This window comes from Lactobacillus sp. VURO6/B1 (VP7) (assembly GCF_058139575.1).
Window position 1 is genome coordinate 1 of the sequence record NZ_JBVOWJ010000011.1, and the last position, 57,671, is coordinate 57,671.

The 57,671-nt window shown below is 34.3% G+C and carries 59 protein-coding genes and 1 tRNA gene (1 of these 60 running past the window's edge); 45 read left to right on the forward strand and 15 right to left on the reverse strand.

From position 1 onward, the window contains the following. Positions 1-237: 237 nt before the first annotated feature. From ACZ2M0_RS07040 to ACZ2M0_RS07055, 4 genes are read left to right on the forward strand one after another with little or no spacing between them, the layout of a single operon-like run. On the forward strand, positions 238-1,248 hold the full coding sequence (locus ACZ2M0_RS07040) for a mannose/fructose/sorbose PTS transporter subunit IIA (RefSeq protein WP_490058966.1): 1,011 nt from the start codon (positions 238-240) through the stop codon (positions 1,246-1,248). A 17-nt stretch (positions 1,249-1,265) separates the two neighbouring features. Continuing rightward, positions 1,266-2,075, forward strand: a complete 810-nt coding sequence (locus tag ACZ2M0_RS07045; protein WP_034980532.1) for a PTS mannose/fructose/sorbose transporter subunit IIC — start codon at positions 1,266-1,268, stop codon at positions 2,073-2,075. A gap of 27 nt (positions 2,076-2,102) precedes the next feature. Further along, positions 2,103-3,017, forward strand: coding sequence for a PTS system mannose/fructose/sorbose family transporter subunit IID (locus ACZ2M0_RS07050; protein ID WP_199283109.1), 915 nt, complete (start codon positions 2,103-2,105; stop codon positions 3,015-3,017). A gap of 6 nt (positions 3,018-3,023) precedes the next feature. Next, positions 3,024-3,386 carry a DUF956 family protein gene (locus ACZ2M0_RS07055; RefSeq protein ID WP_187159917.1) on the forward strand — a complete coding sequence of 121 codons (363 nt, stop codon included), beginning with the start codon at positions 3,024-3,026 and terminating at the stop codon, positions 3,384-3,386. A gap of 42 nt (positions 3,387-3,428) precedes the next feature. Here the strand turns inward: ACZ2M0_RS07055 and ACZ2M0_RS07060 are convergent, their stop codons facing one another. After that, positions 3,429-4,118 carry a B3/B4 domain-containing protein gene (locus ACZ2M0_RS07060; RefSeq protein ID WP_490058967.1) on the reverse strand — a complete coding sequence of 230 codons (690 nt, stop codon included), beginning with the start codon at positions 4,116-4,118 and terminating at the stop codon, positions 3,429-3,431. Positions 4,119-4,252: 134 nt separating this feature from the next. Continuing rightward, complete coding sequence (locus ACZ2M0_RS07065) at positions 4,253-5,623, reverse strand: amino acid permease (protein ID WP_490058968.1); 1,371 nt, start codon at positions 5,621-5,623, stop codon at positions 4,253-4,255. A 186-nt stretch (positions 5,624-5,809) separates the two neighbouring features. On the opposite strand from ACZ2M0_RS07065, the gene ACZ2M0_RS07070 reads away from it, so the two are divergent. Next, positions 5,810-6,358 carry a GNAT family N-acetyltransferase gene (locus tag ACZ2M0_RS07070; RefSeq protein WP_490058969.1) on the forward strand — a complete coding sequence of 183 codons (549 nt, stop codon included), beginning with the start codon at positions 5,810-5,812 and terminating at the stop codon, positions 6,356-6,358. 140 nt (positions 6,359-6,498) lie between these two features. Here ACZ2M0_RS07070 and galE read toward each other — a convergent pair whose 3' ends face one another. Then, entirely contained in the window at positions 6,499-7,491 is a 993-nt protein-coding gene (gene galE / locus ACZ2M0_RS07075; RefSeq protein ID WP_490058970.1) for a UDP-glucose 4-epimerase GalE, read from the reverse strand. Between the two features lie 140 nt (positions 7,492-7,631). Here galE and ACZ2M0_RS07080 point away from each other — a divergent pair, with 140 nt between their 5' ends. Both ACZ2M0_RS07080 and ACZ2M0_RS07085 read left to right on the forward strand, forming a co-directional pair. After that, positions 7,632-8,390: an NADPH-dependent oxidoreductase gene (locus ACZ2M0_RS07080; protein ID WP_490058971.1), complete on the forward strand. Its 759-nt coding sequence runs from the start codon at positions 7,632-7,634 to the stop codon at positions 8,388-8,390. A gap of 67 nt (positions 8,391-8,457) precedes the next feature. Beyond that, positions 8,458-8,530 (forward strand) — tRNA-Thr (locus ACZ2M0_RS07085). Between the two features lie 546 nt (positions 8,531-9,076). On the opposite strand, the gene ACZ2M0_RS07090 is transcribed toward ACZ2M0_RS07085, so the two are convergent. Further along, positions 9,077-9,259 (reverse strand): YlcI/YnfO family protein, encoded by a 183-nt coding sequence (locus ACZ2M0_RS07090; protein ID WP_045927578.1) that lies wholly within the window; start codon positions 9,257-9,259, stop codon positions 9,077-9,079. A gap of 237 nt (positions 9,260-9,496) precedes the next feature. On the opposite strand from ACZ2M0_RS07090, the gene ACZ2M0_RS07095 reads away from it, so the two are divergent. The 9 genes from ACZ2M0_RS07095 (at position 9,497) to ACZ2M0_RS07135 (ending at position 16,152) form a co-directional block, all read left to right on the forward strand. Beyond that, positions 9,497-9,754 (forward strand): hypothetical protein, encoded by a 258-nt coding sequence (locus tag ACZ2M0_RS07095; protein WP_490058972.1) that lies wholly within the window; start codon positions 9,497-9,499, stop codon positions 9,752-9,754. Positions 9,755-9,787: 33 nt separating this feature from the next. After that, positions 9,788-10,333 (forward strand): hypothetical protein, encoded by a 546-nt coding sequence (locus ACZ2M0_RS07100; RefSeq protein ID WP_490058973.1) that lies wholly within the window; start codon positions 9,788-9,790, stop codon positions 10,331-10,333. Between the two features lie 36 nt (positions 10,334-10,369). After that, positions 10,370-10,939 carry a hypothetical protein gene (locus tag ACZ2M0_RS07105; protein ID WP_490058974.1) on the forward strand — a complete coding sequence of 190 codons (570 nt, stop codon included), beginning with the start codon at positions 10,370-10,372 and terminating at the stop codon, positions 10,937-10,939. A 73-nt stretch (positions 10,940-11,012) separates the two neighbouring features. Then, positions 11,013-11,744, forward strand: coding sequence for a hypothetical protein (locus ACZ2M0_RS07110; protein ID WP_490058975.1), 732 nt, complete (start codon positions 11,013-11,015; stop codon positions 11,742-11,744). 30 nt (positions 11,745-11,774) lie between these two features. Continuing rightward, a complete protein-coding gene (locus ACZ2M0_RS07115) occupies positions 11,775-12,929 on the forward strand; it encodes a hypothetical protein (RefSeq protein WP_490058976.1) in 1,155 nt (384 codons plus the stop codon). Between the two features lie 514 nt (positions 12,930-13,443). Beyond that, positions 13,444-13,728, forward strand: a complete 285-nt coding sequence (locus ACZ2M0_RS07120; protein ID WP_294891372.1) for a type II toxin-antitoxin system RelE/ParE family toxin — start codon at positions 13,444-13,446, stop codon at positions 13,726-13,728. A 16-nt stretch (positions 13,729-13,744) separates the two neighbouring features. Then, on the forward strand, positions 13,745-14,038 hold the full coding sequence (locus tag ACZ2M0_RS07125; protein ID WP_294891373.1) for a HigA family addiction module antitoxin: 294 nt from the start codon (positions 13,745-13,747) through the stop codon (positions 14,036-14,038). Positions 14,039-14,659: 621 nt separating this feature from the next. After that, entirely contained in the window at positions 14,660-15,370 is a 711-nt protein-coding gene (locus ACZ2M0_RS07130; RefSeq protein WP_490058977.1) for a uracil-DNA glycosylase family protein, read from the forward strand. Positions 15,371-15,408: 38 nt separating this feature from the next. Beyond that, positions 15,409-16,152, forward strand: a complete 744-nt coding sequence (locus ACZ2M0_RS07135) for a hypothetical protein (protein WP_490058978.1) — start codon at positions 15,409-15,411, stop codon at positions 16,150-16,152. Positions 16,153-16,230: 78 nt separating this feature from the next. On the opposite strand, the gene ACZ2M0_RS07140 is transcribed toward ACZ2M0_RS07135, so the two are convergent. Continuing rightward, entirely contained in the window at positions 16,231-18,222 is a 1,992-nt protein-coding gene (locus tag ACZ2M0_RS07140; protein WP_490058979.1) for an ATP-binding protein, read from the reverse strand. Beyond that, positions 18,209-19,516: an SIR2 family protein gene (locus ACZ2M0_RS07145; RefSeq protein ID WP_490058980.1), complete on the reverse strand. Its 1,308-nt coding sequence runs from the start codon at positions 19,514-19,516 to the stop codon at positions 18,209-18,211. Before ACZ2M0_RS07145 ends, ACZ2M0_RS07140 begins: the two co-directional genes overlap by 14 nt. Positions 19,517-20,276: 760 nt before the next feature. Here ACZ2M0_RS07145 and ACZ2M0_RS07150 point away from each other — a divergent pair. Continuing rightward, on the forward strand, positions 20,277-20,912 hold the full coding sequence (locus ACZ2M0_RS07150; RefSeq protein WP_490058981.1) for an SAV1803-related protein: 636 nt from the start codon (positions 20,277-20,279) through the stop codon (positions 20,910-20,912). 299 nt (positions 20,913-21,211) lie between these two features. After that, positions 21,212-21,580 (forward strand): BspA family leucine-rich repeat surface protein, encoded by a 369-nt coding sequence (locus tag ACZ2M0_RS07155; protein ID WP_490058982.1) that lies wholly within the window; start codon positions 21,212-21,214, stop codon positions 21,578-21,580. A 125-nt stretch (positions 21,581-21,705) separates the two neighbouring features. Here ACZ2M0_RS07155 and ACZ2M0_RS07160 read toward each other — a convergent pair whose 3' ends face one another. Then, a complete protein-coding gene (locus ACZ2M0_RS07160) occupies positions 21,706-22,470 on the reverse strand; it encodes a MerR family transcriptional regulator (RefSeq protein WP_490058983.1) in 765 nt (254 codons plus the stop codon). A gap of 130 nt (positions 22,471-22,600) precedes the next feature. After that, positions 22,601-23,563 carry a D-2-hydroxyacid dehydrogenase gene (locus ACZ2M0_RS07165; protein WP_490058984.1) on the reverse strand — a complete coding sequence of 321 codons (963 nt, stop codon included), beginning with the start codon at positions 23,561-23,563 and terminating at the stop codon, positions 22,601-22,603. 308 nt (positions 23,564-23,871) lie between these two features. Between ACZ2M0_RS07165 and ACZ2M0_RS07170 the strand changes: the two genes are divergently transcribed. The 7 genes from ACZ2M0_RS07170 (at position 23,872) to ACZ2M0_RS07200 (ending at position 30,911) form a co-directional block, all read left to right on the forward strand. Continuing rightward, positions 23,872-24,723, forward strand: coding sequence for a zinc ribbon domain-containing protein (locus tag ACZ2M0_RS07170; protein WP_490058985.1), 852 nt, complete (start codon positions 23,872-23,874; stop codon positions 24,721-24,723). 14 nt (positions 24,724-24,737) lie between these two features. After that, positions 24,738-26,138, forward strand: a complete 1,401-nt coding sequence (locus ACZ2M0_RS07175) for a zinc ribbon domain-containing protein (protein WP_490058986.1) — start codon at positions 24,738-24,740, stop codon at positions 26,136-26,138. Positions 26,139-26,632: 494 nt separating this feature from the next. Further along, entirely contained in the window at positions 26,633-27,751 is a 1,119-nt protein-coding gene (locus ACZ2M0_RS07180; RefSeq protein WP_490058987.1) for an SIS domain-containing protein, read from the forward strand. 21 nt (positions 27,752-27,772) lie between these two features. Continuing rightward, positions 27,773-28,249, forward strand: coding sequence for a PTS sugar transporter subunit IIB (locus ACZ2M0_RS07185; RefSeq protein WP_223902703.1), 477 nt, complete (start codon positions 27,773-27,775; stop codon positions 28,247-28,249). Positions 28,250-28,252: 3 nt separating this feature from the next. Beyond that, positions 28,253-29,050: a PTS mannose/fructose/sorbose/N-acetylgalactosamine transporter subunit IIC gene (locus tag ACZ2M0_RS07190; RefSeq protein WP_223902702.1), complete on the forward strand. Its 798-nt coding sequence runs from the start codon at positions 28,253-28,255 to the stop codon at positions 29,048-29,050. Continuing rightward, the gene (locus ACZ2M0_RS07195; protein ID WP_223902701.1) at positions 29,040-29,873 is read left to right on the forward strand and encodes a PTS system mannose/fructose/sorbose family transporter subunit IID; all 834 of its coding nucleotides are present in this window, start codon (positions 29,040-29,042) and stop codon (positions 29,871-29,873) included. The genes ACZ2M0_RS07190 and ACZ2M0_RS07195 overlap by 11 nt, the downstream gene beginning before the upstream one ends. Positions 29,874-29,891: 18 nt before the next feature. Continuing rightward, positions 29,892-30,911 (forward strand): SIS domain-containing protein, encoded by a 1,020-nt coding sequence (locus tag ACZ2M0_RS07200; protein ID WP_490058988.1) that lies wholly within the window; start codon positions 29,892-29,894, stop codon positions 30,909-30,911. Between the two features lie 68 nt (positions 30,912-30,979). Here ACZ2M0_RS07200 and ACZ2M0_RS07205 read toward each other — a convergent pair whose 3' ends face one another. Beyond that, entirely contained in the window at positions 30,980-31,753 is a 774-nt protein-coding gene (locus ACZ2M0_RS07205) for a GntR family transcriptional regulator (protein ID WP_490058989.1), read from the reverse strand. Further along, entirely contained in the window at positions 31,753-32,472 is a 720-nt protein-coding gene (locus tag ACZ2M0_RS07210; protein ID WP_490058990.1) for a GntR family transcriptional regulator, read from the reverse strand. Before ACZ2M0_RS07210 ends, ACZ2M0_RS07205 begins: the two co-directional genes overlap by 1 nt. A 171-nt stretch (positions 32,473-32,643) precedes the next feature. Between ACZ2M0_RS07210 and ACZ2M0_RS07215 the strand changes: the two genes are divergently transcribed. The 16 genes from ACZ2M0_RS07215 to ACZ2M0_RS07290 all read left to right on the forward strand — a co-directional run bounded on the left by ACZ2M0_RS07215 (position 32,644) and on the right by ACZ2M0_RS07290 (position 44,982). Beyond that, positions 32,644-33,069, forward strand: a complete 426-nt coding sequence (locus ACZ2M0_RS07215; RefSeq protein WP_223902697.1) for a PTS sugar transporter subunit IIA — start codon at positions 32,644-32,646, stop codon at positions 33,067-33,069. A gap of 14 nt (positions 33,070-33,083) precedes the next feature. Then, positions 33,084-33,872, forward strand: coding sequence for a PTS mannose/fructose/sorbose/N-acetylgalactosamine transporter subunit IIC (locus tag ACZ2M0_RS07220; RefSeq protein ID WP_223902696.1), 789 nt, complete (start codon positions 33,084-33,086; stop codon positions 33,870-33,872). A gap of 312 nt (positions 33,873-34,184) precedes the next feature. After that, positions 34,185-35,114 (forward strand): phosphate/phosphite/phosphonate ABC transporter substrate-binding protein, encoded by a 930-nt coding sequence (gene phnD / locus ACZ2M0_RS07225; RefSeq protein ID WP_223902695.1) that lies wholly within the window; start codon positions 34,185-34,187, stop codon positions 35,112-35,114. Between the two features lie 290 nt (positions 35,115-35,404). Next, positions 35,405-36,160 carry a DeoR/GlpR family DNA-binding transcription regulator gene (locus ACZ2M0_RS07230; protein WP_122052007.1) on the forward strand — a complete coding sequence of 252 codons (756 nt, stop codon included), beginning with the start codon at positions 35,405-35,407 and terminating at the stop codon, positions 36,158-36,160. A 22-nt stretch (positions 36,161-36,182) separates the two neighbouring features. Next, positions 36,183-36,611 (forward strand): galactose-6-phosphate isomerase subunit LacA, encoded by a 429-nt coding sequence (lacA, locus tag ACZ2M0_RS07235; RefSeq protein WP_223902694.1) that lies wholly within the window; start codon positions 36,183-36,185, stop codon positions 36,609-36,611. Between the two features lie 12 nt (positions 36,612-36,623). After that, positions 36,624-37,199 (forward strand): galactose-6-phosphate isomerase subunit LacB, encoded by a 576-nt coding sequence (gene lacB / locus ACZ2M0_RS07240; protein WP_490058991.1) that lies wholly within the window; start codon positions 36,624-36,626, stop codon positions 37,197-37,199. 342 nt (positions 37,200-37,541) lie between these two features. Continuing rightward, the gene (locus ACZ2M0_RS07245; protein ID WP_490058992.1) at positions 37,542-38,030 is read left to right on the forward strand and encodes a PTS sugar transporter subunit IIA; all 489 of its coding nucleotides are present in this window, start codon (positions 37,542-37,544) and stop codon (positions 38,028-38,030) included. Positions 38,031-38,041: 11 nt separating this feature from the next. Continuing rightward, positions 38,042-38,356 carry a PTS sugar transporter subunit IIB gene (locus ACZ2M0_RS07250; protein ID WP_045927619.1) on the forward strand — a complete coding sequence of 105 codons (315 nt, stop codon included), beginning with the start codon at positions 38,042-38,044 and terminating at the stop codon, positions 38,354-38,356. A gap of 21 nt (positions 38,357-38,377) precedes the next feature. Then, entirely contained in the window at positions 38,378-39,796 is a 1,419-nt protein-coding gene (locus ACZ2M0_RS07255) for a PTS transporter subunit IIC (RefSeq protein WP_490058993.1), read from the forward strand. A 25-nt stretch (positions 39,797-39,821) separates the two neighbouring features. Next, positions 39,822-40,067, forward strand: a complete 246-nt coding sequence (locus ACZ2M0_RS07260) for a hypothetical protein (RefSeq protein WP_223902692.1) — start codon at positions 39,822-39,824, stop codon at positions 40,065-40,067. A 156-nt stretch (positions 40,068-40,223) separates the two neighbouring features. Further along, the gene (locus ACZ2M0_RS07265; RefSeq protein WP_490058994.1) at positions 40,224-40,940 is read left to right on the forward strand and encodes a GntR family transcriptional regulator; all 717 of its coding nucleotides are present in this window, start codon (positions 40,224-40,226) and stop codon (positions 40,938-40,940) included. A gap of 22 nt (positions 40,941-40,962) precedes the next feature. Continuing rightward, entirely contained in the window at positions 40,963-42,129 is a 1,167-nt protein-coding gene (locus tag ACZ2M0_RS07270; RefSeq protein ID WP_490058995.1) for an SIS domain-containing protein, read from the forward strand. A gap of 164 nt (positions 42,130-42,293) precedes the next feature. Further along, positions 42,294-42,782 carry a PTS sugar transporter subunit IIB gene (locus tag ACZ2M0_RS07275; RefSeq protein ID WP_223902689.1) on the forward strand — a complete coding sequence of 163 codons (489 nt, stop codon included), beginning with the start codon at positions 42,294-42,296 and terminating at the stop codon, positions 42,780-42,782. A gap of 10 nt (positions 42,783-42,792) precedes the next feature. Beyond that, the gene (locus ACZ2M0_RS07280) at positions 42,793-43,716 is read left to right on the forward strand and encodes a PTS mannose/fructose/sorbose/N-acetylgalactosamine transporter subunit IIC (RefSeq protein WP_223902688.1); all 924 of its coding nucleotides are present in this window, start codon (positions 42,793-42,795) and stop codon (positions 43,714-43,716) included. Then, a complete protein-coding gene (locus ACZ2M0_RS07285; protein WP_223902687.1) occupies positions 43,703-44,521 on the forward strand; it encodes a PTS system mannose/fructose/sorbose family transporter subunit IID in 819 nt (272 codons plus the stop codon). The genes ACZ2M0_RS07280 and ACZ2M0_RS07285 overlap by 14 nt, the downstream gene beginning before the upstream one ends. Before the next feature lie 59 nt (positions 44,522-44,580). After that, a complete protein-coding gene (locus tag ACZ2M0_RS07290) occupies positions 44,581-44,982 on the forward strand; it encodes a PTS sugar transporter subunit IIA (protein ID WP_223902686.1) in 402 nt (133 codons plus the stop codon). Between the two features lie 83 nt (positions 44,983-45,065). Here the strand turns inward: ACZ2M0_RS07290 and ACZ2M0_RS07295 are convergent, their stop codons facing one another. The 4 genes from ACZ2M0_RS07295 to ACZ2M0_RS07310 all read right to left on the reverse strand — a co-directional run bounded on the left by ACZ2M0_RS07295 (position 45,066) and on the right by ACZ2M0_RS07310 (position 51,459). Continuing rightward, on the reverse strand, positions 45,066-46,967 hold the full coding sequence (locus ACZ2M0_RS07295; RefSeq protein WP_490058996.1) for a glucose PTS transporter subunit IIA: 1,902 nt from the start codon (positions 46,965-46,967) through the stop codon (positions 45,066-45,068). Continuing rightward, entirely contained in the window at positions 46,960-48,399 is a 1,440-nt protein-coding gene (locus tag ACZ2M0_RS07300) for a glycoside hydrolase family 1 protein (RefSeq protein ID WP_490058997.1), read from the reverse strand. Before ACZ2M0_RS07300 ends, ACZ2M0_RS07295 begins: the two co-directional genes overlap by 8 nt. A gap of 121 nt (positions 48,400-48,520) precedes the next feature. After that, positions 48,521-49,306, reverse strand: a complete 786-nt coding sequence (locus ACZ2M0_RS07305; RefSeq protein ID WP_052697050.1) for a MurR/RpiR family transcriptional regulator — start codon at positions 49,304-49,306, stop codon at positions 48,521-48,523. A 134-nt stretch (positions 49,307-49,440) separates the two neighbouring features. Continuing rightward, positions 49,441-51,459: a hypothetical protein gene (locus ACZ2M0_RS07310; protein WP_490058998.1), complete on the reverse strand. Its 2,019-nt coding sequence runs from the start codon at positions 51,457-51,459 to the stop codon at positions 49,441-49,443. Between the two features lie 201 nt (positions 51,460-51,660). Between ACZ2M0_RS07310 and ACZ2M0_RS07315 the strand changes: the two genes are divergently transcribed. Both ACZ2M0_RS07315 and ACZ2M0_RS07320 read left to right on the forward strand, forming a co-directional pair. Beyond that, entirely contained in the window at positions 51,661-54,522 is a 2,862-nt protein-coding gene (locus ACZ2M0_RS07315) for a TIM-barrel domain-containing protein (RefSeq protein WP_490058999.1), read from the forward strand. A gap of 144 nt (positions 54,523-54,666) precedes the next feature. Further along, positions 54,667-55,662: a tagatose 1,6-diphosphate aldolase gene (locus ACZ2M0_RS07320; protein ID WP_490059000.1), complete on the forward strand. Its 996-nt coding sequence runs from the start codon at positions 54,667-54,669 to the stop codon at positions 55,660-55,662. A 66-nt stretch (positions 55,663-55,728) separates the two neighbouring features. Here ACZ2M0_RS07320 and ACZ2M0_RS07325 read toward each other — a convergent pair whose 3' ends face one another. Further along, the gene (locus ACZ2M0_RS07325; protein WP_490059001.1) at positions 55,729-56,490 is read right to left on the reverse strand and encodes a MurR/RpiR family transcriptional regulator; all 762 of its coding nucleotides are present in this window, start codon (positions 56,488-56,490) and stop codon (positions 55,729-55,731) included. 122 nt (positions 56,491-56,612) lie between these two features. On the opposite strand from ACZ2M0_RS07325, the gene pfkB reads away from it, so the two are divergent. Both pfkB and ACZ2M0_RS07335 read left to right on the forward strand, forming a co-directional pair. Further along, the gene (gene pfkB, locus ACZ2M0_RS07330; protein WP_490059002.1) at positions 56,613-57,542 is read left to right on the forward strand and encodes a 1-phosphofructokinase; all 930 of its coding nucleotides are present in this window, start codon (positions 56,613-56,615) and stop codon (positions 57,540-57,542) included. 1 nt (position 57,543) lies between these two features. Next, positions 57,544-57,671 carry the 5' portion of a fructose-specific PTS transporter subunit EIIC gene (locus ACZ2M0_RS07335; RefSeq protein WP_490059003.1) on the forward strand. Its footprint extends 1,780 nt past the window's final position, so 128 of the gene's 1,908 nt are visible here — the first part of the coding sequence; its start codon is at positions 57,544-57,546; its stop codon lies beyond the right edge, outside the window.

Below are 57,671 nucleotides of genomic sequence, written 5' to 3' on the forward strand. Positions count from 1 at the left end.
TTAGCTCAGTTGGTAGAGCGCTTGACTGTTAATCAAGATGTCGTCAGTTCGAGTCTGACAGCCGGAGCGAGCAAAGAAAAGAGGACCAAACGGTCCTCTTTTTTTGCCCTTTCATTAAGCATAAAAGGCTAGTTTAAATATATTAGAAAAATGTTAGGCAATGGTTAGAAAATGTGACACAGAGCTTGTTTCACGGTACAATATTAGCGGATACATTTATCTAAAGGAGGAAATCTCATGGTAGGAATTGTTTTAGCCAGCCATGGTGGATTTGCCGATGGAATTGCGCAGTCTGCGCAAATGCTGTTTGGCGAACAAGACAATTTTGCTCATGTCATTTTGAAGCCCGATGAAGGGCCAGATGATATAAGGAGCAAAATGGAAACAGCAATTGCTTCATTTGAAAATCAAGATGAAGTACTGTTAATAGTTGATTTGTGGGGAGGTACGCCGTTTAATCAAGCTAATACTCTGCTTGAAAAGCACCCTAATTGGGCAGTCGTCACTGGTATGAATTTACCAATGGTTGTTGAAGCACTAACTCAGAGGATGACAAACCCTAACATTACCGCTCATCAAATTGCAACAGCTATTGTTGAGCCAGCAAAAGATGGTATTAAAACCAAGCCGGCAGAATTAATGCCAAAGGTAACTGCAGGTACAAAACCGCAGCCACAAACAGCATCTTCAGCTAAAAAGAAGGCTATCCCTGAAGGTACAGTTGTTGGTGATGGTCACATTAAATTTGTTTTAGCTCGGATCGATTCTCGATTACTACACGGCCAAGTGGCTACTGGTTGGATACCAACTATGCACCCAGACCGGGTTATCGTAGTTTCAGATAGTGTAGCTAAAGACGAAATGCGTAAAAGCATGATTCGTGAAGCTGCACCTGCAGGTGTTAAAGCGCACACTGTACCTTTGAACAAGTTAGTTGAGATAGCTAAAGATCCCCGTTTTGGTAACACACACGCCTTACTACTTTTTGAAAACCCAGAAGATGTTTTAAAGGTGATCAAAGCAGGTGTTGACATTAAGACAGTCAATGTTGGCTCAATGTCCTATAAAGTTGGCGATGTCAATGCTAACAATGTATTGTCTATGAATCAAGAGGATGTTGATACTTTCCACGAACTTGAAAAAATGGGAGTCAAGTATGACGTGCGGAAAGTTCCAACTGATAAAGAAGGCAATATGGAAGCTATTTTAAATAAGGCTCAAAGTTTGCTTGACGAACAAAACAAGTAAGAGAATAGGAGTAAAAAATGAACGCTATTCAAATGATTTTAGTTGTCATAGTTGCCTTTCTTGCAGGTATGGAAGGCATCTTAGACCAATGGGAATTTCACCAACCACTGGTCGCTTGTACATTAATTGGCCTAGTAACCGGAAATCTGGTTTTGGGCGTTATCTTAGGTGGATATTTACAAATGATTGCCTTGGGTTGGGCTAATATTGGTGCAGCTGTTGCACCTGATGCCGCCTTGGCTTCAGTAGCTTCGGCTATTATTTTGGTGCAAAGTGGTCAAGGAACAAAGGGCATTGGTATGGCTACGGGTATTGCTATGCCTTTAGCCGTTGCCGGACTCTTTTTGACTATGATCGTGCGGACAATTTCTACTGGTATTGTCCACATTATGGACGCTGATGCCAAAAAAGGTAATTGGCGTAAAATTAATATGTGGCAGTGGATTGACGTTTGTCTGCAAGGATTAAGAATTGCCATTCCAGCTGCATTGCTGTTAGCTATTCCAGCTTCGACTGTTAAATATTGGCTAGGTTTGATGCCAGCATGGCTCAGTGATGGTATGTCAATCGGTGGTGCCATGGTTGTTGCCGTTGGTTACGCAATGGTAATCAACATGATGGCCAGCCGCGAAGTTTGGCCGTTCTTTGCCATCGGTTTTGCCTTGGCGGCTATTAAAGACTTAACTTTGATTGCCTTAGGTGCCATTGGTTTGGCGATGGCTCTTATGTACTTAGCTTTAGAGTCAAAAGGTGGCAATAACGGCAGTTCAAGTTCTGATAATGAAGGTACCGGCGATCCACTCGGCGATATCATAGATGACTATTAAAGTGATATTTAAGAGGAGGATTTTACAATGGCTGATAAAAAAATAAAATTAACTAAAGCCGACCGCTTCAAAGTTATGTGGCACTCACAATTTTTGCAAGCTTCATGGAACTACGAAAGAATGCAGAATGGTGGGTACGCATATTCACTTATTCCTGCTTTGAGAAAACTTTATCCTAAAAAAGACGATATGGCTGCAGCTTTGCAGAGACACCTGGTCTTCTTTAACGTTCACCCTTACTTAGTATCGCCAATTCTCGGTGTTACTTTAGCTTTGGAAGAGGATAAGGCTAACGGAGCTAAAGTTGAAGATGAAGCTATTCAAGGTGTTAAGGTCGGAATGATGGGACCTTTAGCAGGCGTCGGTGACCCTGTATTCTGGTATACTGTACGGCCAATTGTTGGCGCTCTGGGTGCCTCAATGGCCATTCAAGGCAACATTTTAGGACCAATTTTGTTCTTCGTTATTTGGAACGTAATTAGATTGGCCTTCATGTGGTACACACAGGAATTTGGCTACAAGGCTGGTTCTGCGATTACTAATGACATGTCTGGTGGTTTATTGCAAAAGGTAACCCGTGGAGCTTCCATGATGGGTATGTTTGTTTTAGGTTCCCTGATTGAACGCTGGGTCAACATTAAGTTCACTCCGATTGTCTCAAAGACACCTGTCCAAAAGGGTGGCTACATTGATTGGGGTTCACTTCCAGCCGGTGCTAAAGGTATTCAACAAGCTTTAATTGATCAGGCAAATGGCTTATCTCTTACTAAGTTTAAAGTAACTACTTTGCAAAACAATTTGGATAGTTTAATCCCTGGCTTAGCCGGGCTACTCTTGACATTCCTTTGCATGTGGCTGCTAAAGAAGAAAGTTTCACCAATTGTGATTATTATTGCTATCTTCATTGTTGGTGTTGTTCTGCACGTTCTGAATGTGCTTTAATTCAAAATGGTTGAATCAAGTAACACTAAAGTTGATTTAACGGCAAATGCGACTTGGTTTCGCGCATTGTCGACATACGGTAAAGTAATGGTCGGAGATAAGGCGTTTGAATTTTATAATGACCGCAATATCTCTGACTATGTCCAGATTCCGTGGCAAGAAGTTACCTATGTGGTGGCGGACGTCTATTTCCACGGTCGTTATATCCCTCGTTTTGAAATTCGCACCCGTGCAAACGGAAAATTTATTTTTACAACACGAAATAATAAAAAGACTTTGCGCGCTATTCGTAATTATGTGCCTGCTAATCGCATGCGGCAAGCTTTGGGATTGTGGCAAAAAATCAAAAGAAGAATAAGACATAATTAAAAAAGTTCCTAGACAAAAATAATTGTCTAGGAATTTTTTTACTTAATTCTTGGTTTTAATACTTATTTCTCCGACAACACCTAATTCATCAGCAACTTTCTGTTGTAAAGCTTGAATTGCTTGATCAGCTCGTTCTTTTTGATCATCAGTTACTGCTTCCATGATTAAAATCGCATTAGTAGTATCTTCGGTCAACATGGTTCTCTTGCCGTCGCGCCAGTTAAGTGAACGGCACACTGCACCACTACCATCATAATAAATCACTTCACCTGCTCTAGGAGGATCGCTTTTTTCAGTACCAAGTGGGTAAAAGTCTTCATTTCCTGTTGCTACACCCAGGTGCATTTGGCCGGCAATTTGATCAAGATCTTCACCACCGCAAGGAACGGCATATTCTAAAGAAACGCTGTTATAAATATCAACTAAAGGGTTAATAGGATTAAAAGTCTTGCCCTGAGAAACTCGCTTCAAAAGAGCCTCAATCGAAGACCGTGCACCTTTTTTCTTTTTAAATTTGCTCAGAACCTCGCGCCATTCGTTAATTACAGAATTATCTTTAAACTCTTTTGCAGTTAAATACTGCTTGGCTTCTGTTTCTGCTTGATTGAGCATAATTTGATATTTGTTCGCATTATCAGGGATGTGATTATTCAAGTCATTAACTACTAGTGTGTAAATTTTTGCTTGGGGAAAAATAGACCAAAAAGTATTATCAACGGTTAATTTCTGCATGAGTTACCTCCAAAAATAAAAGCACCTACTAAACTCTACTAAGACCTAAAGAGTTTGGTAAGTGCTGTCGCCCGGTGGTGATATTTCTTAATTTTTTAAATTTTAATATAAAAAACCAGCAAATGCAAATATAATTAAGACTTCTTTTCTTCGTGCCAAATTTTAGATACGATTGACAAAACTATAAAGATTAACAGTGCAGAAATCATTGATACTCTGTTTTCAGGTAAGATTAACAACAATATGATCATTAAAATAAAAAAGATCAGTGTTATGTAGTCCCAAAAAGGAAAACCTGGCATTTTAAAATCTGTTAATTCTTGTGCTGGCGTTTTTTTGCGGTAGGCAATATGAGTTAAAAGCATCAAGCACCAGATAATTAAAAACATACTGGTGGAAGTAGAAGAAATAAAATTAAATGCCTCATTGCCGATAACGATGATGACAAAAGGTGCTAAGGCCATTAAGCAAGCTGATAAGGTCAAAGCATTCTGTGGCAATTGTCTTCTCAGATGACCAAACGTCTGGTTAAATTTGCCCTTACCGTTAAAAGTAACAGAAAATAGCAATCTGCCTGCACTGTAAAGAATACTATTGGTTGAAGAAACGGCTGCTGAAATAACCACGAAATTAATGATTGAGCCAGCATTGCGGATGCCAGTTGCCGCTAGGGTCTGCACAAACGGACTAGAATTAGTAGCCACTTTATTCCAGGGAATCACTACTAAAATAGCAATAATGGCCAGCACATAGAATAAAATGATACGCATTGGGACCTCATTAATAGCCTTTCTAATTGTTACTTTGGGGTTTTGCGCTTCGGCAGCAGTTAATCCGACTAATTCAACGCCAACAAAGCTAAAGATAACCATTTGAAAACCAGAGAAAAAGCCGGTGCCGCCTTTAGCAAAAAAGCCACCATGTGTGGATAGGTTAGCAAGAGTAACGGGTCCAAAAGAGGTCTTGCCACCAGTTATTAACAAGTAGGCCACTAAAATCACGAAGGCAATAACGGTCACAATTTTAATTATGGCAAAACTAAACTCCAGATTGCCAAAAAGCCGGGCAGAAAGCAAATTGATAAATAAGAGAATTGCGATGGTGACTAAGCCAGGTACCCACGTAGGCAAATCGGGAAACCAGTATTGAAAATATATTCCCAAGGCTGTCATTTCCGCCATACCCAAGGTAACCCAACTAATCCAGTAGAGATAGCCTGAGATGAATCCGGTGTTTTTACCCAAGTATTTTTTAATGAAATCAATATAGGTATGCTTGGATAAATCTGAAATTATGAGCTCACCTAAAGCTCGCATTAGTAGAAACAAGAAAATACCGACAATGGCATAAATTAAAATGACGCTGGGACCGGCTCGTCTAATGCTGTTGCCTACACCTAGAAATAAACCAGTACCAATTGTCCCACCCAGGGCAATCAATTGAATATGCGCGTTTGTCAAGGTTCGTTCGTAGCCAGAACCGTTATTTTCCTCTTCTTCGCTCATTAAATCACTCCAAATACTTAAAAATTAGTTACATTATTAAATTATAGCATTATACAAAAGCGTATGTTTTTAACTAAACCAAAATTTGAACAAATTGTAAATTTTGTTATGTTAAAAAGGGCTTTATTTGAAGACAAATTGTAGTATCATATATTTTATTAAAAATAAATTAAGGAGGAAGATTTAATGTTTACCATTGGCCAATTTACTGTTAATAACTTGGAGATTAGTTTGGTATTACCGGAAGTCAGTCATGCGGAAGCTTTATACGAAATTATTGTCCATGACCGTGATCAGCTGGCACATTTTTTACCTTGGGCAGGTAAGATAGCGAGTGTCGAAGATGAAGTTGATTTTATTAAGGCAATGCGAGTTGACACCGCTAATTATAAGAAACTGGTACTAGTTGTTCTTGTCAATGGCAAACCAGCGGGAATGGTTGACCTGCACAATATTAAGTTAAAAAATGAAAGCGGCGAAATTGGCTATTGGCTGGGGCAAAAATATCAGGGTAACGGAATCATGACTCAGGCCGTTAAAAAGTTAGTAGACGTATCATTCAACCAGTTTGGATTACACAGTATTAAATTACTGGCAGATCATAATAATAAAGCTAGTAGAGCCATTGCTGAAAGACTGCACTTTGAACATGTGGCCAGGCTTAAAGATGAAGTTAAGTATCACGGTAAGTTCTGTGATATGGAGTTATATATCGTATTTAACCCTAAAAATTAGTCAAAAAGAGTCTGGGGAAAAACTCTAACTTAACTAAAAAGGCTGACAAATCACGTCAATAAAACGTTGATTTGTCAGTCTTTTTAAATTGTGAAATTTTTTAATTTAACTTCAAAGAGCACTTTTTTCCCAGACTATTGTTATTTGTCTGCATATCCTTGAGGATGAGTTTGGTGCCACTTCCATGCACTTGTCATCATATCCTCAGCGCTCTCGTGTTGTGGCTCCCAGCCTAAAATAGTTCTGGCTTTAGCTGAATCGGCAACTAAGCTGTCAGGATCACCTGCACGGCGTGGTCCCATAGTATATGGAATTTCAATATTGGTAACTTTACGAGCCGCTTGTAGTATCTCTAAGTTGGAATAACCATGAGCAGTCCCGAGGTTGAACACATCAGATTTATTAGTTGTAACTAAGTGCTTTAATGCTAATAGGTGCGCGTCAATTAGATCTTCGATTTGAACGTAATCTCTGACATTAGTGCCATCTTTAGTGTCGTAGTCATTACCAAAAATAGTAAATTTACCATCGCTACTGACAGCACTTTTTAAAATATTAGGAATTAAATGCGTTTCCGGAGAGTGATCTTCTCCAATTGACCCATCACTTGCAGCACCAGCAACGTTGAAATAGCGCAGTGCAATTGATTTGATACCATCAGCTTTATCTGCCCAGTGCATAATTTTTTCCATCATTACTTTGGTTTCGCCATAAGGACTGATCGGATTAAGTGGTGAATCTTCAGTAATTGGCAATTTCTTAGGGATGCCGTATGTGGCAGCGCTAGAAGAAAAGACGAGGTATTTTACATCGGCATCTTTCATGGCCTCCAGGAGTGCGATCATACCTGAAACGTTATTATCATAGTATTTCAGTGGGTTTTGTACAGATTCAGGCACTAAAGAATATGCAGCAAAGTGCATAACTGCCTCAATTTTTTCTTGACGCAATATTTGACTGACTAAAAACTTGTTTTCAATATCTCCTTGGTAAAACTTGGCTTTAGAGTTGACTGCCTTTCTGTGTCCAGTGTACAAAGCGTCAAGGACAACAACATCATTATTTTGTTCAATTAATTTCTTTACAGCTACCGAGCCAATATACCCAGCACCGCCGATAACTAAAACGCGCATAAATTCCTCCAATTATTATATGGTAATGATCTTCTGTCTAAATTTTAGCACAGTCTGTTAATTTAAAAGACAATTATTGACAGTAAAATCATTTTGCAATACAGTTACTTTTAGTAAGATAGTTAGAAAGAAGTATCAAAATGATTCATAATTCCACAATTAACCAACAAATTAATCATCGTTCTATCAGAAAATTTAAAGATCAAACACTAACTGCAGAACAATTAAATACTTTGTACACCGTTTTTCAACATACAGCGACCAGCATGTTTATGCAAAATGCGACAATGCTTCATATTACTGATGAAAGTAAAAGGGCAAAAATCAGGGAATTGTGCGGCCAAAAATATGTTGGTGCTGAAGGAGATTTGTTTATTTTTATAGTTGATTTATACCGCAACCAACAAATTCGCCGCCAATTAGGTAAAGATGACGGACGTGTTCATACCACGGATATTTTCTTTCAGGGGATGGATGACACATTACTTGCTTGGCAAAATGTGGCTAATGCTGTTGAAAGTATGAATTTAGGTTATGTGCCACTTGGCACAATTAATGATCACCCGTTAAAAATGTTGGAAGTGCTAGACTTGCCTAAGCTGACATTTCCAGCGTTAGGGATGCAAGTGGGTATTCCTGACCAAGAACCGCAATTAAAGCCACGCTTGCCACTAGCATTTACAACTTTTGAAAATGAGTATCCGCGTGATTTTAAAGTGGCAGACTTGAAAGAATATGACCAAGTCGTTACCACTTACTATGACTTGCGGGATGCTAATAGACGTATTGATTCTTTTACCAAGCAAATAACTGGTGACAAGTTAAACGATAAGAGAATTGACCGTGACGAGTTGCCAGAATTGTTGCACAAACAAGAGCTTTGCCTAGATTGGAAATAAAATAAAAGTCGCGCATTCGATTGCACGACTTTTTTTGTTTTGGTATAATTTAAACGTTGTGAAAGTTGCTGATTTAGCTCAGTTGGTAGAGCGTTTCCCTCGTAAAGAAAAGGTCGCCAGTTCGATTCTGGCAATCAGCATTCAGAAGAATAAAATTGGTAAAATAACCTTGATATATCAGCGTTTTCTGTTGGTAAGTTAAGGTTATTTTTTGTTTATTAAAGATAATTATGCACACAAAACGGAACACGATTTTAGCTGTGTTCCGAGCAAAAACTTTTCGGTAGGCACTATGGCTGATATAACGGTATTTGTAACTACTTTTTTGTGTTCCCAAATTATTTTAGTTAGATTATTAAACAAATCATATCACCATTATTGTTTAACATTTTAAACAGTCTATTATTTGAAAAAATATGAGCATGTACAAATATTATTACTAGCTCTCAACAAAATTATAAATATAGTATCTAAAGTGGATAAAAACTAAAATAAAAATTAAAACAGTGCCTTAGCTAGCAATGAGAAAGCCATAAGACACTGCTTTAATATACGATCAGCTAATATGAATAGTATTTATGTGGCAGTAACTAATTAATAAGTAACAAATAAAAATTATATTTTGCAATATATTTAATATTGCAAAATATAATGTAAAATGTAAAATAGAACTATAGGAAATTCAGTTATTTCTTCTTGGATGTATCTTCTAGATTACTAAGAGCGTATTCACATGCTTGAATAACGAAACTAGAAAAAGTAACGTCTTTTCCTTCAATTGCTTCTTCTATTTGTTTAATAAGACTCAATGGAAAACGAATCGTCTTATTTTCAGTTTCTTTTCGATTTGATCTAATTTGAAATGCCAATTTGTTCACCTCCTGTCTGGAATAATTGTAAGGAGTAATCCATAATAAATATGCATTGCATAAAGCAAGACAAATCAGCGACTACTAGTTAAGGGAGGTGAATTACTAAGTAATATTAAATGAATAATATGTTTATCGTATTAAGAAAAAATATACAGAAATATAATTTGTGAAAAAGAGAATATTATTACCTAGTTTGTTCACTAGTAAGTTTTAGAGTACTAGAGGAGAAAAATGATGACGAATTTTGATGTAGAACTATATGCGAGCCAAGTGGACCTTACTTTGGAAAGTGGTGACAATAAGGTAATCGTTATTCGCGGAGCTAGCGGTACTAAAATATATAAGGATGTAAAGAAGGTTACTGGACAAAAAAATTTCTGGTCAGACGATAAAATTGTGTTTGAGTATTCTGGCTGGAACGGCTTTGAAGAAATAGACTTAACACCAGATACTATCATGAATGGTGTCAAGGTATCAGATTTTTTGGAATAGGATTTTCATATAAAAGAATAAAAGGAGAAAACTATGAAATTAAAAAAAGCCATATTGGCATTAGTTGCAAGTTTAAGTTTAGTTGCAAGTGCTGGCAGTATTAGTACAAGTCAAGTACAAACAGTCCATGCAGCAAAAATTAAGTATGAATCGAATATGGACACGCCTAAATTTATGCGTGGTAAATGGTATTATGCTGGTGAAAAAAAGCCAGGGAACAAGTATACAAAATCCGTTTCGTCAGTCATTGGATGGGGTCAAGGAATATTTGAGGTTGAAAAAAATGTTGCTAAATGGAAAAAATTAGGTAAAAACAAATATAAATTAACAAACCAAGAGCATAACAAGGACGGAAGTAAGAGTTCGTTCATGGGCGGAACGTTTGAGCTTAAAAAAGCAAGCATTAAAAATAAGAAATATAAAGTTTTAATTCTATATAGGGACGACTTTGGTGAACGTGAGAATATTTCCTATACTCCAATGTTTAATCGCAGAATTAGTAAAAAAGATGCTAGAAAATTAGTGAAAAAGTGTCATTTAAGTAAATTTGAATTGAAATATGTGTTGAAAAGTATTTAAAAATTCAAAGGTTTTCTAGTGTAAAGGAGCAAGGCAATGAAAATAAAAAAGGTTTTAATAACGCTAGTGGCTAGTGTGGGCTTAATTGCCACTGTTGCAACTGTTAATAAGAATGAAGAGCAAACAGTTAAAGCTGACGGACAATATCAGGATCCACCTAAAGCACTTAGAGGTAAATGGTATGACTTAAATAAACACGACTCAAATTATTTCTATATATTAGGCACTAAAAAAAGTATTCATGCTGGTGAGGCATACTCTGATACTCTTTATGAGAATAGTAGGGAAGATTCCAAAAATGAATGCATTAAAACTGAATATAAGAAATTGGGTAAGAATAATTACGATTTGATTCAAACAATACAGAATAAGAAATCAAAGAAAATTGTAAAAGATGTTAATAATGAAAAAGTTAAGAACATTTCTTACAAAGGAAAAAAGTATCGTGTTTTGTTAATTGGTTATCGCCATCCAGGTAGAACAGTAAAGCGCTATTGGGGTTTATTTAGCAAGAACACGTCAAAAAATATCGGCAAGGCTTTATTAAAGAAATGTCACTTAAGTAAAAAGGTTTTGAAGAAAACAATTAAAGAATCTATTCAGTAGATTTTTAATAAGGTGATAAATAGGGACTCTTTGCGGGTCCTTATTTTAGTTAATTACAGGGAGGTAAAAGCTAATGAAAAGTATTAAGAAATTGATAATGCTAACTATTGCGTGTTCGACGTTAATAACGCCCGTAGTTGCTACTGAGCAAGTTGTTTCTGCTGAAATTCTTTCTAAAAGAGCACAAAAAGAATTTGACATGGGTAATATAGCTGATACTGTATCGAATAAGCTGGGCGACTACGGTGACGACTTAGATTATAGAATGCACCAAGGGAAAAAAGTAACCGCTAAACAAAAAAGAAAAACTGATAAACTCATCAAAGCATATTACAAAATAGTAGTTAAAACATATCCTAAGATGAATAAATTAGGTACGAATGCCTATGGTCTGGTTAACAGTGCTATCGATTCTATCAAACTTTGTAAAAAAATATGTACATGGTCTAAAGCTTCAAAGTATTTAAAAACTTTAAAAAAATATCAAAAGGAAATCAACAAAGCTAGAAAAGCGGAAATTGCGAATAATTCTCCTAAGGTAAAACTTTTTGCCGGCTTGGATTATCAATCTTCATTAACTAAACATCAACAAAAAATCTTCAAAAAGAAGAATCTGTATTTAAGAGAAGATGATTTAAAAAAGTTGGCAGACTTTGAGCACATCAAGATTCCAGCAGATGTTAAGGTTGCGGATATTACATATGAGTATGCATTTTCAAATTTTAGTGGTATAGAATATAAACTTTCGAATGATCAAACAATCACTAAAGATATTGATGGAGGTATGGAATTTAATTGGACGTAGAAAGTGTTTATCTTTATGGGAGAACTAAACATGAAAATTAATAAAAAATTTTTGCAAGTGCTGTTTGCATGCACAATTACAATAATGCCACTGCTTGGTTGCACAAAAATAACCTCTGTCGCATATGCTGCGAAAATTGTAATTGATCCAGTAGAAAAACCTCTAGAAAAAATGAGTAAGCTCCGAAACGATCTCGATGACCATTGCCTTGAATTAAGTAGTTCTAAAGTCAGTAGTAAAAAGAAGCAAAAATATAATAAACTTTTAAAATCATTCTATGACACGGCTGCAAAAGCTTGCAATATATCTGATTTAAACTCGCAGGTTAAAGCAGCTATAAATGATGGAATTGAGCAATTAGACAGTGAAAAAGATTCTCTTAAGAAAGTTAAAGGTCTTAAAATTTCAAAATATCTCACGGCTCTTAAGAAATTGAAACAAAGAATTAATGCGGCTCAAAGAACAGTACGTGAAGATAATTCCAAGTATGTTGCAGGAACTGAAAACTTTGTTTATGATAAAGACCGGGCTAAGAACATTAATGATAAAAATTTGTACTTACGTGTAAATGATTTGAAAAAATTGCATATTCCTGAGGATGCATATATAACAGCAGAAACTTATTACTTTAACGAAGTACACTATACTTTATCTAATCAGCAAAAAGTAACCAAAAAAGCTGATGGCAGTTTAGATCTTAAAACTATTCATACTGAAACTGCTGCAGAATTAGAAAAGAAAAAATTAGCAAAACAAATTAAACAATATTACAATACCACTGTCAAAAAAGGAGAAAAATACTCAACCTATAATAAAAAGTCGATCAATAAGGCTATTAAACTCTATCAAAAAGCAGATAAATATTTAGCAAGTTTTAGTACAAAAACTAATGTTAAAAAATATCGTAAATCACTCAAAAATAAAATTGGGATATTAAAAGCCGATAAAGCCGACTCTTGGCGAATGAGTAAAAAACGAATTAAAATTTCTCAAAAGACTTTACGTAAACTTGGTGTTCCAAAAAATGCCAAAGTAAAGAGAAGCTATAATAATGGGGATCTAGCTAGTGTATATGGCGAACCTGATCATGGGCATAGCACTTTTTATGAATTTTATAAAGGTAAAAAACATGTTGCTACCGTTGTTACTTATGCTGATGGTTATAGCTCTTCTATGTTTCCATAGTGACAAGCATAAACCAGCCCAGAACTAGCTTTGCAACAGGCCCCTTGGGGTTGCATTTTATGCTCTAAGTTAGTATTTTTATTTCTCGCTATTTAGATTGCGGTGTAATAGTGAGCTTTCTATATAAGGAAAATAATGATGAAAATTTTAAACGGCAAAGATTTATGCCAATATTTTAATTAATCAGGATCCAGAAGATTTTATTAATGGCTTAATGATGTCACAGAAAAGTAACCTTACCAAACTTGATAGTTTTATCGATTTTGGCAATCAGTATAAATTGAATTTTAGATAATCAAAACCTTTCAAATAAGTTCTAGCATGACAGTATTTGAAAGGTTTTTATATCTAAATTATATTGACTAGATTTCGATAATTAAGTAAAAGATTTGCTGTAATCTAAAAAATTGCGTATATAAAGTTAGAATAAAAACTGTTTCAATTATTAAATTTTACCTACGTAAATGACATGTACACAAAGAACATGTATAATTAATAGATATAGGAATTAAGAATGATATGTAATTTCGCAGATAAAGAGACTGAGAAGATATATAATGGGAACTTTTCCAAAAAATTGCCAGAGTCAATACAACGAATAGCTTTACGCAAATTGATGATGATAGATGCAGCTAATAATTTAAATGATTTAAGAGTGCCACCTGCTAATCATCTTGAACGCTTGAGCGGTAATAGAGCCGGACAGTATAGTATTAGAATTAATAAAGAATATCGAATCTGCTTTTTTGTTAAGAAGCAAAGTATTTTTACAAATGTAGAAATTGTTGATTATCACTAATTGAGAGGTTAATAAAATGAGTAAAATTCCAACACCCACAATTGGAGAAATATTAAAAGAAGAATTTATGAAGCCACTACAAATTTCAGCATATAAGCTAGCAAAATTAATAGGTGTGCCAACTTCAAGAATTCAAAATATATTGCACGACAGAATTGGAATAACAGTAGATACTTCTATTAGATTAGGAAGAATATTTGGAATGAGTGACAAATATTTTCTAAATTTGCAGGAAGATATAGATTTTCGTAATGCTAAGATAAAAAAGGGTAAAGAGTACGATCAAATTAAAAAGTATCAATCTGCTTAATCAAGAAAACGATTTTTAATATTTTTTCGTAAAAAGATTCATCAATACATATAGATATGCTTAAAAGTAAAAGATCATTCATGACTTGATTGAAGTTAATGAATGGTCTTTTTCTGGTTCCATAATTTATCCTGTTGATGCCCCAACTGTGTGCTAAGCTGTTAACAGTTTAGACGAGATAACTGAAAGTAACAGGTGAAATTACAAAGTATTTCCCTGTTATGCCAAAAGAAGGTTTTCTAGATTAATATCACTTACTTTAAAAAAATTAATTGAGTAAAAAGAAAGTCGGAGTGAGTTAGCATTGACTTCTATGAGAATTATTTCCAGAATTGTCTCAACTTTAGTATCTTACCAAACCTTATTAATAACGAATATAACCAATAGAGCGGCATTAATTTTCACTGACTCTAACATACTTTTAACTTTTGATAAAAAACAAAAACCATTGGTAAGAGTTCATTACATCTCAGTGTTGGTTATGGGCTTAGAACTTAGTCCAAAAACGTATGATCAATCCTTTATTTTATTGAAATTCTTAAAAAAAATTAGCATTGCTACGAACATATGTACTATAATTTGCTCATAGGTTTTTGTAACTTGATAGGATAGCTGGCATTTATGAAACAAAAACAAACTTTTTCAGATAAAGTTTTTCAATTTGATCAGGAATTAGGTAATGTAAAAATTTATTTACCCGCTCCATATAAATTAATTAATCCTTATAGTAGCAGAAACAAAAAGCAAGTTTTGCAAATGGTCCAAATTTTCTATCAGAAGTATTTCAATGACAACAACAAGCGTTGTTTAATATTAGGTAGTTCACCGGCAAGAAGAGGTTCAGCTATAATAGGAGTTCCTTTTGAAGATGCTTCCAATCTCCAAAAAGAAACAGGAATCTCAATAGCAAATTTTCATATCAGTAATGCCTCTTCTAATTTTTTGACAAAAGTCATAGATAAATATGGTGGAAGGAACAAATTTTATCATGATTTTTATCTCAATTTTGTTTGTCCCTTGGGTATTTGCAAGACCAATTCCAAAGGTAACCAGATAAATTGCAATTATTATGAAAACAAGCGAGTTGAAGAAATACTAACTTCTTTTATAATTTCCGCGCTTAAAACGCAAATTAACTTCGGAATTGATACTTCTGTTTGTTACTGCATAGGCAGTGGTCAAAATTATCAAGAACTAAGCAAAATTAATAAAAAGTGGCGCTTTTTTCAAAAACTAGTTCCGCTTGAGCATCCTCGTTTTATTACACAATATCATCCTCAAGAAAAAGAGAAATATTTGCATAAATACCTGGATGCTTTGATGTATAAATAATAAGCGTTAGTTTAAAAAATAAGTGAGGTCAGCAATTTATGTCAGATGTAATTCTTAAAAAAGCAAGAAAAATTTATCAAATGTACCAAAATGGCGATTTAGGTGATACTACTTTACCTGAAGATAGCAATCCGCACCTAGATTCAAGTACCAATGAAAATGCGCTCTATTTTACATTGCCTATGGCTTTAAATTACCAGAGAAATTCCTATACTTTGTGGGAAAGTGCCTTGAAGACATATGAAGATCCCGAAACTAGTTTCGTTTTTCTACCGGAAAAAGTTATTACTGCTGGGTATGAATCAGTACAAAAAGCTTTGACTAAGTATCGGCTTGCTTTGCAAAAGAACAAGCAAACAGATATTTGGCTTAAATTATGTCAAACGTTTATAGAGCTTTCTGATGGTAGTGTTATTAAATTCGCTAACGACTTGGATAATGATGTGAATAAAATAAGGCAATTTATGCAAAAAGATGCCAAGAAAAAGTTTCCGTACTTGTCTGGTAATAAGCTTTGTAACTATTGGCTCTATGTCCTCAGTAAATACACTGCAATTCCCTTAAAAAACACTAATAATATTTATATTGCTGCAGACAGGCATGTAATCAGAGCAAGTTACAAATTAGGCTTAATTACTAAAGAACAAATGGAAAGTTCTAAAGTGCAAGCCTATGTGATTCATGCTTGGGCAAAAGAACTGCAGGGCACTGAATTTATGCCAACCGACTTGCAAAATCCATTGTGGTTGTGGAGCCGGAATGATTTTAAAGATTGGGATTGATTAATCGGGAAAGAAAATAATTTAATAATGAATGCTTTTAGTCCCTTGAAAAATATTATGTAGCATTTTGAGATTAAATTAAGATTTATCCTTTGGTGTGTTCCAGACTTTATCAAGTTCAGCATTTTCACTTTTAGGTGCCATTTGATCATCAAGTTGATCTATCTTTACCATAATAGGCAATTGAAAACTAGTTCCAGTAAAAATTGCACATCCCGGTGCTAATGTTGGTATTGCTGACTGTGAAACTCTGTCTAAGGAATTTAATGTGTTACTTAACATATTTAAATCGTTCTGATTCACTAAACGATGAATAATAAAATTATGCATTTGGGAAACAATAGTTGCAGAAATATCAGCAGGTCTCTGGCTAGCAATAGTTAAATAAAATCCGAATTTTCTTCCTTCCTTAATGATTTCTTCAAAAACATCTAGTCGGTAATCTCTCCACTTGTCATCTTCCCTATTATTATTTGCTGAAAGTATATTATGTGCTTCATCTATGACAAAATGTATGGTTCTATTAATCTTTTCAGAATTTCCAATTAATCGTTTCTGTTTTTGATAAATATATTTTGCAACTAATAAAGGAATAATGTCTTTAGTGTCTCGATTGGCATTACGCAAAGAGATGACAGTACAAAAGCTTTTAGTTATGTTATCATCATAATCATCATTATTAATTTTAATTACCTTATCAAACATGTCAGCTTTTGATTCAATACGGGTAAGTAATGGGTTAATATAATCAAACTGTGTGTCACCATAACTTAATTTATAAATCATTTCTAGATGCACTAAGGCCGACAGCAATTTTAGTGGACTATTTTTCCAGTTTTCTTGGTCAATAATTTTAGATTTTTTTAGTTCTTTTTCTATTATAGTGAGAAATTCTTTACTATCTTTCATCGAATTAAAGTAAAAGTCAAAGGAGGTATGTTGACCATTATTGATGGATTTATAATTATTAATGTGGTCAATATATTCGAATTGATGATTTGTACTAAGATAGTCTTGATGATCTATATCACATTCATAATAATATGATTTGGCTTGACTATGCCATGACGAGTTTAACCAGTGTGCTAGCATAGATTTTTCTGATGATTGCTTATCGTAATTGGGATTAATATCATTTAAAACAATTTTTAGTAAACTTAGTGTCTTTTCATTTTGATAAGTTCCAAAAAAGACTTGTCTAAAAGCAGTTTTAATAAATTCAAGCATTTTATCAGTACTTATTTTTGAATCTTGGGGACTATAATAATTTAATGTCGCTCTTAAAAATGGTTCTTGAGTTTGTTTAGTGGCTGAAAACAATATTGCTAACATTTCTGGATCCCAAAATTCAGCATTAGGCAAACTGATTCTGTCTTTTCCGTTTTTAGTAGATGTGTCTAGGTAAATAATGTCCTTTTCATTAGTGAGTGCATTTTCTCTAGTATATTCGCCATTGAAATCTAAAAAGATAAAATTTGAATTATCTATTTTCCATTTCTCATTTTTTGCTTTACTGAATAACGCAGAGTAAAGCTTGGCTAAAGTATTTGACTTGCCACTCCCAGTATTGCCAAAAATTGCAAAATGAGTATTAAAAAAATTCATCCAATCAATTGAATAATCTATTCCCTCAGGTATTGTTTTACCAATTGTAAGAGGGGACTTGATTTTTTTGGAATTTCCAGTTAAAACCTGAAATATTTCTTCCGATTTTAAAAGAGTAACTTCTGCAAATATTTGTGGAAATATCGTAATTCCAAAATAGAATTTATCTTCTTTAAAAGCCCCAACAATGGAAATATCCACTTCGCGAATAAATCTGTTAGGCGTAAATTCTTGCCTATTTGGATCTTTCTCAAGATCATGAAGATATTCATGCTCAACCTTTCCCACCAATTTATACGGTCCACGTCGAATACCTACATATTCACCTATACCTACTCCTCTGTAACTATCTCCATTTTTATAATAGGTTAGATCATTACTATTGGAAAGCATTCTTGCTTTTACTTTAACTCCAGTTATTTCAATAATAAAACCTACACATGTCTCTTCTTCAATTGTGTTCATTAATATCATTCTTTCCAGATAAAAAATCATTTAAAACATCAAAATCCCCATTTTTATATTCTATATTTTCATTTGCTAAATCTTTATCTTTAGATTCACTCTCTTCTTTTAAAAAAGAGACATTTCCATAACCAGTAAATATTTCTTTAACATTTAGTTCATCTTTTTGACTATAAGGAACAACAAAAACTTGTAATGTCGGATTGGTTAAACATCTTTTAAGAATGTCGTTTATATGCTTATCCTTAAAAGAAAAGCCAAAAACGATTAATACTGAATTAGGCTTTTGTAATTCTTCTTCAAAAGCACGGAATAGTTGATAATATTGCTCTTCAAAAACGGTCTCTTTAAATTTTGTCTTAGTAGGATTTACTACTAATAATGCGTCGTAAATTTCTTTAAATTTACGTAAATCTTTTCTGAGTTTCTTTTTTAACAATGTATTTGAATTTGTTGCAGACTTAATTTCAGTTTTCTTTAGGTTATTAAGTAAGCATTCAAAGTTAATTAATATCTCTTCTTCTATAATTTTTTTGATTGCTTCTTCAGACTCATTGCTACTTCTAGGATTTTTAAGGTTTGTATAAAAAATGTTTATTTCTTGATAAACTTTTTTATAAAAAGACTTATTATCTTTATCTTTTGCCTTCGTTAGACTGTCTAATACTGGATTAGTATTTGAGGAAATAATAATGTCATCTTTATCAACTGTTTTTTTATTCCAAGAAAGCGATCCATGCATCTTATATAAGTTAATTGAAGGAATTTCTCTTCGGTAAGTATCCATTGAACCGCTGTGACTGATATTAAAAAAGTAATTCTCATAACTTACCTCTCGCGTAAAAAACCCACGTGATCCATCATTGAAATAAGCTAAAGGATGCATATGAGCTATTTGATCGAAAGCTAGTTCAAAAAAGGTATCATAGTTAGTCGTAAAAATGTTTGCTCTTTTTGGTCGTTCAAATCCAGTATTATTTAATAAAGTAATGATATTTTTAATGAAAATTTTATAATTTTTAAGAGTTTCTGTTACTCCTTCATCTCGTATAGTGTAGGCGGTTATTAGCCCATTTTTTACAGACATTGAAAAGAAAATAAATTTTAAAAGTGCTGCTGCAATGTCATCATTCTCATACTTATTAAATAGGTCCTCTATACTTGGTATATTTTTCGCCCCATTATCATTATGAGATATAGTTTTTAAACTTGAACTACTTGCACCTGCACCAATTAAAAAATTCAAATTTTTCCCATCTATTGAATCTAAAAAATTTTTATTTAACTTTTCCATTTCACATTTTCCTCTTTCCATCGACTTTTAAATTGTTAGATAATATTTAATTCATTATTATATATAAAACAAGTATTATCAATAATTTAATTGATATTTTAATAGTTAAATTAGGGAAACTTTTATCACGAATTTATAAAACATTTTTTATACTATACAAAATAACAATTTTCTGGTGTCATAGAAATAAAATTTAATTAATTTTGAGATTGATGATTCTAAAAGTAAACTAGATAAATATAAATTAATGGAATCAATTTAAATGGAAGTACTAATTAAAAGTTTGTAGAAGATTGTTATAAAGCGTTTTTAAATCTATTATTAATTGATAAATTTAATATGATGTATTGTGATACTTATTTAAGGTAACAAATTTTCCTTGTGATTAGTTTTTTTGTTTTAGGTATTCTAAAAGACTTATGCTAATTGTTAATTAAACCTGGTAAATCATTATTACTTAACCAATATTACATTTTGAGTATTGTAGCTATTTATTGCTTCTAAAATAAGCATTTTTTGCTAATATTAAACTTCTAGTTATCATTATTTTTTAAAAGACGATTTTAGTATTAAATGTTAGGTTCTTTTTGAAATATTAGTTAATTCCTCCAATAGTATGAGAGTATGAATTCTCCCCTAATGAACTAAAAAATCTTGATTAATATAATTAAAATGTATAGCGAATTATTTGTATTGTAAAAAAGTTTGAAATGCTTACATTTTATAATATAATATATTCAAGTATATTTATGAAATATAATTGGATGGTAAGAATAAAATGAATGAGAATAATAGTGGTAAAAAATTTGATATTAAAAAAATTTTTTGTATTTTGAAGTGTAATTCTTTTACATATTGCGATTTAGTAAAATGTCTTAAATATAAGTACGAATTGATTACTGACCCTTACTTTAAAGAAGATTCATACAAGAATTATTTTTCTAGAAAAAACAAAAAAATAAAACATCAAAAATATGAACAGTCTAAAAACGGGTTATATGTACATCACGTTGCAGAGAATATGTTTCAAAATTTAGGTAAAGAAAAGGCAATTGCTGATAATCCTTGCTTAAGCTGTCTTCCAGATCATGGATTCAGGTACCAAATGCCTGATCAACTTGTTTATTGTAATTTGGTTGAACATGCTCTATTACATTTATTTATTATGATAAATAATCCCAATTATTATGAGGGTTATGAGTCATTAAATGGAAAGATCAAAAAATGGTATATAGATGACATAGGTGAAAATAAGCTTAAACCAAATGAAAGATGTTTTTATAATGCGTCAAAAATTAGTAAAGAAGAAGCTCAAACTTTAGAAAAAGAGTTTTGTGAGTTTATAAATCGTAAAGAGCAAAATAAAACTGTTTGCCAGTGCAACTATCCTAAATAGCTGAGTAACTAGTAAATCTAAAAAATAAGATTTTATTTAGCATTCCATTTATGAAAATAAAAAACCACTACTTCATAATTCTCTGGGAGTCGTAATGACCTTATTAATAGTAAAAATTGCCTTAATACATATCACGGCATTGTTTCTCTATTCTAGATCTGGCTTGCTAATAGTAAAGCAATAAATGATGACAGTAATCTCTAGTAAATTAGTCTGTGTTGTAATGGTTCAAAGATAATAGTAGCACTCCAACTTGTTCCACCGTTAATAATGTTAAGAAACATATCTTTCAAAAAACTGTGTTTAAACCTTTTAATATTGAACATATTAGTATTGATAGCAACATTGCTTTATCTGATGACAGCTCTTATTTATTTGCCAGGTTGTATAATTTACAGGATATTACTGGCCTTGATAAGGTAGATACGGGTAAAACTGAATATGTGGATCATATGTTTTTTAAGGATAAAAAACTGACTCAGCTTGACTTAAGTAGTTGGGACGCAAGTTCTTTTTATTATGAAATGGAAAATATGTTTTCAAGTGATACATCTTTGACTGAAATTAATCTGACAGGCTGGGGAATTAAACTATCTGATAATATCTTTAATGGTCTGGATACCACAAAAGTAAAAATTATTGGTTTTGATGATGAAGATGACGATTAAATCACAGATAAAGTTGATGTAATAATATAAAATCTTTTTAAACAAAAAACCTTTCAATCAGTTCTTAACGAATCTGCATTTGAAAGGTTTTATTTTGGAACTAACTTTATATAGATTAAAGATGCCTACGCATAGTAGTCAATGATTGCTTTCAATATTTTCGCAGTGTTAGGGTTGCCTGTGGCTTCTTCATAATATTTGCTAAAACGTGGGTCACACACATACATTTGGGCAAGATTCTTGTGCGCCTCTGCCGAATATTGGCCTTTAGGCCATATTGTCAATAAATATTCTTTATGTAAGTCGAAAAGGTGCTTGGCAGCATCTTGTTTGACACCAGCAGTATTATCAAAGTTCTTTAGTTCAGTTAAAATTTCAGCACTCAGTTTTTTGAAATGTGATAATTCATCTGCAGATAAAGAATTGAACTTTTCATTACTAAGATCTATTTGAGCGTCACCATATTTTTTCCTAATTTCCCTACCGTATTGTTTTTCATTTTTGTTAATCATTTCTTTTTTTAATGTGGCAAATTTTTCCGTGTCAGTCATTTGTGTTTCTCCCTTCATTGTTGCAAGTGTCTTGTCTAAATTCCTAATCAAATCATCTAGATATTGTTGTTGCGCAACTAATTTGCTGCGTTGATTTCGTAAAACTTGATATTGGGTTTTCGGTGAAGACTGCATCACCTGTTTTATTTGTTCCAGTGGCAAGTCAAATAGCTTTAAAAATAGAATTTTCTGCAATTGATCAACTTCGCTTTCCTCATAATAGCGATAATTGTTTTCAGGATTCCTGCGCGCTTTTAAAAGCCCTTGTTTATCGTAATAGCGTAAAGTTCGTGTTGAAATGCCAGCTAGTTTTGCTAGTTCATTGATAGAATACGACATGTTTAAAATCTCCTCACTTGCAAAATTAAGTATATTGGTTGACGCAGCGTCAAGGTCAAGCACGGAAAATGATTTTGAGAATAAAAAAGCCAGTAACTCAATCAAGATTACTGGCTTTTGCTTATGATATTTAATTTACGACATTTAATTTTTCACCATTTAGAAATGCCTGCAGATTTTCAACGACAATTCCAAGCAAACGATTGCGGGTTTCGCGTGGCGCCCAGGCAATATGAGGGGTAATGTAACAGTTCTTAGCAGAAAGAAGTGGACTGTCAGCAGGAATTGGCTCTTTTTGTGCAACATCAATTCCAGCTGCAGCAATCTTGCCTTCATTTAAAGCATCGGCGACGTCTTTTTCATTAATTAAACCGCCGCGAGCGGTATTAATTAAAATGACGCCATCTTTCATTTGACTAATTGCTTCTTGGTTAATCATTTCTGTAGTTGCCGGTGTTTGCGGCACGTGTAAACTTACAATATCTGCTTGTTGATAAAGTTGATCAAGTTCAACCTGCTTGACGTAATCAGGTAAGTCGGATTTGGGCCGATGGTTCCAAAAAATTATATTCATAGAAAAAGCATGACCGATTTCTGCCACTTTTTTAGCTATGTGACCGAAACCAATAAGTCCTAACGTTTTACCTTTCAATTCCATTAGCGGTTTTGCCCAAAAAGTAAAATCAGGGTTGCTGCTCCAGCGACCTTCATGGACTAATTTGTTATGTAAGCCAACTCGACTGGTAATTTCAAGTAGCAATGCAAAAGTAAATTGCGCTACGGCATCAGTACCATAAGTAGGGATGTTAGTAACAGGGATGCCAGCTTCACGAGCTGCTATTGTATCGACAATATTGTAACCGGTAGCAGTCACGCCAATATATTTGATGTTGGGCGCAGTCTGAAGGACTTTTTCGTCAAGGGACGTTTTGTTAGTTAAAACAATTTCAGCATCCCCAATCCGCTTTAAAATTTCATCATCATCGTCCACTGGAGTACGATCGTAAAAGGTGCATTCACCTAGTTTTTTAAGAGGTGACCAGTCTAAGTCTCCTGGGTTTAGAGCATAACTATCTAAATTAACAATTTTCATAATTTAACCTCACATACAATATATCTATACCTTATAGTTTACTACATATTACCGGCGTAACTATATATTATAAGATTGCAGTAAGATGGTGATTAAAAGAGTATTTGACAGTGTTTATAAATAATTTTAAAATTACTCTGTATTATGCATTTTAGTAATATCTTACTATTACTAACAATGAACAAATTTAATAGTTGGAGTATGTTATTTTTTATAGATTTTATGCCATGCAATAATCTATAAATAGTGGTATAAAATTAAAGTAGTAAATAAATATATAAAATAGTGGAATTAAGAAGGAGTTATCAATGAAAAAATGTCCTCAATGTGGCGCCTTAATGGGAAAAGACGTCAATTTTTGTACGTCTTGCGGTTATGATTTGCACAATGTTAGTGTACAAAAAGTAGAAGAGGCACCTGCTAACCCAGTTGAAAATACTGCCCAAGTAGAGCCAAAAAAGACTGAACCTCAGCCTCCAGCTGCCAGTGAGCCAGTTAATTACGGAGATCAATTTCAAAATTACTGGCAATGGTGTGTTGATTCCTGGCGCAATCCAGGTACTAGTAGTCCTAATGTGGCAAGTTGGTATGGTTGGTTGACCATTTTGATTGAAGATGCCTTTGTGGTGTTGGGTCTATATTATTGTGCCAATACTATTGTTAGTACTTTGATTAACTGGGCCAACCGCATGGGAGCCAACATTAATGGCTGGGAGAATTTTCATGTTCCCTTTAACATTATGCTCGAAATATTTGTGGTGCTGGTGATATTTGAAGTAATAGTCATTGGCGGCTTTTATGCTGGTTATCGGTATGTCTATGACAGAAACCTGAGCTTTTTTGAGTTTATTAATCGTGGTGCCCATGCCTGCAACTTCAATCTGCTTATTTCTGCCGCATTCTTTTTACTAATGCTTTTAGGATTAAATAGCATTAAATTCATGATTGCCGTATTTATCATAATGCTAGCTTTATTCTTTGCAAGCCAGCATATTATATTATTTGGCGATCAGGGAGCAGTGCATGATAAGATTTTTGGCTTCTTAATTGCTTTTGCCATTATCTTTGTATGTCTGATGATTTTAGATTCAATTATTTATAGTTCCATGGTCCATTCAATCATCAATCAAATTATGTCAATGCAAAATGGTTCAATGTAGATAGAGTGAAGGAAATGAATGATAAAAAATTTTGTCCTAATTGTGGTAAAGAAGTAAAACCGAATGCGGAATTTTGCCCTAACTGTGGTCAAAAATTGCCTCAGACGCTGCATAGTAGAAAAGAATATCGTAGTCAGCAGAAAAATACTGCAGCGCAGCCAGTTGTCAATCAGTCACAAGCTGCTGCGAAGTCAGTTCATCAGCCCATGAAAAAAAGAAATAAGGTCTTGCTGATCTGCTTGGGAGTTTTGGTTGTCGCATTTGCAGCATTCTATGCTTGGGGTTCTAATCATTATCAAAGAAATAATCAGATTAATCAAATTGCAGCCAGTTTGAAAAATCCTCATTCTGATTTAGCCCAATTCGTAGTTTCTGAAAATCCTAATGCTCGTGTGACAACGGCAGCTCTAAAGCCAACTCAGGAATATTATGCGGAACATTACGTTGAAGCAGATAAAATGGCTGATGCTTTTAAATACGGTAATGAATATGAAAATGTCAGCTTGGTTCAAAGCGGCCGTTACTTACTTTTATTCCCCAAATATTGTTTGCAATTAAAGACTTATACACCGCAGATTAGAACTAATCACGCCAATTCTACTATTTATGTCAACAATAAAAAATTTGGTGGTGTTGACGGAAGTGGTGAGGACTATTATAAAAAAATTGCTCCTTTATTTCCGGGTAAATACCACATTGAAGTAAAATCAGTTGCGTCTGGCCACCAGTTGTCTGCCGATAAAAGCACCACTATTTTTTCTAATAAAGAAATTAACATGAATATTAAAACTGTTAATTTCATGATTAAAAGTATCCCTTCTGCCACGATTTACATTAATGATAAAAAAGTAGGCAATCTTGATAGAAGGGGAACGAAAGTGTTTAAAGATTACCCTGTAACTGATGATATGAAGATCTATGTGGTTACTAAAGTTGATGGTAAATCTATCAAATCAGAGTCTGTTGATTATGACGATATGGGCTTTGAAGATGACGATGATAGCAGCAGTAATGTCATTAAACCCGAATGGCCTGGCTTAATTAGTAAAGATGACGCTGAAGAGCTTTTAGAAAATGACTTTACATCTCCAGACGAGGATGACTTTGTTGGTGGAGCAGAAAATAAAGGTTATCAGGAACTTCATTCTCAAAATACTGGTTTTGATAAGGATGACGATATTAATGAATATAATATGGAATGTTCTGTAGTTTCGATTACTCCAGCGCCAAATAACTGTAGCAGCGTAACTTACAAGATTACTTACACTTTCGAACATGATGATTTTGAACATAAGCAAGTGATGTTATACACTGGCGGTCTTTTCAAACAGACTGGTGACGACGATGACAGCAGTCAAAAGATTAAGTCAATTGGCAACGGCAAAATAATTAGTGATAAAAAATACGATAATTAATATTGTTGGTAAAAGTAAATTTTTAAAAGCACCTCCAAATTTGAAAAAATTTGGAGGTTTTTTTATGTCTTAAAACGCAAACTATACAAGTTCTCAGAGGGAGTGTGGTCATGTAGGATTCATATAGACTTATTAATTTTCTGCGATAAAGTTACTGAATCATATTCAATCTGTACAAAATTGCAATGATTTTAAATTAGTGAGTGTTACAGAAATAATCAAGTATTTGACGGCATTTTTAAAGCAAGCGAAATTTAAAGCAAGCGGGGGCTATTTAGTTTTAGCTTTTTGACATTCTCAATTTTCAAGACTGCTAAATTAGTTTTTTTACGGGTTTTAGCAGTCTTTTTTATTTTGACCCAAATTTCTTTCCCATTTTAAAAAGAATTGACTCTAAAACATTATTTTTAGAAAACGCTTGCAATAGAAGTTGATAGTGGTATAGTTAAAATAATAAATGGTATATATAAGAAACCACTTAGGAGATGCTGAAAATGCGAATGCAGGATTATGTGAAATATTCATCTGAAAAATTAGGTGAGAATTTTCAAAAAAGGGATGAGTTAATTAGCGGAGTAGCAAATCTATTTTTAAAAAAGAAATATTTGAGTATTACCTTAATTGCTTCGGGTTCTTCTTATAACGCTCTGGCAATGATTCAGGATTCGTTGCAAGAGATGACCAAAAAACCGGTGTATCTTCATACACCGGAATATGTTATGCAATTTGGGATTGCGTCTCAGAAAAGTACATTTATTGTTGTTGTATCACAGAGTGGTTCTTCGACCAATATCATTAATTGCTTGCAGTATTTACAAAAAAACGACATATTCGCAGTTTCTTTAACTGGCAATCTTGATAGTCAAATGAGCAAATACTCACAAGAAATTTTTGATTATGGACCTGGTAATGAGTACGTGGATTATGTAACTGTCGGTGTACAAACACTTGTCGAGTTCTTCCTGTTATTGGGCTGTAAGATTAGCAGCCTAGATTCACAACAAAAAGAAGACTTTTATAAGCAACTACAGCAAACTATTTCATACCAAAAGGAGTTGATGGCGGAAACAGAAAAATTTATTCAAAATAATTATTTTGCCCTTTCAATGAGAAACCCTACTTTTTTCTGTGGCAATGGACCCAATTATGGAGTTGCAAGGGAAGGTGCATTGAAGTTTCAAGAAACGCTAAAAAGACCTGCAATGTATTACGAACTTGAAGAATTTCTTCATGGGCCGGATATGCAATTAACGCCAAATCATACCGTCTTTTTAATTGATGATATGCCTGTTTCTGGGAAAACTAGATTCTCAGAAGTTTTTGAAGCATTAAAAGAAATAACGCCAAATGTGTTTTTTATTACTAGTTCAAATCATTTGGAAAAAGATCAGAGAATCTTGAAAACCCAAGCTGTGAATAACTGGTTTTTTGAACCCTATTATTCATTGCCAGTAGTGCAATTAGTGGCAGCAAAAATGACTGACGAGCTTCAGGCTTGGGCTACACATCCTTATTTTGACAAGTTTGATCAAAAAATTGCAATTAAAACAGATGATTATGACGAAGAAATCAAAAATATCAAGCAAAAGTGGGATTCAGATCATAAAAGTTAAATTAGCTTAGGAGGCTTAAAAATGATTAAGATGATTCGTGTTGACTATAGGCTGTTGCACGGCCAGGTTGCGTTTTCATGGACGCAAGCTTTAGGCGCAGACGCATTACTGCTAGTAAGTGATACTGTTAAAAAAGATCCGCTACGCATGAAGGCGTTGAGATTAGCAAAGCCAGCTGGAACTAAAGTAGTTATTAAAACTTGTGATGAGGCCATTGAACAAATAAAAAGTGGAATTACAGACAAATATAAATTGTTTGTCATATGTGAAACTCTGCCAATTGCGGCCAAACTGGTTGAAGCTATTGGTGAAAAAGCAATTAATTTGGGCAATATGCCGTATAAAGATAGTAAAAAGCAAGTGACTAAAAGTATTTTTATTGATCATGAAGATGTAGAAATAATGCAAAAACTAGTAGATCAGGGAGTTGAGCTTTTTATTCAAATGGTACCGAATGAAAACAAGATCGATGCTAAAAAGTTTTTAAAGGAGGTGTAAAAATTGATACTAAAAACTTTTTTAATTTTTCTTGTTGGATTATTGGGATATTCAGAATGGTTGCTTGGAACTAGTTATTTGCAAAGGCCAATCATTCTGGGTCCCTTAGTGGGACTAGTTTTAGGTGATTTGCAAAGTGGAATAATTATGGGAGCAACCCTTGAACTTGCAATGATCGGTGCTGTTTCAATCGGTGCTTATGATCCACCTGATTTGGTTTCTGGCTCAATAATTGGTATTTCTTTAGCTATTGAAACCCATGCCGCTCCAGGTGCAGCACTAACATTGGGCATTCCAATCGCTGCTATTATGCAGGCTTTAGGGCTTGCAACTGGTCAGCCCTTAATGTTGGCTTTCATTCACCGCTGTGATAGTGCTGCAGAAAAAGGTAATACGAAAGCACTTACGCGAAATATGCTAATTGCTGGTTATATTCAAGATTGGCCCGGACTGGTTTTCATACCTTTAGCATTTTACTTCGGTTCTTCAACCGTGGCAAAGTTGCTCAATATAATACCTCAGTTTGTCCAAGATGGAATGAATGTTGCTGCGGGACTATTACCACTCTTAGGTTTTGCAATGCTGGCACAAATGATGATGAACAAAAAAGTGATAGCTTTCTTTTTCTTCGGCTTTTTCTTAGTAGCATACGGAAAAATATCAACTACTGGTGTAGCTATTTTTGCAGTAATAATGGCTGCCATAATGTACGTTTTCTTTGATAGAGATGATAAGAGTCAAAAGGGTAAAGATGTTAAACCAAGTGTAGAACAGGAAAGTGATGGTTTCGATGAGTTTTAATATTAAACCTAAATATGATAAGAAGATAAACAAATCCGATTTAGTTAAATTATTTTGGCGCAGTATTCCTTATGAACATTCTTGGAATTATGAGCGAATGGGGAATGTTGGCTTTACTTGGGCAATCATGCCTATTTTGAAAAAATTATATCCCCAAAAGGATAAATTCATTCATGCTTTAAAACGTAACTTGGAATTATACAATATGACGCCATATATTGTGACTTTGCCACTTGGAATTTCTGTGGCAATGGAAGAAGCCAATGCTAGCAATGAAGATTTTGATGAGACTTCTATTTCAGCGGTTAAATTAGCATTGATGGGTCCACTCTCAGGCATAGGTGATTCGTTTTTCTGGGGCACTCTGAGAGTTTTAGCAACAGGTATTGGAACAACTTTAGCTCTTAAAGGCAGTATTTTAGGGCCAATATTATTTTTCTTGGTATTCAATGTTCCACATTACATTATGAGATATTATGGTACATTTTTAGGCTATAGCTTGGGGTCGAATGTAATTAATAATGTCGAAAATTCGGGTATGATGGATAAAATCACTAAATATGCCTCAATGATCGGTATGATGGTTGTTGGTGCCATGACTCAAGAAATGGTCAGTGTTAATTTCATTACTAAGATTGGTGTTGGCAAGAGTGCATCAACAGTGCAGTCTCTACTAGATGGCATTTTCCCTGGAATTGCTACTCTTGCTTTATTCGGTGTAACTTATTGGATGCTCAAAAAGAAGCTTAATCCGTTGCTAATTATGTTTATTATTTTGGTGGTAAGTATAGCGGCAGCATACTTTAAAATTCTGGGAGCTTAGATTTAAAAGGAGAATAAAATGACAATAATGAAAAATTTTGATGTAGAAAAATATTTGCAAAATGGTAAAGATGTATATGCTCAAAGAGAGAATATTGAAAAATTAGCCGATAAATTATCTAAAAATGAATATCAAAACATTGTAATGATTGGTATCGGTGGCACGTGGATGGAATGGTATCCAATTGCAGAATACTTGCATCATTTATCTGATTTTCCAGTTTACTTGGAAAATGCTGGTGAATTATTGGTAAAAAAGGATATTAACTATCTCACCAATAAGTCCTTGGTTCTTACTTCTTCGGATTCAGGTGATACTAAAGAAATTGTAGCAGCAGTGAAGTACTGCAATCAGAAAGGAATAGATGTTTATGGTTTCACCAAAAATCCAGAATCTGCCTTAGGAAAATTGTTAAAAGAATCAATTAATGGTTCACTAGCTGAATGTGAAAATGCCTATTTAATGTACTTTATGTTAACTTTGCGTATCTATCAAAATTGGGGTTACTATAAGAATTACGACCGCTGGGCAGATCAAATGAAACAACTTTATCCTAACCTATTAAGATTCAGAGAAGAATTTGAACCAAGAGCTCAGAGTATTGCGCGTAAATATTACAATGCCCCATTAACTATGACTGTGGGCTCAGGAATGCTGTGGGGTGAAACATGCATGTTTTCAATGTGTATTTTAGAAGAAATGCAATGGGTCCGCACACGCCCTGTTACTTCAGCTGACTTTTTCCACGGTGCATTAGAATTAGTTGATGATACTTTACCAGTGTACTTAATCAAAGGCGAAGACGAATATCGTGCATTAGATGAACGAGTAGAACGCTTTTTGCCAAAGCATACAAAGAGTTTTGAAGTCTTTGATACTAAAGACTTTGTATTTGAAGGAATTGATGATGACTTTAGGCAAATTTGCTCGCCAATGATTATAACATCGCTTTTAACTGATCGCTTAGCATCATGGTATCAACAATATACTGGTCATGACCTTAATTTCCGTCGCTACTATCGTCAATTTGATTATTAGAGCAAAAGAAAAAATCGTAAAAAGTCATAATCTTTTTACGATTTTTTAGCAAGTCTATGTAGCTATACTTAATAGGTTTCTTTTTCACCTAAAATACCACCAAGAGTAAATTGTAGATTTAATTCTTCTGAAATTAGATAACTTTCCGTATATTCAACAGCATTACCTTGCTCATCATAACCATAATAAATGATGTAATAAAGGAGGTCTCCTTTTTTTATTTTTAACAATCTGGCTTCTTTTGTTAAAGCTGGAATAACTTGAATAAATTGGGAAAAATGTACGGGTTTATGTTTTTTAGAGTCCATATAGTCATAGAGACTTACATTCTTAAAATCGACTTGTGATGCATCCGGAAATAATTTAGCAGGTAAGTAGTTATATTCTATAGCAAAAGGTCGTTCTTTAATTTCTCGAATTCGATGTAAGGCAAAGACCTTACTTTCGTCATTTAATTTAAGTTTTTCATTAAAAAAAGCGTTGCCGCTAATGAGATCAGTACCAACAACTTCATTAGAAAAGTGAATACCATTTTTGGTTAGCAATTCAGAAATTCCTGAATTAGAATTTTTATCAGTAAAAGCCAAATTAAAATATACATTTTCTTTATCTGGAGTTACTGATGTAACAAATGTGCCACTACCTTGTTTGCGATAGAGCAATCCCTTTTTTTTCAATGAATCTATAGCTTTTTTGACAGTCATGCGATTTACACCGTATTGTCTTGCTAAGTCACGTTCACTCGGTATTTTAGATCCAGGTAAATACTTTTTACTAAGAATTTTTTTCTCAAGCAAATCCTCTATTTGAATATAAAGAGGGGCATGATAAAGATTATTCATTATTTTTCTTTTTCTTTCTTTAAATTATTATCTATTGACACTAATAGTGAATTGGACGGAATTTTCTTTGATACAAAGTAAATAATTTCATTATCAATAAAAACTTTGGATGAGCGCTGTAGAATTTTACTCCTAACGGGAACATCTAATAAATTAGCATCTTCAAAATTTACTGCTTCAATTGATAAACTTTGGTACTCTTTTAATTTTTTACCTTGATATTTTTTAGCCAGTAAATTCCAAAAAGAACATTCTTGTAGTCGCTTTAAAGGTAAATTTTTTGCTAGTTTTTCTGGAGCATATATGTAATCAATTGATAAAGTTATATTATTTTGTTGTTCATTTGTAGTTCGTTTATAAACTAGTAAACGAATTTGTGTAGCAAGTGGAACTTCAAGTTTTTGAGCAATCTTTTTGTTAGCTTCAAAAACTTCATTCTTAACAATATAATTACGAATAATATGATGAGTTTTCTTGCCAAAAAATTCTAGCCAATCTAAATCTTCTTTTGGTTGATTAATAATATAATCATTAGCAATTAAAGAAATGATCCCTTTGTTTTTTAAAATTTCCAGCGCCTCTCTAATTGTATTTCGGGAAACTGAATATTTATCTGCTAACTTCCTTTCGGAAGGCAAATAGTGAGTGTAAATTTTATTTGAAATTTGGAACCTGATGTCTTTGGCAATTAGTTCGCTTTTATTTATGATATTGAACATTTTAATAGCTCTTCCTTGTCAATATTAGATAACTTAATATTAGCTTAACACTGAAGTGATAGCAATTCTGAAGAATATTTTTTCAGATTAGGTGCATAGATAATGATATTTTAATGGTATAGCAAAAAGCAAAATTGGTCTAGTAATTATACCAATACTTTGGAGGAAATAATGACAAAATTTGTAATTGCAACACACGGATATTTTGCAAAAGGATTAAAAATGTCTACAGAATTTATTATGGGAAAGCGAAATGATTTATACGCAATATGTGCCTATACACCAGAATGTAAAGATTTTCCCAAAGCTGTTAAGACAATTATTAATAATAATAAAGGCGACATAGTTTTTGGAACTGATATTGCTGGTGGTAGTGTAAATACTGATTTACAGAAAATTGTTGCTTCTAGTGATAGATTGCATCTGGTAGCTGGTATTAATTTACCTTTTTTACTGCAGTTTTTAACTTCCAATGAAACAAATGTTTCTGAAGTTATAAACAAAAGTATAGAGGCTGCTAAAGAAGGAATTGTGAATTTTGATAATTTAAACACTGAAACGTCTAAGGATGCACTAGATGATTTTGATAGTTTTTAAAAAGTGTGGATAAAATGATTGTAAAAACAATACTAATCTTTTTGATTAATTTTCTAGGATATTCAGAATGGTTATTAGGAACCAGCTATTTGCAAAGACCTATAATTTTAGGTCCCTTGGTTGGCCTAGTTCTAGGAGATTTGCAAGATGGCATTGTCATGGGGGCAACGCTTGAACTTGCCATGATCGGTGCAGTCTCAATTGGAGCATATAATCCTCCTGATTTAATAGCTGGAACGGTTTTAGGGATTTCCTTAGCGATTGAGTCGCATGCTAATGCAGCGGCTGCTTTAACTTTAGGAATTCCGATTGCAACGGTGATGTTGGCACTTAATACTGCTGTTGGACAACCCGTGATGTTACTATTAATTCACCGTTGTGATAAAGATGCGGATAAAGGAGATACGCGCGCGATAACGCGAGACATGTTGCTATCAGGCTGGGCACAAAATTGGCCAGGAATTATTTTCAATCCACTAGCTTTTTATTTTGGTTCAGCAACAGTAGCAAAATTATTAAACATTATTCCACCGTTTGTGCAAACAGGTATGAACATAGCAGCTGGTTTGCTTCCGTTACTCGGTTTTGCAATGCTGGCGCAAATGATGATGAATAAAAAAGTTGTAGCTTTCTTCTTTTTAGGCTTCTTCCTGGTGGCATATAGTAAAATTTCCACTACTGGAGTAGCTATCTTTGCAGTAATTATGGCTGCCATCATGTATATTTTCTTTGATCAGGATAAAAATAAAAAAGCTAATATAGATGTAGAAGAAGAGAATGATGATGGTTTCGATGAATTTTAGCTTTTAATTTATTTGGAAAGCGCTTTCTCATTTTAAATGAATAAAATAACATATTTTTGAGAATAAAACTACTGTAATAACTCTCAATATTGTGCTATTATTTTCTTAGACTAAGAAAGAGAGGTAGATTACTCCATATGCATGTGTTAACTCAAAATTTTGAGCAATTTGCTATGGGGGAAGTGCGGCTTTCTTATCTGAACAATCTGTTGTTGCTGTTTTTTAATATGATCATTAATGACTTAGCATTATCACGCAACGTGAAATGCTAAGTCTTTTTTGATTGCTATATTTCCAGATCAGGAGGAAATCATGCCAAAATTTAAGAAGTTTTTAGTTGGTGCTATTGCAGTTTTGGGCACTGCTTTACTTGCTGGGTGCTCCAACTCAGCTAAAAAACAAGCTGATAGCGGTACACCAAAGTCTCTCAACGTGCAGTTCGTACCGAGCGTTTCTGCTAATACTTTGGAGACTAAGGCCAAACCATTAGAAAAAATGCTATCTAAGCGTCTGGGAATTCCAGTCCACGTTTCAGTTTCAACAAGTGGTAATGCACTGGTAGAAGCAATGAAATCCAAAAAAATAGATGTCGGTTTTTTACCAGGTGATGACTATGTGCAGGCGCATAAACAGCATGCAGCCGATGTTTTATTACAGTCAGAGCGTTTTGGTTTAACTAGACCAGATGGTAATTGGACTAAAAAGTTAGTTCATACTTTTCATTCCGAAATTCTAGTTAGAAAAGACTCTGGTATTAAGAGCTGGAGGGATCTTAAAGGTAAGAAAATTTCAATTCAAAGCCCAACTTCAACTTCTGGTTATATTTTCCCAGTTGCTGAACTAAAGCAAAAGGGACTGGATGTTCCTCGTAGCTGTAAGCTGGTTACTACAACTGGACATGATCAAGCAGTTCTAAATGTTTTAAATAAAGATACTGATGCAGCCTTTGTTTTTGAGGATGCCCGTAATAATGTTATTAAAGACAACCCTAAGATTAAGTCCCAAGTTGTACCAATTTATTACACAACGGAAATTCCTAATGACACTATTTCTGTCATCCCGAGTTTGTCTAAATCCTTCCGGGAAAAGTTAGCTAATGCATTTATTGCCATTGGTAAATCTAAAGAAGGTAAAAAAGTAATCGAACGCGTTTATTCGCACGAAGGATATGTCAAAGCTAAAGATAGTGACTATGACACTGTTCGTAAATATGAAAAAATTGCTGAGTCAATTAAAAAGTAGTTTTGCTGATTAAATATAGAAGAAAATGCATCTTTTTCAACCTAAAAGATGCATTTTTTGTTGATAAAATATAGACTAAGTTTAGTTGAATAGGGCTTTTCCTAATAAATACAATTTGTGTTTTTGGTAAAAAGCCGTGAATTGCATTTATTAACTTATATGGTCCAACGCAATATTTAGGTTCAAATTTAGTTAACGAACACTTTCAAACATTGACAAACAAAAGAGAACAGTTATAATTAAAATGAACTAAGTTAGTTGCATAATCTAGTTTAAGAAGTAGGTTACTAATGTTAAAGAGTGAAAGACTGAAAACTATTTTACAAGTTGTAAAAACACAGAAATTTGTCACAGTTGATGAATTAGCACAAGCTTTAAAAGTTTCTGATATGACGATCAGACGAGATCTGAATGAGCTCCACAAGGCAAGTAAGATTTTACGTGTCCACGGTGGCGCGCAGTTATTGTCTGATCAAACTCGCACTGAAAAAAGTTATGAGCAAAAGCGTGAAATCCATAGTAAAGAAAAATATGAAGTAGCAAAAAGAGCCTGTAACTTAATTCATGAAAATGATTCGATTTATGTTGGACCAGGGACGACGTTAGAATTACTAGTGGCTAATCTCAAAGTTAAACATTTGCGCATTGTTACTAATTCATTACCTGTATTTGAAGCTGCCAAAAATAATATGAATGATTACGATTTAATTATGGTTGGCGGTTCTTACAGAAGAATCAGCGGTGCTTTTGTAGGCGCTTTAGCCAATAACGAATTAAAAACTATGTCATTTTCTGTTGGTTTTGTCGGTGTTAATGGCATTAAAGATTCTTCTTTAACAACTGCTAACTTAGAAGAAGGTCAAACCGAAGGTATTGGACTGAATCATTCACAAATAAAATTTGTGGCAGCTGATTATACTAAATTGGATCATAGTGATTTTCACCAATTTTATGATTTGCGCAATGTGGATGGTTTAATTACTAATCGGGGAATTGAGCCTGAGTTGGAAAAGCATTACAGTCAATTTACGACTATTTATAAGTAATTTTTTGAGAGGAGATTTGGCTATGAAGGTTGTCATTGGTAGTGACAAGGCAGGTTTTGCCTTAAAAGAAAAAGTAAAAGATTACCTGAAGGCACATCACTATGATGTTTTGGATGTTACTGCAAAACCCGCTGAGGATTTTGTTGAATCTAGTTTAAAGGTAACTCATGAAGTCTTAGACAATGGCATTAAAAAGGCCATCATGTTTGACGAATACGGCGTAGGGTCTGCCATGGCGTCAAACAAGGTTAAAGGCATGGTTACCGCAAATGTTAATGAAGAAAGAACTGCACACATGACTGCTATGCACAATGGTGCAAAAGCTATTGCTTTAGGTAGCGGTATTGTCGGTGAAAAACTGGCTTATTCAATCGTGCAACATTATTTGGATACTGAATATGCTGGTGGCCGCCATCAAGTGCGTTTAAATATGCTTGAAGAAATGATTTAAGGAGGTTTACTAATGCTAGATAATGATAGACCACAACCAGAATTTGTTGATCCCAAAGTTGATAAGCATATAGTTATTGCTTTAGGAAATGATCATATCGTTACTTCTGTCAAAATGGCTATTTCTGATCATTTAAAAGAAGAGGGATATCAGGTCATTGATGAAGGTACTCATGATAATACCAGAACGCACTATCCAATTTATGGTAAACGTGTTGCTGAAGATGTTGCTGATGGTCGTGCCGATTTAGGTATTGTCCTTTGTGGTACTGGTATCGGTATTTCTACCGCTGCAGATAAAAACGAGGGTGTTCGTGCAGCAATGGTTGGCGATGTTGCTCAAGCTGAGTATGCTCGGCGTGAACTGAATGCCAATATCCTTGGTTTTGGTGGTATCGTTTTAGGACGTGACTTTATTTTTGACATTGTTGATTCCTTCTTAAATGCCAAATATGAGTCTACTCCAGAAAGACAAGAGTTAATTGCCAAAATAGATGGTATTGCCAAACCAAATCCTGAACAAAAGGATAACGTTCACTTCTTTGATGAAGAAAATAAGAAGTGGGCTGAAGGCGTATACCACGACTAATATTGTTAAATAATATAAATAAAAAACTTAAAATTTTAATCGCACATTGAAGCCATGATTTAAAAGTCATGGCTTTATTTTGTGGAATTATTTTTTGTTTAATTAGTAAAAATCAAAATAGAAAAAACTTATAAATGCTGTCTGATTAACTGTTTATAGCAAGTTAATCACTTTAATTGGCTAAGAATATAAGTAATCTTGATGATTTTTTTGCTTTATTTTTTAAAAAAGCGTTTGCATTTTTCCTTGCCATTAAATATAATAGCAATAGACAAGCGAACAAAAACTAACATAATCAAACAAAAGCGAAAAACTTGTCTATTGTTAAGGAGGGCCTAATTTGTGAAAGAAAATAACTTGTTTTCTGCAAATGCAGTATTTGTAAGTAATGCATCAGAACCAACCACAATTTTTAAGGAAGTTTCGGATAAATTACTTGCTCTTGATTTGGTCAACGATGGCTTTTTCAATGGAATTAACCAGCGTGAACAACAGTATCCGACCGGAATAGATACTTCACCTATTGCAAAGGAATTACCCAACATTGCTGTACCGCATACTGAAGGAGAGTTTGTTAATACTTGTTTGATAGTGCCTGTTGCTTTAAAGGCACCAGTATCTTTCAAAAACATGATTGCACCTGATCAGAGTTTGCCGGTAAAATTTCTGTTTATGATTTTGAATAATAATCCAGAAGGACAAGCAAACATTTTAGCACAAATTATGGACTTTCTTAGACTTACATCCGTTTCAAAGTTACAAACATTATTCAATCTTACCGAGACTGATAAAATTTATCAGTTCTTAAGTGAGAATTTTAGTCAACAGTAGGAGGGCTTTTTATGAGCAGAGAAGTAAAATTTATAGCTGCATGTGGTGCTGGGGTAAACTCATCTCACCAAATTAAGGATGCAGTTGAAGAAGAAATGAGAAAGCGTGGTTATAACGTCAAAGTTGATGCCTATATGATTAAGGATGTCAATGAAGATCTTTTATCACATTATGATGGTTATTTGACAATTGCTAAGACTGATCTTTCCTTTAAACCAAAAATTCCATTAATTGATGCAGGAGCAATCTTATACCGTATACCTGCTATGGCTAAACCAGTTTATGATAATGTGGAAAAAGTTGTTAAAGAAATTAATGCTAAATAAGATTTCATGAGGAAATAAAAAATGAATGGGATAATTAATTTTGCTAACTCACTTTTTAAGCCTTTGATTGATATGGGTGCAGCTACAATAATGTTAATTGTTTTGACGTTAATCGCTGTACTCTTTCGAGTCAAGTTCACCAAGGCCTTAGAAGGTGGTTTGAAATTAGCTATTGCTATTACAGCGATAGGTAATGTTATGAATATGCTGACTACAGCATTTCAAAAGCCAATGATGCAATTTGTTAAGCACACTGGCATCCACATGGATATGCAGGATATGGGTTGGGCTCCACTTGCTACTATAACTTGGGGATCACCATATACCTTGTTTTATCTGCTAGTTTTAATTATTTTAAATGTTGTTCTACTGGTATTAAACAAGACAAACACGCTTGATGTAGATATCTTTGATGTTTGGCACCTGGCATTCGATGGTTTGTTCTGTGTTTATGTCGGTGCCCCTCTTTGGCTATCAACTTTGTTAGTCCTTTTCATTGGCACAATGAAAATTATTAACTCTGACTTAATGAAGCCAACATTTAATGACTTATTAGATGCCCCTGAAGGCAACCCAATGACTACTACGCACATGAACTATATGATGAATCCTATCATAATGGTATTCAATAAGTTCTTTGATAAATGTTTGCCATGGCTTGATAAATTTGACTTTGATTCTACTAAATTGAACGAAAAAATCGGATTTTGGGGCAGTAGATTTGCTATTGGCGTTTACCTTGGTGTGTTTGTTTCTTTGCTAGCTGGCAATAATTTCGCTACTGAGCAGGGATGGAAAGACATGTTTACACTATCATTTATTGGTGGTTCATGTATTGAACTGTTCTCTGTAATTGGTTCATGGTTCATCGCTTCCGTTGAGCCTTTGTCTCAAGGTATTGCCGATTTTGCTACCAAGAAGTTTTCTGGTCGTACCTTTAATATCGGACTTGACTGGCCATTCTTAGCTGGCCGTTCTGAAATTTGGGCTGCCGCAAATGTTTTGGCTCCAATTATGATGCTTGAAGCAATGGTTCTGCCAGGTAACAGACTAATGCCTTTAGGTGGCATCATCGCTATGGGTGTTACTCCGGCTTTGCTAGTTGTTACTCGTGGTAAAATTATTCGGATGATTATCATTGGGACAATTGAATTACCTATCTTCCTTTGGGCTGGTACTATGGTTGGTCCTTTTGTTACCAACATGGCCCACTCTGTAGGTGCTGCTATTCCTGCACATACCTTGGTTTCAGACACTACTATGGAAGGTCCAGTTGAAAAATTCTTGGCTTACCTAGTGGGAAATGCCTGGAAACAACAAGGAATGTTTATTGTTTATGCCTTAATCGCTCTGGCAGCTTACTTGCTCTTATTTATCTGGTATGCAAAACAAATGAAGAAGAGAAATGCAGAATACGCTGCAGCTAAAAAGGCTAATTAATCATTAATAATGTTTTGGCTTAAGGGTGATCAAATTGAAGAAAACAAAAGTAACGGCTAAGGAAAAAGCAAGAAGGAATCGCATCCTTTTTTGGGCGGTTGTTGTAATTGTGGTTAACTTGCTACAAATTTTATTTAAAAATTGGATAACAAGCCTAATTGCCATGGTTGGTACAATCTATGCCTTATATCGTATTGTTGTCTTTGATAACCCTAAAAATCGCCTTAGTCAAAAATACTATGATTGGAAAGGCAACAAACTAAGTAAATAAATTTATTAAATACCATTGGGAAACTAACTCTCAATGGTATTTTTATGTAAAAATAAATTTTAATTAACAATATTTTGTAAAAATCAAATTGCAATAAACCGCTTTCTCTGATACACTTTAAGTGGTATCTACCAGTTAGTTAAGGAGGGGGAATTAATGGCAAAACCACTTTATCGCCAAGTAATTCTAGACTTGGAAAAACAAATAAACAATATGGAGCCGAATGCTAAATTGCCAAGTGAAAGACAGTTATTAGTTAAATACGGTGTTAGTCGCAATACAATTAGATTGGCGTTACAAAATCTTGAAGAAAGAGGATTAATATACCGTCTTCATGGTAAAGGCACTTTTGTTTCAAGTACTTTTCTTGATCAACCTAATATTGGAGGAATGTATTCTTTTTCAGAAGAATTAAAAAGAACTGGGCAAAAGGCTTCAACTAAAAATCTAAGTTTAGACTTAATTGCTCCAAATAAAAATATCGCTGCACAATTGAATTTGGGACCGAGAGAAAAAACTTACGAGCTGGTTCGTTTGCGTCTTGCTGATAACGAACCACGCATTTTTAGTAGAACTTATTTACCGACAAAATTATTTCCCAAACTCAATCTAAACGATTTAAAGGCTAAGCCGCTTTATGATGTCATGAAAGAAAAATATGACCAAATCAGTGTGATGGCTTTTGAAGATGTTGAAGCTGTTTGTCTTAATCAAGAAGAAAGTAGAAATCTGGCGGAAAAAGTTGGTGCACCAAGTTTAAAAATATTTCGGAAGACTATTAATGACAAAAATGTACCGATAGAGTTTACGATTTCTTTGGCTAGAGGCGATAAATTTGTTTATCGTTCACGTCAATATAATGATTTATTTTAATTGTATAAGGAAGGTAAAATTAATGTTTTCAAAAACAGATGCAGAATTAGAAAAATTGGGTGCTAAAATTACTACTCGTGAAATAGAGCAGCAACCTGAATTATGGCAACAAACCTGGTCCATTTATCAGAATAACAAAACTAAAATTACTGATTTTTTGAACCAAATAAATCAAAAATGGGGTAAAGTTAGAGTTATTTTTACCGGTGCCGGTACTAGTGCATATGTTGGCAACATGATTATGCCGTATTTACAAAAACATGGTGACAGAAAAAAATATGACTTTGAAGCAATTGATACGACCAAAATTGTCTCTACTCCTGAAGATTATCTAGAAAAAGATACTCCGACTATTCTGGTTTCATTTGCACGTAGCGGCAATTCACCAGAATCGGTAGCAACAGTTGAATTAGCCAAAAAGTTAGTTAAAAACTTATATCAAATAGCAATTACCTGTGCACCAGAAGGACATTTGGCGCAGGATCTAGAAGGTGATCCTACCGGCCTTGTTTTATTGATGCCCGAAAAATCTTTAGACCAGGGCTTTGCAATGACTGGTTCATTTTCATGCATGAGTTTAATGGCACTACTTGTGTTTGATACTTTGGCTGACGAAAATAAAGAACATATTGTTAGTCAAATTGCTCAAATGGGTAAGAGCGTCATTGAGCGTGAAGATGAAATTCAATCTTTAGTTGACATTGACTTTAATCGAATTACCTATATAGGTAGCGGCAGTTTAGGTGGCCTGGCTGAAGAAACACGGCTTAAGATTTTGGAATTAACTGCAGGAGAAGTTGCCGCATTATTTGATACCTCAATGGGCTTGCGTCACGGTCCAAAATCATTCCTTGACAAGAAGACGATCGTCTTTGATTTTGTCTCCAACAATACTTATACCAGGCAATACGACTTAGATATTTTAAACGAGATTAGGGATGATCAAATTGTGCCACTCGTGATGGCTGTTGGTCAGGAAAAAGAGGGTCAGAATTTCTCAGGAAAATCTTTCATGTTTGCTGAAAAAGAAGTATTGCCTGATGCCTACTTAGCTTTGCCCGATGTCATGTTTGGTCAGACAATAGCTTTACTAACTTCTATCAAGGTTAATAATAAGCCGGATACACCATCACCAACTGGTACAGTCAATCGTGTAGTCAAAGGTGTTACAATTCACGAATTCAATTAATGTGCTTTTGTTGTGGGTACTAAAGATATCACTATGATTTTAATAATCAACTTTTTAAATATAAAAAATACATATTGACAAAAATTGGTTGGTACCTTATCATAAAGATGTGAAAGCGTTTTTTGTAATGTTTAGATTTCCTTAAAAGATATGGAGGAAGAATTATGAATATTGTGGGAGCAAGAGTTGATGAACGCTTGGTTCATGGACAGGTAGCAAACTTGTGGACTCCTCAGTTGCAAGTAGAACGGATTATTGTTCTGGACGAAAAAGCAGCTGAAGATGATATTCAAAAGAGTGGCCTTAGAATGGCTACCCCAATGTCTACCAGGCTGAGTGTTTTACCAACAGAAGTTGCTGCAGATCATTTAAAGAAAAACCGTTACGGTAAGCAAAGATTGTTTCTGGTAGCAAAAAAACCTGATAAGTTTCTCGATTTGCTTAACATGGGTATCAAGCTTGACACCATCAATGTTGGTAATATGTCTAAACAAGATGACACTACTGAACTGACTAAGCAAGTTAATATCAATGAGCATGAAGCAAACCTTTTCAGGCAAATTGCTAATAAAGGCGTTAACCTGATTGCTCAATTAAATCCCAGTGTTGAATCACGTGATTTAATGAAATTGATAAATGAAAAGATGAAGTAGGAGGAGAAAAATGGCTTGGTGGCAAATATTACTGCTTACTTTATATGCAGGATTAGAAATTTTAGATGAATTGCAAATTTATTCATCGTTAAACACACCAGTAGGTGCTGGATTAATCGCTGGTCTGATCATGGGTGATATGCCAACGGGACTGTTCATTGGTGCGTCAATGCAGTTAACTGTTTTAGGTATCGGTACTTTTGGTGGTGCATCTAGAATTGATGCGACTACTGGTACAGTTTTAGCTACAGCATTCTCAACTACCGTTAAAGGTATGAGTCCTCAAACAGCAATTTCTTCAATTGCTGTTCCAGTTGCTGCTATTATGATTGAATTGGACGTTTTGGCAAGATTTGCCAACACTTACTTTTCACACAGAATTGATCACTTGATTGATCAAGATAAGATTAACTATAAGGCAGTTGAAAGAAATGTTTTATATGGTGCAATTCCATGGTCACTTTCACGTGCAGTTCCTGTCTTTATCGCGTTAGCCTTTGGTCAAGGATTGGTACAACAGATTGCAAATGCCTTAAATGGAGACCTGTTGTGGCTTGGTAATGGTTTGACTGTAGCCGGTGCTACATTACCAGCAGTTGGTTTTGCTGTTTTGCTTCGGTATCTGCCAGTTAAGAGACATGCAGCATATTTAATTCTTGGTTTTACAATTACAACTTTGTTCTCGGTTCTCTTCACTAATATTCAAGCCTTGGGAACAGGTTTGTCAGCTGTTAACAAAGGTTTCACTACTGTTCTTAACGGCTTGCCAATGCTTGCTATTGCAATGCTGGGATTGGCCTTTGCAATTTTACACTACAAGAATATTCCGATAAATAAGGGTACTGCTCAAGCACAAAGTACTGAAAGTCAAAGTAATAGCGAAAGTTCAAGCTCTGATGACGATGAAGGAGAGATTACTGATGACGAACTCTAAACCTAAATATAAATTAACTGAACAAGATTTTAATCAAATTAATCGTAGATCTTTATTTGGTTTCCAGTTGGGCTGGAACTATGAAAGAATGCAGAATAGTGGTTATTTATATACTATTTTGCCACAATTAAGAAAAATTTATGGTGATGATACTCCTGAATTAAAGGAAATGATGAAGACTCACATGCAGTTCTTCAACACTTCTAATTTCTTCAATACAATTATCACTGGTCTTGATCTTGCTGTTGAAGAAAATGAAGGTATCGAAGGAAAAGACACTGTTACCGGTATTAAAGTTGGTTTGATGGGTTCTTTTGCCGCTATCGGCGACTCAATTTTTGCCTCTTTGATTCCAACTATTTTTGGGGCTTTGGCTGCTTCCATGGCAACTCAAGGAAACCCAGTTGGGGTTATCATTTGGGTAATTGCCTGCCTTTTGATCTGTGTCTTTCGTTGGAAACAACTGCATTTTGCTTATGATAAAGGTGTTTCCCTTGTTACTGATATGAGAGATCGTTTAAACGCTTTAACTGATTCCGCTACTGTTTTGGGTGTATTCATGGTTGGTGCACTTGTTGCCACTATGGTTAATATAAAGTTCTCTTGGGCACCACAAATTGGCAAAGTTACTATGAATGTTCAAAATAATTTGGATATGATCCTGCCTAAGCTTTTACCAGCTGCTGTTGTAGGCTTTGTCTACTGGCTTCTTGGTAAGAAGGGTATGACTTCGACCAAAGCAATCTTTATTGTTTTAGTACTTTGTATCGTTTTAGGTGGTCTTGGAGTTATTGCTAAGATATAATTAGATATGGTAATAGCTTTAAGCTAAATAATATTGAGTATTAAATGGAAAGATAAAGTATGGCAGAAAAAGAATTAATTTTAATTAGTCATGGTAAAATGGCAGAGGGCGTAAAAGCCAGTGCCGAATTAATTATGGGTAAGCAAGAACATGTGCACACAGTTTGCTTGCTTCCATCTGAAGGCCCAGATGATTTTAAGTCAAAATTTGAAGAGCAGATTTCAGGAATGAATATTGAAGACATCACTGTTTTTGCCGATTTAATGGGTGGAACTCCAGCTAATGTTGTTAGTCGCATGATTATGGGTGGTCAAAAGATTCACTTAATCTCGGGAATGAATTTACCATTGGTAATCGAATGGCTTAACAGTCAAATGAGCGGTGCAGAATCCGATTTTGTGACTGCTGGTAAAGCAGGAATCGTCGACGTTAATGAAATGTTGTCTAATATGAAAAAGTAAATTTGTATAAATAAATAACGTCTAGTCCTAAAAAAGACTAGGCGTTATTTTTTGATTGTATTAAAAATAAGAATGAAGGTAAATTAATATATTGGTAATGATGTTACCGTATCTCCAAAATTAGTTTCTTTTACGGTTGGTTCAATTGTATCTTTAACTTTATCCTTTGAAGTAATTAGTACCAATACTGTGGGATCTTTACCTGCATCAGTAATTTGTTTTATATCCATTTTTCCAATTAATTGACCACACTCAACTTTATCTTTTTCCTTTACTAAAATTTCAAAAGGTTTTCCCTTAAGCTCAACAGTGTCAATACCCAGATGAAGCAAAATATCTAGTCCATTATCCGATTTTAAACAGATGGCATGTTTAGTTTTAAAAATTGAACTAATCGTTCCATTTACTGGTGAATAAATTTTTCCATTAGAAGGTATAATAGCAAATCCGTCCCCTAAGATTTTCTGAGCAACCATATCATCATTTACTTGATTTAAGGGAATTACTTTACCCGAAACAGGTGCTGAAAAGTTTTCAATAGCCTTAATAGGTTTAGAAATTGAGTTTTCTTTTTTTGTTGGGATTTTTGTATTATTTTTAAATAAAATATTTTGATCTCTATTTTTGTCTGACTTAAGCAAGATAGTTGTAATTACAAAGCTTGAAATTATCCCGGTTAACCAGGTGATTATGCCACAGGTAAAGTTTAAAGTGGGATTCTTACCTACAAAGTAAGATATTAAAGAGATAAAACCGGGAGCCATTAATGCACCTTGTTTTATATGTAATATTCCTCCTACTAGTCCTCCAATAGCACCGCCAGATATTGCTCCAATTAATGCACGACGATAAGGTAAAAGAAAGCCGAATATAGACGGTTCAGTTATTCCCATCAAACCAGTAAAGCCTGCAGAAAATCCTTCTCCCTTGGTAATTTTTTTCTTACTAAAAACAGCGATAGCAATTGCCGCAGCTCCCATAGCAGCGTTACTTGGTAATGCTGCCGGATAAATAAGTGTATCATAACCCAATTCAGAAACATTATTCATTGCTATAGGTACAAATCCTTTATCAATGCCAAACATTACTAAAATAGGATTTAACGCACTATATAGCGTGAAAGCAAGCCAGTTTGCTTTTGCACTCAGCCAATTAAAACAGCCTGCAATAGCAAAACTAATATTATTGCTGATAGGTCCAATAATAACAAGTGTCAAAGGAGCTGCAATTAATATAGAAAGTAAGGGAGTAAAAAAGTAAGTAATTTCTTTTGGCATAACTTTATCGAATAACTTATATATTAAAGCTAATAAAATTACACCTAAAATAGAGGTAAGCAACGTTCCATTATATTGCATTTTTGGTAAATGAATACCTAAAAAACTCAAACCGGATACATTGTTAATATCACTAAAAGTTAAGATTGCCCCTAAGAATGCTCCCATGGCTGCAGGAATTTTCATTTTTATTGCACTTTGGAATCCTACAAAAATAGGTATATAGTAGAACCCTGCTGAAGCTATGCTAGTCAGGACAATAGCTGTACCGCTTTTAGGATTCATGCCGAAAAATGTTTTACACATATTTAATATTGCTAATAAAAATCCTGCTGCTACAATAACGGGCATGATAGGTAAAACAATACCGCTGATGAAGTCAAGTACTTTAGATAAAGCATTTTTAAAAGTTAATTTTTCAGATTTATTCTGTTTTAAATTTACTTTTTCGTTTAAGTGCAGTTCTGGTACTAATTTGCTGTAATACTCATTAACCTTTGTTCCTATGAAACTTTGAATTTCTTGACCTTTTATAACAACCCCCTTAATTCCGTCAACTTTCTTTAATTTTTCTTGATCAACAAGATCTGGATTGTTTACTACAATCCTTAACCTAGTTGCGCAATGATATATATCAGAAATATTATCTTTACCGCCAACTGAATTTAAAATATCAGTGGCTATATTTTTGAAATTTTCTTTAACCATTTTTTAATGCCCCACTAAAATATTGGTCAATAAAGTCTCTGTACCAGTAATAACTTTTTTTAGGTGTTAAGGCTAAATTATTTTTAAAGTCAACTCGAATCAGTCCATACCGCTTGTCGTATCCATTAATCCAACTATATAAGTCCATAGCCGACCAATGATAATATCCTTGTACCTTAACACCTTCACTTTTGGCTTTTAAAAGATAATGCAGAAACTTGGATGTCAATTCAATCCTTTTATCATCTTTAACAAATCCCTTTGAGTCTGCTGTTTCATAGCCACCATGTCCATTTTCAGTAATCAAAATAAGATTAGGATTATAACTTTGTTGTATTTCTTTGAGAGCCGTATACATCACTCTTGGTAGTTCTTCACGTCCCCATTTATTTCTTTTTACGTTTGGGTCAAAGGAGGTTTCAAAGACATTTTTTATTCGTATTCCCTCAGTGATCTTACTTTTGCAGCCTTTATTGTTGTGGAAAACTTTTGTTTCTTTATCTGTTCCATCGGTTAAATATTGACGATTATAGAGATTTAACCCTAAATAGTCTCCTTTACCTTCAGCAAAAATTTTCTGATCAATTTCTTTTTTATACAACATACAGTTAAAGTCATTAATGACTTTTTCAGTTTCTTCTGGCATTTTTCCCAATAATGCAGGACAAAGTATTTGCCTATTATAAAAGAAGTCACCAAATAAATGAACTTTTTTGATATTCTTAGTTGTAGGATCGATTTCAACGTTACCGTTGTCATGTACAATACCAATAATGCCATCAATTTTTAAATTATGGAAAATCTTAACTGCCTTAGCACTTGCCAACATTAGATTATATTGATATTGAAAATACGACTGGAAATCTAATTTCCTATTAGGTGGATAATTACCAACAATATTGACGCAGTAACTATAGTATCTGGGCTCATTAATTGTGCACCAAATCTTCACTCGGTCTCCAAAATTTTTAAAACAAACTTCGGCATAACTTGCGAAGTAATCAGTTAATTTTCTGTTAAGCCATCCTCCTTGTATCGCCAATTCATAAGGCAAATCGTAATGAAACAAAGAAACATTTGGTTCTAACCCTTTTTCAATACAGTAATTGATTACACGGTTATAGAACTCTATACCTTTTTGATTAACTTCACCTACACCATTTGGAATAATTCGATCCCAAGCAATTGAAAATCTGAAAGTATTTTGATGGTCAGCAGCGAGTAAATCAATGTATTCTTTATATTTATGAAAAAAATCGGCTGACACATCTCCATTAACATGATTAATATTTAAATTACTCTTATGATTAAAGTAATCCCATTCACCAAGTCCTTTCTTCTCTTGATCCCAGGCTCCCTCGCATTGATAAGCAGCGGTTCCAGAGCCCCACAAAAAGTCTTTATCTTTAAAAATCTCTGAAAACTTTCTCATTAATTCTCCCCCATTAATTTTTATAAATTTGATAGCGCTATCTATATTGCTATATTAGCAATAAAAAAAAGAGCAAGTGGTTCAAAATTTGAACCACTTGCTCTAGTGCTAAGGGTCAGGTTTAATGATATGAATTAACATAACGTAGAAAAATCTGGTCAAACAAATATGTAATACCATATTTGCCATAAATGCCTAGATAATCTTCTGAAAAGCTTTTTTGACTAATATAGAACACATCATTATATGAACTTGCTAACTTTTTATTACGATTTCCAGTGATAATCATTTTATCTCCGGGAAGCTCATTTATGAGATCGTTTATAACCTCAGCATATTTTCCAGAGGTTGAAACAGTAAATAATAATGAATTTGGTTTTAAAGATTTAAGGTATTTACTAGTCCTGTATTTATGGTCAAGCACAACAATTATTTTATTTGCGTATATCATTTCTTGTTGAAATTTTACTAGTGTACTACTTGTATTGTTAGCACATAACAAAATAACCTCATTATGATTATGAATTTTATCAACGATCTGATTGAGTTCAGTTACACCAAAAACAGAGTTTATATCATCGAGCATATTTTTAATTAAATTTGTCAGTTTAACATTATTTGTTTGATAATCCTCTTTTGTTCTATGTCTAATATCACTGGGGAAGATAATTTTAGAAAAAGAGGTTTTTAGATTTTCTAGACTCGAATATCCTAATTTCTCACAAAATCTTCTAACTGCAGAACGAGAAACGTATGCGTTATCCATAATTTCGTTAACAGTAATTTGGTCCAGGTGGGAAATGTTTTTTACTAAATATGATGCTATAGCATGATTATTACTATCATAATGAGAATTAATTAGTTCTGTTAATGAATTTAATATTCCTAAGTTATTTGCATTGATCATTCTATTTTCCTTTTGCTAAAATCCGTTCTCTTCCATTTTAAACTTAGTATAAAAAATATTACAAATAGTGATATGGCTAAAATAACGTCTAGTCCTAAAAAAGACTAGGCGTTATTTTTTTGTTTCTATTAAATTTAAAGTAGTATTTGGATTGTCTCTAATGGCGCTAGAGCTTCATTAATAGTAGCAATACCATTTTCAACATTAATGTGGACTTTTGTTTTCCTGACAGAGTTATTGACTTTCCTAATAATTGTAGCTTCATCACTTGCTAATGGTTCTCCTAGGTGCCATTTTAGTTGTTGATAGCCGTCTAAAGTAAAGTTGGCTAGCCAAATTTTTTGACCATCATTTTCAACTAACAGTTTAACATTCGGCATTCCTATTAAATAATCTACTGGCTTGATACTATCAAGCATTTGCTGCAACAAGCCTTGTTTATATGTAGTAAATTGCGATTCCCAGCCATAGCGTGGATCTTGATCCATCGGAAGTACAACGATATGTTGGTCAATGACGACCATGGCGTTACCCAATTTTTCATCAACTGCGTTATAGGCAAAGGACCACACTTTCACAGAGCTTTGCGGTTGATACTCAATTTTTAAATAGTTTCCTGTTTGCTGCAACATTGTAATTCGCGGGCTTTTAACACCATCAACTGTCTGTCCATCTGCCTGTTCAAAAACCTGATAATTTGAACGAACGGGGTGCCACTCGGCTTTTTCAATATGCAGTAAATTGCCTAATTTTCGGTCTAGTAAAACTTGTACGCATTCACCATCAAGCAACACGAAATTATTTTTAATCAATTCTGTTACTTGTGCATTTGCTAAGTTGCGTAAAAGTTGGCCAGAAATAGCAACTACTTCATTTCTCAATGAAGCTTTTTTACTGATAGGAAGAATCGTTGTAGCAAAACCAAAGGCTCCTAAAAGACTGGCCCAATTCTTTTCATGAGGTAACAGCTCCTCGACATTCTTACCAGTTTTAGTTTGCAAATAGTAACTAGAGTCTTGATCAACTAAAACTTTAATGCCCCGCAGATGGTCTATCGGCAGACGATTTTCTAATAGTTGGTTAACAAACGGTTTAATTTGAGCGAGCATTTCTGCATAGTGCCAACTATCATTGATACCGTTACCCATCATGTCAAATAAATTAAGCAAAATTCCCTGACTTCCGATTAGGGTGGAAGTAATAATTTGAAATGCAGTAAATGCAGTTGATTTGACTAAAGGCGAATACATATAGCTTTCTAATTCTGGGTATAGTTCGGCATCTTCTCCTAAAAAAGCAGCGGTAATGCGAGTATATTCTTCGAAATATCTGCCGTATTGTAATGGTGCAACTTCATTATAAGCGGGTAAATGAGGCCGAGCCACCTTGGGATGACCTTTTCCTGCTTGGGCCTTAAATAAATTGTCCCAGTCACGGCCTTCAAGTGCATGCCAATCAGGATACGAAGTCATTTGCGCCAGATCTGTCTCTGGACTAACCTTGTGGACAGCCTGCTCAATTATATGCTCAGTTTCAATCATCTCTTGACGAGCCTGATCAAGGTAAACTTGTCTTTCCTTAGTAGGCTCCCCCGGTTGCAACATTTTTTTAACAAATTCTGTGCGTGTTTCCTTTTTACCTAATTGCTCATTATAAAGTTGCATGTGATAATCACAAAAGCACATTAATTTGAGGGGTGAATGATTGTAATGGCGAAAATCATCTTCTAGCCATAATCTGCGCGGATGGATGCTGGCATATTGCGCGTAGGTATTTGCTAAATATTTCCGCCAGGTCGGATCCGCTGGACAAGCCATATCTTGGGCCTTATTACCATCAAGATCAACAAAAGTATTAAAGCCAATTTCAGGATTAACTTGGTAGCCTCGATCTGAATGCATAATGGTCGTCCAGGGGTTTAAACTAGTTGTTACGCCTATCTCAGATAACTTTTTTTGTAACGGCTTAATTGCATCTAACCATAATTGAGTCTCAGCTTTAGTTAAGTGACTATGGTTTAATTCTTCACCATTTATAAAAAAAGCAACATCGTCAATTTTGCCTTTTTTAACAAATTCAATTAGTTTTTCGTCTTTAGTTGGAGTGTTTGCTCTGGGATCAAGCATGTATCTTAAAGTGTAAATAAAAGTCATATTGTAGTTGCTCCTGTGTAAAAATCATTATTCATTTTGTCTTAATTTTAGCATAATATGTTACTGCTTATACTGAGATTTAGGAAGAAAAGCAAATAAGTGGTTGGACAATAATTTCGTTATTAGCTATTTATCCTTTCGCAAATTTAGCATATAATCAGCTTTATCAAATATTTTAAGAAAGATTAATGTTCTTCTAATATGAAGGAGGAGAGAACAATTAATAAAGCAACTAACTCAAATCAAAAAACAGAAACTAGTAATTTAGAATTGCAACATATCACTGAAGTAACTAGACAAACTGGTTATTTTGAGATTCATTATGCACATGGAATAACTGGCCGTCTCTATATACTAGATGCAAAAACATTCAGGTTATATATTGATCCCAGCCAGAAATTTCAAGAACCAGAACAATCTGAAAAGGGATTGCATGCGCAAATTTTCTTGACAGATATTTATGGTGCTAAAGGAATGAACGATGCCAGTCTCCATGTAACCAAAAACGGCTGGCAAATTGATACGGGTGCAATTGCAATCAATCTAGTTAAAAATGACGCTACAATGAGCGTTACTAAAAACGGTAAGGTAGTATTAAAAGAGGCACGGCCGATTAAACTGACAAATTCGGCAACTGTTCAAACTTTAGTTGATCATAATTGTAACTACTTTGGTGGAGGTACCCAAAACGGGCGGTTCACGCTGGCAGGAGAAAAAATCGAAATTGTTAATACCAATAACTGGGTTGATCAAGGTGTAGCTTCACCTAATCCTTTTTACTGGTCAACTGCCGGTTACGGTGTAATTCGCAATACTTTTAAGCCCGGACATTATGACTTTAATAGCAATTCGAACGACGAGATTACGACTGTTCATGAAGAAAATCGTTTTGATGCCATTTATTTCTTTGCCGACTCAGCATATGAATTAATTAATGCATATCATAAACTAACTGGCAGGCCTGCCCTGACACCAGTTTTCGGTTTTTATGAAGCTCATCTAAATGCATATAACCGTGACTATTGGGTTGAGGTCAAATCTGATGAAAAGGGAGCTATCAAATATCCTGATGGCAAGTATTATCGAGAATATCAGCCCAAAGATTTACCGGCAAAATTAAAACCAAAGTCGATCAGAGAAACGTTAAATGGCGAGCACGGTGGTATTTCATATCAGTTTAGCGCCCGTGCCATGCTTGAACAGTATCTGCAAAATGATATGCCTATAGGCTGGTTCTTGCCTAATGATGGTTATGGAGCCGGATATGGTCAAACTGATACATTAGCAGGTAACCTCAAAAATTTAGCTGAATTTGTTAAATATGCTAATAGTAAAGGTGTGCAAGTAGGACTTTGGACCCAGCAAAATCTTGCCCCAGTAGATCCTGAAAATCCTAAACCAGATGACCGTGATTTTGAAAAAGAATTGGTTGCAGGAGTGACTGCACTTAAAACTGATGAGGCCTGGGTTGGCCACGGTTATTCGTTCGGCTTAAATGCCACTCAAAGTACTGCCAAGATGATTGCCAAAATCAAAGGCGATCAACTGCGACCATTTATTATTACTGTTGATGGCTGGGCAGGAACTCAAAATACCAGTACAGTTTGGACTGGGGATGAAGTAGGTGGCGAATGGGAATATATTCGTTTCCAAATACCAACTTATATTGGCGAAGGGCTCTCAGGACAACCTAATGTTGCGTCAGACATGGACGGCATTTTTGGAGGTCAAAAGCCAATTATTAACACTAGAGATTATCAGTGGAAAGCTTTCACCCCAATTCAATTAAATATGGATGGCTGGGGTAAGAATCCTAAAAACCCATTTGTATTTGGTGATATTACAAATAAACTTAACCGTGCATACCTCAAGCAAAAGTCAATGATGATGCCGTATATTTATAGTATTGCAGCACAAGCAACTTTTACCAGTAAACCTATGGTGCGTGCAATGTTCTTGGAATATCCTGATGTACCTCAATTTTATACTAATTTGGTCAGATACCAGTATTTGTGGGGAGAGAACTTCTTAATTGCTCCGATTTATCAAGATACTGCCAGTGATGAAGCGGGAAATGATATCAGAAATGAAATTTATTTGCCTGATGAAAAGCAAATCTGGATAGATTTCTTTACTGGTCAAGAATATCGTGGCGGTCAAGTAATTAATAACTTTGATGCACCATTATGGAAATTGCCTGTATTTGTTAGAGCAGGAGCGATTGTTCCAGTAGCACCAGCAACTAACACACCTAAGGAATACCTTGATCTGAAAAAACAACGCCAATTTGTAATTTATCCCAATGGGAATAGCTGCTTTGCAGCTTATGAGGATGATGGCTTTTCAGCTAAGTACCAGCAGGGCGATTATGCTCAAACCAAAGTAAGCAGTCAGTTGCTGGATAATGACCTGACTATCAAAATTGACAAAACCAAAGGTACATATGCTGGTTTTGATCCTGAAAAAGCAACAGAAGTTGATATCAGAACTAAAAAGGCACCAGAAGCGATCAAAGCTTTGGTTGGCAGCGAAGAAATTACTTTGACCGAAGTAAATAGTATAGCTGAATTCCGCAACCAAGAAAATTGCTATTTCTTTGATCAAAATTACCTAGTTAACCCGTACTTAAAGGAATTTAGTACAGATTTAAATCAAACATTTTTGAGAATAAAACTAGGTCAGACTGATATTAGTCAAAACGAAATAACTATTAAAATCGGTGGTATCGATATAAGTACAAAACCGGTTAACAGTTTGCCAGCAGAAGATGATTCTTTGACAACTCCGACTAATTTAGCACAAGATGATGAAAAAACTACTGCAGATTCCATCAGGGTATCATGGCAACCTGTATCTGATTGCGATAGTTACCAGCTTAAAATTGACGATGTTTTATATACTAATATTAAAAAGGCAAGCTTTACCCTCAGCAACCTAAGATCTGAAACAGCTCATACTTTTAAAGTCAGAGCGGTTAAGGACTTAAAGGCATCTCCTTGGGGAACAAGATTTAACTGTAAAACTAAAAAAGCTAAAAAAACTGACAAAGTTGAGCAGAAATAATTTGCATAAAGCAAGGTAAATGTTTTCTGAATTATTTATAATTGTGAAAAAGTTTACTAAAATTCTTGCTTTTCTTTAAAAGGCAACTTTATCAGTATATAATAATAGTTGTGCGATTAAAGAAAATGTTAAAGGAGATATATAATGAAAACAATTTCTGCAGCAGTTGCCAAACATATGGCAAACTTGTCAACAACTGATGGTATAATCAGTGCTTTGGCAATCGATCAACGTGGCTCTTTGAAAAAGATGTTAGCAGAGGCCGCTAATAAACCTGCTGATGAAACAACTATTGTTGATTTTAAAAAAGCAGTTTCCAGTGAGTTGACTCCTTATGCTTCATCGATTTTGACTGACCCAGAATATGGTTTGCCAGCAACAAAAGTGAGAGATAAAAATTGCGGATTATTACTTTCTTATGAAAAAACCGGGTATGATACCACAGAACCTGGCAGAATGCCTGACTTAATTGCTAATCAGTCTGGATTAAGGATTAAAAATGAAGGCGGAGATGCCATTAAGTTTTTGGTTTACTATGATCCTGATGAAGGTCAAGAAATTAATGATAAAAAGCACGCTTTCGTTGAAAGAGTTGGTGCAGAAGCTAAAGCTAATGAATTGCCATTCTTTTTGGAAGTTTTGACTTATGATGCAAATATCGCTGACGCTAAGAGTGAAGAATTTGCAAAAGTTAAAGCTGATAAGGTTTTGAAGACAATGAAAGAATTTTCAAAACCTGAATACGATGTGACTGTACTTAAAGTTGAAATTCCGTTTAACATTAAGTTTGTTGAAGGTTTTAATGGTGACAACAATGTTGTTTACACTCAAGAAGAAGCTAAGGATCTGCTTAAAAAGCAATCTGAAATAACTGATCTGCCATATATTTTCTTGTCGGCTGGTGTAACTAGTGAAGAGTTTATTGCTGAAATTAAAATGGCTGAAGAAGCGGGTGCTGACTTCAACGGCGTTCTTTGCGGCCGTGCTACTTGGAAACCAGCTATCAAGCCATTTGCTGCTGACAGTGAAACAGCCGGTAGAAAATGGTTGTCGACTCACGGAAAAGAAAATATAGCAAACTTAAATGAGGCTCTGAAAGGAGCTAAGTCTTGGCGTGATAAGTTAGAAGTTGCTGACTAACTTTACCAACTTTGATAATAAGAAGCTAAAAAAGCTTTCTATACTTTAATTAGTATAGAAGGCTTTTTACTTGCCCTTGTAAAAATCGGTTCTAACTGAATAAGCATCACTAAAAATACGGGTCATTATTTGTAGTGGCAAGCGTGATCTGACCTCGTACTCGGGAAAATAATTAGTTTTAGATTTGTAACCTATAAAGGATAAAGTTGAAAAAGGCAAAATGCTGCCTGAGGAATTAGTAGTGAAGGCCAAAACCGGAACTTCGTTTTTATTAAGAGCTTTAGCTGCAGTGACCAATTCCTCAGTTTCACCGTTCAAAGTGATAAAAATTGCTAACGAATCTTTCTTGATCTTACAGGCAATTGTCTTAATAATATTTGGGTCTGAATGGAATTCACAGTATTTTCCAGTTAATTGTAATTTAACCATCATTTCGTGAGCAATTGATTCAGATAAGCCGCGAGCAAAGATAAAAACGATTTTAGCTTGTTTAGTGAGCGAAATGCTGTCTTCGATTGTGCTGTAACTTAGGTTATGCAGTGTATTGTTCATTTCAATTTCGTTTTTAGTAATCACGCTTTTAATTTTATCGTCAGCTTCGTTTAACACACTGAACGTAGAATTTGAATTGCTTTTTAGTTTCAAAGATTCGCGGTAAGAGGTGTAACCACTGTAACCCATCTTTTGCATAGTGCGCACAATTGTCGCAGTCGAGACATTTGCAAATTGACTTAGTTTTACTATTGACATATTAGCAATCTTTTGGGGATTATTTTCGACGATATTCCAGAGATGTAATTCTGCTGAAGAAAGTTCTTTATTTGGCATTTACGAGCTCCTTTTGTAAATATTTTCCCATTATTTATAGTAAACGCTATCAATTTGGAAAAACGTTACACTTTTTAACTTCTATAATAATAATGCAAAAGGCAAAAAAAGGGGAGAAATCTTTGATTTATACAATAACATTGAATCCAGCAATTGATTTAGTAATTGTCACTAAAAAGCTGGAACCAAAGGTAGTTAATAGAACAGAAAAATTTGAATTGCAACCTAATGGTAAAGGGGTCAATGTTTCGTTCATTTTAGAGAAATTAGGCATTGATAGTGTAGCTACTGGTATTGGTGGCGGCTTTACATTAGATTATGTCATTTCTGGTTTAACAGAAAAGGGTATTAAAACTAATTTCTTAAAGGTAAAAGAACCTACTAGAGTTAATGTCTTTACGGACGTTTTAGACGAAGGTACAGAATACAAACAAGTTAATCCCGGACCAGTAGTAAGTTCAGATAAACAAGATCAATTTTTGGATTATCTTGAAAGTACAGTAACTAAGGATGATATGGTAGTTGTTTCCGGAAGCTTTTCTCGGGGTATAAAACCAAATTTTTTAGTGCAACTGGCTCAATTAGTCCAAAAACAGGGGGCTAAATTTGTGATTGACAGTAGTTACCTAGAAGTAAGTGATACTTTAAAATATCGGCCATTTCTACTTAAACCTAATGACGCAGAACTGGCAGCTTTCTTTAATTATGAGGGTGAAATGACTGCCACAAAAACAGTCGAATTGGCTCAGAAATTAATTAAATCGGGTTGTCAAAATGTTTTAGTTTCTCTAGGTGCTGATGGTGCTGCTTTTATAAATGAACGGCATATCCTGTTTGCCAATGCCCCAAAAATAAAAGTAGTTAATTCAGCTTGTGCCGGAGATACCATGCTTGGCACCTTCATTGCCTTTTTGGAAAAGAAAAAACCTATTAGTGAGGCTCTCAAAGTAGCTGTAGCTGCAGGAAGCGATACAGCTAGTCGCATTGGACTAACAGCTTTTTCTTTAGATAATTTATTACCACAAATTTCAGTAACGGAAAGGATGAGTTAAAGTGGCTAAATATGATTTAGTTGGTGCGACTGGTTGTGCAACTGGTGTTGCTCATACATTTATGGCGCAAGAGGCACTGGAAAAAGCCGCAGAAAAGCTTGGCTATACCATCAAAATTGAAACACACGG

What these genes read in the sequence shown, in the direction of transcription:
- ACZ2M0_RS07040 (WP_490058966.1), top strand. Translation starts at nt 238, where the DNA reads ATGGTAGGAATTGTTTTAGCCAGCCATGGTGGATTTGCCGATGGAATT.
- ACZ2M0_RS07045 (WP_034980532.1), top strand. Translation starts at nt 1,266, where the DNA reads ATGAACGCTATTCAAATGATTTTAGTTGTCATAGTTGCCTTTCTTGCA.
- ACZ2M0_RS07050 (WP_199283109.1), top strand. Translation starts at nt 2,103, where the DNA reads ATGGCTGATAAAAAAATAAAATTAACTAAAGCCGACCGCTTCAAAGTT.
- ACZ2M0_RS07055 (WP_187159917.1), top strand. Translation starts at nt 3,024, where the DNA reads ATGGTTGAATCAAGTAACACTAAAGTTGATTTAACGGCAAATGCGACT.
- ACZ2M0_RS07060 (WP_490058967.1), bottom strand. Translation starts at nt 4,118, where the DNA reads ATGCAGAAATTAACCGTTGATAATACTTTTTGGTCTATTTTTCCCCAA.
- ACZ2M0_RS07065 (WP_490058968.1), bottom strand. Translation starts at nt 5,623, where the DNA reads ATGAGCGAAGAAGAGGAAAATAACGGTTCTGGCTACGAACGAACCTTG.
- ACZ2M0_RS07070 (WP_490058969.1), top strand. Translation starts at nt 5,810, where the DNA reads ATGTTTACCATTGGCCAATTTACTGTTAATAACTTGGAGATTAGTTTG.
- galE (WP_490058970.1), bottom strand. Translation starts at nt 7,491, where the DNA reads ATGCGCGTTTTAGTTATCGGCGGTGCTGGGTATATTGGCTCGGTAGCT.
- ACZ2M0_RS07080 (WP_490058971.1), top strand. Translation starts at nt 7,632, where the DNA reads ATGATTCATAATTCCACAATTAACCAACAAATTAATCATCGTTCTATC.
- ACZ2M0_RS07095 (WP_490058972.1), top strand. Translation starts at nt 9,497, where the DNA reads ATGACGAATTTTGATGTAGAACTATATGCGAGCCAAGTGGACCTTACT.
- ACZ2M0_RS07100 (WP_490058973.1), top strand. Translation starts at nt 9,788, where the DNA reads ATGAAATTAAAAAAAGCCATATTGGCATTAGTTGCAAGTTTAAGTTTA.
- ACZ2M0_RS07105 (WP_490058974.1), top strand. Translation starts at nt 10,370, where the DNA reads ATGAAAATAAAAAAGGTTTTAATAACGCTAGTGGCTAGTGTGGGCTTA.
- ACZ2M0_RS07110 (WP_490058975.1), top strand. Translation starts at nt 11,013, where the DNA reads ATGAAAAGTATTAAGAAATTGATAATGCTAACTATTGCGTGTTCGACG.
- ACZ2M0_RS07115 (WP_490058976.1), top strand. Translation starts at nt 11,775, where the DNA reads ATGAAAATTAATAAAAAATTTTTGCAAGTGCTGTTTGCATGCACAATT.
- ACZ2M0_RS07120 (WP_294891372.1), top strand. Translation starts at nt 13,444, where the DNA reads ATGATATGTAATTTCGCAGATAAAGAGACTGAGAAGATATATAATGGG.
- ACZ2M0_RS07125 (WP_294891373.1), top strand. Translation starts at nt 13,745, where the DNA reads ATGAGTAAAATTCCAACACCCACAATTGGAGAAATATTAAAAGAAGAA.
- ACZ2M0_RS07130 (WP_490058977.1), top strand. Translation starts at nt 14,660, where the DNA reads ATGAAACAAAAACAAACTTTTTCAGATAAAGTTTTTCAATTTGATCAG.
- ACZ2M0_RS07135 (WP_490058978.1), top strand. Translation starts at nt 15,409, where the DNA reads ATGTCAGATGTAATTCTTAAAAAAGCAAGAAAAATTTATCAAATGTAC.
- ACZ2M0_RS07140 (WP_490058979.1), bottom strand. Translation starts at nt 18,222, where the DNA reads ATGAACACAATTGAAGAAGAGACATGTGTAGGTTTTATTATTGAAATA.
- ACZ2M0_RS07145 (WP_490058980.1), bottom strand. Translation starts at nt 19,516, where the DNA reads ATGGAAAAGTTAAATAAAAATTTTTTAGATTCAATAGATGGGAAAAAT.
- ACZ2M0_RS07160 (WP_490058983.1), bottom strand. Translation starts at nt 22,470, where the DNA reads ATGTCGTATTCTATCAATGAACTAGCAAAACTAGCTGGCATTTCAACA.
- ACZ2M0_RS07165 (WP_490058984.1), bottom strand. Translation starts at nt 23,563, where the DNA reads ATGAAAATTGTTAATTTAGATAGTTATGCTCTAAACCCAGGAGACTTA.
- ACZ2M0_RS07170 (WP_490058985.1), top strand. Translation starts at nt 23,872, where the DNA reads ATGAAAAAATGTCCTCAATGTGGCGCCTTAATGGGAAAAGACGTCAAT.
- ACZ2M0_RS07175 (WP_490058986.1), top strand. Translation starts at nt 24,738, where the DNA reads ATGAATGATAAAAAATTTTGTCCTAATTGTGGTAAAGAAGTAAAACCG.
- ACZ2M0_RS07180 (WP_490058987.1), top strand. Translation starts at nt 26,633, where the DNA reads ATGCGAATGCAGGATTATGTGAAATATTCATCTGAAAAATTAGGTGAG.
- ACZ2M0_RS07185 (WP_223902703.1), top strand. Translation starts at nt 27,773, where the DNA reads ATGATTAAGATGATTCGTGTTGACTATAGGCTGTTGCACGGCCAGGTT.
- ACZ2M0_RS07195 (WP_223902701.1), top strand. Translation starts at nt 29,040, where the DNA reads ATGAGTTTTAATATTAAACCTAAATATGATAAGAAGATAAACAAATCC.
- ACZ2M0_RS07200 (WP_490058988.1), top strand. Translation starts at nt 29,892, where the DNA reads ATGACAATAATGAAAAATTTTGATGTAGAAAAATATTTGCAAAATGGT.
- ACZ2M0_RS07205 (WP_490058989.1), bottom strand. Translation starts at nt 31,753, where the DNA reads ATGAATAATCTTTATCATGCCCCTCTTTATATTCAAATAGAGGATTTG.
- ACZ2M0_RS07210 (WP_490058990.1), bottom strand. Translation starts at nt 32,472, where the DNA reads ATGTTCAATATCATAAATAAAAGCGAACTAATTGCCAAAGACATCAGG.
- ACZ2M0_RS07215 (WP_223902697.1), top strand. Translation starts at nt 32,644, where the DNA reads ATGACAAAATTTGTAATTGCAACACACGGATATTTTGCAAAAGGATTA.
- ACZ2M0_RS07220 (WP_223902696.1), top strand. Translation starts at nt 33,084, where the DNA reads ATGATTGTAAAAACAATACTAATCTTTTTGATTAATTTTCTAGGATAT.
- phnD (WP_223902695.1), top strand. Translation starts at nt 34,185, where the DNA reads ATGCCAAAATTTAAGAAGTTTTTAGTTGGTGCTATTGCAGTTTTGGGC.
- ACZ2M0_RS07230 (WP_122052007.1), top strand. Translation starts at nt 35,405, where the DNA reads ATGTTAAAGAGTGAAAGACTGAAAACTATTTTACAAGTTGTAAAAACA.
- lacA (WP_223902694.1), top strand. Translation starts at nt 36,183, where the DNA reads ATGAAGGTTGTCATTGGTAGTGACAAGGCAGGTTTTGCCTTAAAAGAA.
- lacB (WP_490058991.1), top strand. Translation starts at nt 36,624, where the DNA reads ATGCTAGATAATGATAGACCACAACCAGAATTTGTTGATCCCAAAGTT.
- ACZ2M0_RS07250 (WP_045927619.1), top strand. Translation starts at nt 38,042, where the DNA reads ATGAGCAGAGAAGTAAAATTTATAGCTGCATGTGGTGCTGGGGTAAAC.
- ACZ2M0_RS07255 (WP_490058993.1), top strand. Translation starts at nt 38,378, where the DNA reads ATGAATGGGATAATTAATTTTGCTAACTCACTTTTTAAGCCTTTGATT.
- ACZ2M0_RS07265 (WP_490058994.1), top strand. Translation starts at nt 40,224, where the DNA reads ATGGCAAAACCACTTTATCGCCAAGTAATTCTAGACTTGGAAAAACAA.
- ACZ2M0_RS07270 (WP_490058995.1), top strand. Translation starts at nt 40,963, where the DNA reads ATGTTTTCAAAAACAGATGCAGAATTAGAAAAATTGGGTGCTAAAATT.
- ACZ2M0_RS07275 (WP_223902689.1), top strand. Translation starts at nt 42,294, where the DNA reads ATGAATATTGTGGGAGCAAGAGTTGATGAACGCTTGGTTCATGGACAG.
- ACZ2M0_RS07280 (WP_223902688.1), top strand. Translation starts at nt 42,793, where the DNA reads ATGGCTTGGTGGCAAATATTACTGCTTACTTTATATGCAGGATTAGAA.
- ACZ2M0_RS07285 (WP_223902687.1), top strand. Translation starts at nt 43,703, where the DNA reads ATGACGAACTCTAAACCTAAATATAAATTAACTGAACAAGATTTTAAT.
- ACZ2M0_RS07290 (WP_223902686.1), top strand. Translation starts at nt 44,581, where the DNA reads ATGGCAGAAAAAGAATTAATTTTAATTAGTCATGGTAAAATGGCAGAG.
- ACZ2M0_RS07295 (WP_490058996.1), bottom strand. Translation starts at nt 46,967, where the DNA reads ATGGTTAAAGAAAATTTCAAAAATATAGCCACTGATATTTTAAATTCA.
- ACZ2M0_RS07300 (WP_490058997.1), bottom strand. Translation starts at nt 48,399, where the DNA reads ATGAGAAAGTTTTCAGAGATTTTTAAAGATAAAGACTTTTTGTGGGGC.
- ACZ2M0_RS07305 (WP_052697050.1), bottom strand. Translation starts at nt 49,306, where the DNA reads ATGATCAATGCAAATAACTTAGGAATATTAAATTCATTAACAGAACTA.
- ACZ2M0_RS07310 (WP_490058998.1), bottom strand. Translation starts at nt 51,459, where the DNA reads ATGACTTTTATTTACACTTTAAGATACATGCTTGATCCCAGAGCAAAC.
- ACZ2M0_RS07315 (WP_490058999.1), top strand. Translation starts at nt 51,661, where the DNA reads ATGAAGGAGGAGAGAACAATTAATAAAGCAACTAACTCAAATCAAAAA.
- ACZ2M0_RS07320 (WP_490059000.1), top strand. Translation starts at nt 54,667, where the DNA reads ATGAAAACAATTTCTGCAGCAGTTGCCAAACATATGGCAAACTTGTCA.
- ACZ2M0_RS07325 (WP_490059001.1), bottom strand. Translation starts at nt 56,490, where the DNA reads ATGCCAAATAAAGAACTTTCTTCAGCAGAATTACATCTCTGGAATATC.